Below are 55,779 nucleotides of genomic sequence, written 5' to 3'. Positions count from 1 at the left end.
TCACGACATCCGACTCCCGCACTGCGTCGACGGTGAGCAGCTTCGGGGTACGGCCGGCGATGTCGATCCCGGCTTCGGTCATCACGGCGACGGCGGCCGGGTTGATGCTCTCCTTCGGCTCCGAGCCGGCGGAAAGCACCTCGATCCGGTCGCCGGCCAGCGCCTGCAGGTATCCGGCGGCCATCTGCGACCGGCCCGCGTTGTGCACGCACACGAACAGGACGGTGGGCTTGTCGGTCATCGGATGCTCCTTTCAGCGAACGGCGGCATGTCCATCTTGGCCCGGTGAGCTACCGTCCTTGACGTTTCTTGTACGGCTTCGGCTGGCCCTTCACCACGGGGGCGCGGCCCTTGCCCTTGGAGGCTTTCGCCTTGCCGCCGGCCGGCACCACCGGCTTCGGTGCCGGAGCGGGCGCGGCCGCGATCTCGGCCTTCGCGGTCGGCAGGAAGAGGCTTCCGGCCTTGGTCAGGCGGGTGCGGGCCCCGTCGCGGACGAAGAGCGGCTCGCCGACTTCGCTTTCGAGCTTGTCGATCGACGAATACAGCGACGCGAGCGGGATGCCGAGGCCCGCTGCCGCTCGCGGGAAGTGCAGTTCCTCGGCCGCGGCGACGAACCGGACAAGCAGGGTGACGTCCATGACGGCCTTTCGTAGGTCTTCACCCATTCTGCCGCGGTCCGCCGACCGGTCCGCTCGATGGCTGCGGTGCAGCCGTTAGTGGAAGGCATTCACGGCGCGGGCGACGATGAGTCCGAACAGTGCGAGAGCGACCGTCGATTGCACGACCATCGCGTATTTCGCCCGGAGCGACAGAGGCATCACGTCCGTCGGGCTGAACGCGGTCGAGTTGGTGAAGGCCAGGTGCAGGTAGTCGAGGAAAGCGGGGCGCCAGCCTGCCGGCGCCACCTCGGGGGTGAGCTGCTGCGTGAACGCGAAGTCGGCGGGACGCTCACGGCGGGCGCGCTGTGCCGGGCCGCCACTGTCGAGGAGCCAGAACAGCAGCGCGAACGAGAGGACGTTGCCGAGCCACACCAGCCCGCCGGAGGCGAGGAGCAGCGCGGGCTCGTTCGTCAGCTTCGATCCCCAGATCAGATCGTTGGTGAGGCGAATGGTCGCCCAGAGTGCGGAGGCGACCATCGCGAGAACGAGCACGATAGCGATCGGACGCAGCAAGCGTCGCTGCTTCACGAGCCCGCCCGGATGCCCGAAGAGGAGCACGATGAGGATGACGGTCTCCACCGTCGGGAGGAGCCAGGGAAAGGTGAGGATTCCGCTCCGGGGAAGCCAGATGCTGCCCGCGACATCCATGAGCAGGAAGATGAACACGGCGATGGCGGGGGGCCAGCGGGATTCGCCGAAGATCTGGTGATCGCTGGGGGTCGAATCGGCGGCTCGCCCCGGTTCGGCGTGTGAGGAGTCCATGGCCGCACGAGCCTATCGCTCGCGATGCCCGCCGACCAGATCCTCAGCGCACCACGCGTTCATCTGTTGCGGTAGTGGTCCGCGCTCGCGGTGATCCAGCTCGCGAACCGGCGCGCTCCCGCCTCGTCGCCTGCCGGGGGGAAGGTGATCCACGCCTGGTCGGCGCTCTCGATCGCGAGGCCGAGAGCCCGACGGTCGAAACGGCCGAACTGGCGCCAGGCGAGCCTGCCCCGAGGACCGAACAGGGCCTTCGCGTGCGCCGCCCGTGAGAAACCGGGCCTCTTGCCGATCCGCTCGAGGCTGTCCACGACGGCGACGACACCGGCGATCGGCTGACTCAGCTCTCCGAGGTGGATCCACCGGCCGTCGACCACGACTCCGGCGTACGCCTGCTCGCCGCCGCTGAATCGCGACTGCGCCGTCCAGCGGCGCCCGTCCCACCAACGCATCCGACCACGGCCGTCGTCGTACCAGCCCGCGGCGGTGGGGGCGGATGCCGGAACGGCGCTTGTGCGCAGCTCGACCCCGAACCCGAAGTCCGCGAAATCCTCGGTCCACCGCGAACCGTCCCACCAGCGCATCGCACCGGTGCCGTCGTCGTACCACCCGGGCTCCACCGCCGCGACCATGCCTCGAGGCTACCCGCGCGAGCATGGTGCGCGGCGCTCACCGTGAGACAGTCCGGAAACAAGAAACGGCCCGCTTTCGCGGGCCGCTCTTCACTGTCTCAACATCGGGATGCGGCCGCTTCAGGCGATCCGGATTCGCTCGTCGCCGTTACGGGGCCGTATCGCGTTCGCGTTTCATTCGTCGTGTGTCTTCGCCTGCCCACCAGATGACTATGAGCGCAACGATTGTCGCGACGTATCCGGCGATCAGTCCGACCGTCGGCCGCACCTCCATCGCGAGGGCAGTCACTAACGCGATGACGATGATCGGGACGATCGCTCCGAGCCAAACAGGGTTGCATCGCGACAGCCACACGTGAAGGGCGATGAGCAGCACCCCGAGTGCGAGGCCTGCGGGGACGACGCCGGGTGGAAGATCCGCGATGCTGTCGTAGCTCGCGATACTCAAAGCACGCATATGCCTGCCCCTCCGACCAACTTGCGCGTGCGGTGGCAACGCACGCTACTTGCCTCGGAGCAGTGACACGCAGCTTCCGATGCCGAACAGGTCAGCGAGCACGGAGACGCCGAAGACGGCAAGGCCTTCGACCGCTGCTTGCGTCGCCTTACTCAGCTTGCTGCGCTGGGTGACGTGCGTGCGCACTGCCGAGATCGCCTTCTTCAGCCCGCCAAGCTTCATGACAACTGCGGCGAGCTTCACACTCTTGTGGATGATCTTGGTCGCCTTCCGTTTGGCGTTGATGTGCTTGCCACTCACAGCGAGGCTCGCACCCGTCAGCACGTGCACGAGACCAAACCCAGGACTTTGAGTAGTCCCGACGCCCGTTTTGAGTAGTGACCGGGGATGCGTGTGCACTGGAGTGCGTTCTCGGCCGAAGCATCCGCGCCCTCGGGGGCCAGTCTGCCCGCATCCAGCGATCGAGAGGCCACCTGAGACGAGCACGGGGCAAAGCGGATCGACTCGCTCTGAGACAATTCCTCCATGCCACTCGAACCCCCGCAGGGCACGCTGGAATCGTGACCCGCCGTATCGAAATCACCCTGCAAAAACCGCGGTTCGCGCTCTACGGCCGGATCAAACCCACGCTCGTGATCGGCGGGCGCGGTCAGCCGACCCAGTGGGGGCTCGGCACCTGGCAGGTTCCGTCAGACCAGACAGCGCTCATCAGCGCCTTTCTCTACAACCGGCTCTGGCGATTCGGTCAGGCGGAGTTCGTGCTCGATCCAATTCATGCCGCGTCCCTCGTGTACCGCGCGCCCGTCTTGCCGTTCGGCCGTGGACGGATCTACGTCCAGACGAGCGCCGACCCATCGGCCTGACGGTCGCGTAGTCGGACTGATGGATGAGAAGGTCCCGGCGTGCGACATCGACGGCCCAAATCTGGTGCACACATAAGTTCACACATGTGACTCCCGTACACACCGCGTCGCTCACCGATCTCGGCCTCGGATTCCGCGGAATCACGCGGAAATCCGTGGCACGGCGCGCCGAAACCTGCTGATTCGTGATCAGACGGCACATGACCCGAATCAGAGCGGACCAGAAAACAAGAAAAGACCCGGATGACCGGGTCTTTTCTCAATCACTGTCTCAACACAGTGTGCGCCTGGAGGGACTCGAACCCCCAACCTTCTGATCCGTAGTCAGATGCTCTATCCATTGAGCTACAGGCGCTTGCTGTACCGTTCGGCGCAACAGTCATCGAGTCTATAGGAATGTCCGCGTCACCGCGAATCGGCGGCGGTCCCCGAGGATCCCGCGCGTGTCCCGGTTCGCTTGTCCTGTTTCGCTGCCTTCTTCTCGGCCTTCGCGTTCTGCTTCGCGGCCTGCCGGGCGGCATCCTTCGACTTCTTGCGGTGGGCGCTCAGCCGCGGAAGATCGACCAGACGCAGCGCCTGCATGCGAGCGTCGCGCAGCTTCGCGTAGTCGGGCTCGAGGTCCGGGCGGGCGGCCTCGATGCGCAGCGAACTGTCGATGTTCCGGGCGACCTCGCCCCACGCAGCCTCGCGGGCATCCTCCACGAGCTTGCGCAGCTCGTCCGGGTCGTCGGCACGACGACGCAGCTCGGCTGCCACCTGCACCGACTGCTTCTCGCGCTTCTTGAGGTTGCGCACGTCGCCGCGGCGGTAGTCGTGGGTGCCGAAGGACTCGCTGAACCGATGCGCGGCCTTCTTCCGCTGACGCTCCAGCCGCTTCGCGTCGCCCTCCGCCTCGATCGCGAGCGTCAGCAAGGAGTCACGGGCGTCGTCGATGAAGTGCTCGACGTCGAAGTCCTCGCCGCGGGCGATCGTGTCGACGAGGATGCGGTTCTTCAGATCGAGCCGGGTGGCCGCCGCGGCCACGTAAAGGCCGTCCGCGACCATGTCGCGCACCTTGAGCCTCGCGGGCTTGTCTCCATCTGCCACACATCGAGTCTGGCAGACGGGACGGGGCTGTGACTATGCACAGGCGCATCCTTCGTCGTCCTCCCAGGATGGGCGAGCGTACCCTGGATGTACGCCTCCTCTCAGTGTCTTCCTCACCACCTGGCGCGCCGATCCCGTGACGATCGTCGTGCTCGTCGTCGCGTCCGCGCTCTACGGTCTCGGCCTCTGGAAGATGCACCGCAAGGGCGCCGCCTGGCCGGCTCGCTACACCCTCGCCTACTACCTGGGCGGCATGGGCTCCTACGCGTTCGTCGAGCTCGGATTCCTCGGCACCTACGCCCACGACCTGCGCTGGGCGTTCACCACCCGCATCGCGCTGCTGATCTTCGTGGTGCCGGCGCTCATCGCCGCCGGACGCCCTCTCGAACTGCTGATCCAGGCATCCGGCGACGGCGGAGCCGCGCGCATCACCCGCATCCTGCGCTGGCGCATCGTGCGGATGTTCGGCAACGCGATGTTCGCCACCGTGTTCGTCGCGGGAGTGTTCCTGCTGTTCCTCACCCCGTTCGCGTGGACCATGCGCGGCACGCCGTGGATGGAGGCCGCGCTCGGCATCGTCGTGCCGCTGCTCGGCCTCATCATGGTGCTGCCCATCGCCGCGACGACCGGGATGCGGTCCAGCACGTTCATCACGATCGAGTTCCTGCTGGCGTTCGTCGAACTGCTCATCGACTCGATCCCCGGCATCCTGCTGCGTCTCGACGACGCCATCGCCGACCATGCCCCGGTGATCCACAACAGCGCGCCCTGGTGGCCCTCGCCGCTGCACGACCAGCACCTCTCCGGCGACTTCATCTGGTTCATCGCCGAGGTCATCGACGTGCCGATCCTCGTGATCCTGTTGGTCCGGTGGATGCGGCGCGACAAGGCCGAGGCCAAGGAATACGACGACCTCACCGACGACGAGTACGAGGCGATGGCCCAGGCGCACCTGCGCGGCGAGCGCTGAGCGCCCGCCGCACCGGTCACGCCATCGTGTCGAGGATGGCGCTCATCTGCTCGAAAGTGGTCAGCGGGTTGATGATCGCGAACCGCGTGTTCGGGCGCCCGGCGTGGGAGCTCGGCACCACGAACGCGCGCTGCGAATCGAGCAGGCCCGCCGACCAGTTCTCGTAGTCGTCGCGGTCCCAGCCCTCGCGCTCGAACACCACGACCGACAGCTGCGGGTCGCGCACCAGCGACAGGTACGGCCGCGAGGCGATCTCCTCGGCGATGCGCTGCGTGAGAGCGATGATCTCGGTCACCGCCTCGCGGTACGCCTCGGTTCCGTGCGTGGCCACGGAGTACCACAGCGGCAGGCCGCGAGGGCGCCGGGTGAGCTGGATCGAGTAGTCCGAAGGGTTGTACTCGGGCTTGTCGTTGAGCGTGTCGAGGTACTCCGCGTGCTGCGTGTGCGCGCGACGGCCGGTCTCCGGGTCGCGGTAGATGAGGGCGCACGCGTCGAACGGCGAGAACAGCCACTTGTGCGGGTCGACGATCACCGAGTCGGCGCGCTCCACCCCGGCGAACCGGTCGCGAGCCAGGGGCGACAGCATCGCGGTGAGGCCGTACGCGCCGTCGATGTGCAGCCAGAAATCGAATTCGTCCTTCAGCGCCGCGATCGAGGCGATGTCGTCGACGATGCCGAAGTTCGTCGAGCCGCCGGTCGCGACGACGGCGAACACGGCATCGCCGTGCTCCTCCAGCGCCTGGCGCACCGACTCGCCGTGCAGCATCCCGTCGTCGCCGGCGGGCACCAGCACGGTGTCGACGTCCATGACCTTCGCGGCCGACTTGTTCGACGAGTGCGCCTCGGCGCTGCAGACCATCTTCCAGCGGGTCGGCTCGGGCTTCCCGGCCGCGGCGAGACGCTCGCGAGCGGCGGCGCGCGCCGCGACCAGCGCCGACAGGTTGCCGATCGTGCCGCCCTGGACGAACACGCCGCCCGCCCCCTCGGGCAGGCCGAACTCGGTGCGCAGCCACTCGAGCACCTCGTTCTCGGCGTGCACCGCGCCGGAGCCCTCCATCCAGCTGCCGCCGTACAGGCTCGACGCCGACACGGCGAGATCGAACGCGATGGCCGCCTTCGTCGGCGCGGCGGGGATGAACGACAGGTACTGCGGGTGGTCGATCGTGAGGCACGCGGGAGCGAAGATGTGCTCGAACACGGCGAGCGCGCGTGCACCCCCCATGCCCTCGGGCAGGATCGTCGGCCCGGCGAGACGCTTGAGGTCGGCCTCGGAGACGGGCTTGTCGAGGGGCACGTCGTCGGACAGCAGCCGGCGCCGGGCGTAGCCGAGCACGGAGTCGACGATCAGGGCGTTGTCGGGGCTGTTCGCATGCATGCGGGCGGAGGACTCAGTCACGACACCCACCCTAGAAACGGGGGCGGATGCCTTTCAATAAGCAACACGCATCAATTCGGATCGATCCTGCGCACTTTGCGCACCAGGTGAATACATTAGGTGCATGACCGTGCCGATCGACGACCTCGACCGCCGTCTGCTGTCGCTCCTGCGAGCGAACGGGCGGGAGCCGGTGGCGTCGCTGGCCGCCCGACTCGGGGTGACCCGCACGACCGTCTCCAAGCGCCTCGAGCGGCTGCTGTCGACCGGCGTGATCGTGGGGTTCTCGGTGCGCGTGCACGATCCGGCCGACCACGCCGCGGTCCGCGCGGTGACGATGGTCGCCGTCGAGGGCCGGGATGCCCGGGAAGTCGTGAGCGGCCTGCGCGGCATCCCGGAGATCGCCGCCCTGCACACCACGAACGGCCGCTGGGACCTCGTCGCGGAGATCAGCTGCGACAGCCTCGCGCGCCTGGATGCGGTGCTCGGGGTCATCCGCACCCTCGACGGCGTGCGCGACAGCGAGACCAGCATCCTGCTGTCGTCGGCGTCGGTGTGAGCCTCAGGCGCGCAGCGCCAGGGTGAACGGGAGCACGGCGCTGACGCCGGTGCGCCGCAGTTCTCGCGCGGCGACGGTGAGCGTCCAGCGGCTGTCGGCGATGTCGTCGACCAGCAGCACGGGCCCGTCGGCCACGGGGAGTTCTGCGGCGCTGAAGGCACCCCAGACGCCGGCCAGCCGGAACGCACTGTTGCCACCGGGCCGGCCCGTCGGGCCGGCGCCGTTCCACGCCAGCTCGCCGAGGTCGGTCAGACGCCCGATCCGCGCGAGACCACGGGCGAGCGAGCCCACCAGCTGCGGCCGGGAGCGGGACGGCACCGAGACGACCGCGGCGGGGCGCTGCGCCCACTGCCAGTCGGCGAGGACGCGCACGCAGGCGTCGAGCATCTGCGGCGTGATCGGGGCATCCTCTGCTCCCTCGGCGAAGATCCGGCGCAGGGTTCCGCCCCAGCCGAGATCGGTGAGGCGGGCCAGGGCGCGCCCCTCCGCGGCCTGCTCGCCGGGCGGGATGCGCCCGCTCACCGTGACGCCCAGCCGAGCGACCCCCGTGGGCCATTGCCGGCGCGGCTCGATCGGCACGCCCACGCGGTCGAGCGCAGCGCCGGCGGCGGCCCCCTCTTCGGCGCTCACCGCGGTCGGATACCACTCCCCCGCGCACGAGTCGCATCGGCCGCACGGCGTCGCGGTCTCGTCGTCGAGGGCATCCTGCAGGAACGCCATGCGGCAGGTCTCGGTGGTCTCGTAGTCGAGCATGCGCTGCTGTTCCGCGGTGCGCTCGGCGGCGATGCGCCCGTAGCGCTCGTGGTCGTAGGTCCACGGCGCACCGGTGGCGACCCAGCCGCCCTGCACCCGGCGCACCGCGCCGTCGACGTCGAGGACCTTCAGCAGCAGTTCGAGCGGTGAGCGTCGGATGTCGACCATCGCCTCGAGCGCCGGGGTCGACACCGGGGTGTCGCCGAGGGCCGCGAGGATCCGCTCGGCCCGCTCGCTGTCGGGCATCGACGCCGTGGCGAAGTAGTGCCAGATGTCGCGGTCTTCGGCGGCGGGAAGGAGCAGCACGTCGGCGGAGTCCGTCGCCCGGCCGGCGCGGCCCACCTGCTGGTAGTACGCCACCGGCGACGAGGGTGCGCCGAGGTGCACCACGAAACCGAGGTCGGGCTTGTCGAACCCCATGCCCAGCGCGCTCGTTGCCACGAGTGCCTTGACCGTGTTGTCTTTGAGGGCCTGTTCGCACTCGGCGCGCTCGTCGGGATCGGTCTGCCCGGTGTACGCCCGCACGTCGTGGCCGCGTTCACGCAGCAGCCGGGCGGTGTCGTGCGCCGCCGCGACGGTGAGGGTGTAGATGATGCCCGAGCCGGGCAGATCGTCGAGGTGGCTGGACAGCCAGGCCAGCCGCTGCGGCGCGTTCGCCAGGCGCAGCACCCCCAGCCGCAGCGAGGCACGCGCCAGCGGACCGCGGATCGTGAGCACCTCCACCCCGCCCGTGGTCAACTGCTCGCTCACGTCGGTGACCACCCGCCGGTTGGCGGTCGCGGTGGTCGCGAGCACCGGGACGTCGGGCGGCAGCTGCGCGATCAGCTCGCGAAGCCGCCGGTAGTCGGGCCGGAAATCATGCCCCCAGTCGCTGATGCAGTGCGCCTCGTCGACGACCAGGAGCCCCATCCGGCGCACCAGGTCGGGCAGCTGCTCGTCGCGGAACACGGGATTGTTCAGCCGCTCCGGCGAGACGAGCAGTACGTCGATCTCGTCGCGCTCGAGCTGCGCACGGACGCCATCCCACTCGTGCGCGTTGGTGGAGTTGATCGCCACGGCCCGGACGCCGGCGCGCTCGGCCGCGGCGATCTGGTCGCGCATGAGGGCCAGCAGCGGCGAGACCAGCAGGGTCGGCCCGGCGCCGGCACGCCGCAGCATGAGGGTCGCGACGAAGTACACCGCCGACTTGCCCCACCCGGTGCGCTGCACGACCAGCGCCCGGCGGCGTTCGGCGACGAGCGCGGCGATCGCCTCGAACTGCCCGTCGTGGAACTCGGCGTCGGGCCGGCCGGTGAGCGCACGGAGGGCGTCGAGGGCGGCATCCCGGATCGCCGGGGCGGTGGATGCGGGTGTCGGCGTCATCCCCACAGGATGCCTCACTCCTCCGACATCGGCGCTCCCGGAGCGACGGGCGTGAAACGGATGGCGGCGATCTGAACGCCGGGCGGCATCCCAGCGGCGCGTCATCCCGCCATCCGGACACATCACCGCCAGTCGGAACCGTGTCGCCCCAGCCCGGGGCTTAGCCGGCGAGCTGCAGCAGGCCGCCGATCAGGGCGCGGCGCTCGTCGGCGGTGCGGGCCATCGGGTTCACGGTCACCGTCGTCACGCCGGATGCCGCGAACGCGTCGAGGCGCTCGCGCACCTCGTCGGGGGTGCCGATCAGGCTGATCCCACGGGCGAACTCGTCCGGGACGGCCGCCGCGGCCTCCTCCTTGCGCCCCGCGAGGTACAGGTTCTGGATGGTCTCCGCGGCCTCCCCGAAGCCGTAGCCGGTCGCGACGTCGTTGTAGAAGTTGCGGCCGCGCGCCCCCATGCCGCCGACGTAGAGCGCGATGTGCTGCTTGACGACGGGCAGCACCTGCTCGGCGTGCGGGCCGATGTACAGGGCCGGATTGGCGAAGACGTCGAGGGGGCCGAGGGCGGCATCCCGCTTGGCGGAGCCGTCGGCGAGCGCGTCGCCCCACACGCGCGAGGCCCGCTCCGGGTGGTAGATCGTCGGCATCCAGCCGTCGGCGATCTCGGCGGCCTGCGCGACGGCCTTGAGACCGAGGGCTGCGACCACGATCGGGATGCTCTCGCGCACGGGATGGTTGATGAGCTTCAGCGGCTTGCCGAGTCCGGTGCCCTTGTCGGCCGGAAGCGGGATCTCGTACGCCCGGCCCTGGTACTCGAGCCGTTCGCGCTTCCAGACGGACCGGCAGATCTCGATGATCTCCCGGGTGCGGGTCAGCGGGATGTCGTACGGCACGCCGTGGAACCCCTCGATCACCTGCGGCCCGGAGGCCCCGATGCCGAGGGTGAAGCGCCCGTCGCTGACGAAGTCCAGCCCCGCCGCGGTCATCGCGGTCAGCGACGGCGTGCGCGTGTAGAGCTGCAGGATGCCGCTGGCCAGTTCGATCGTGGAGGTCTGCGCGGCGAGGTAGCCGAGCTGGCTGACCGCGTCGAACGAGTACGCCTCCGGCACGACGACCAGTTCGAGCCCGTCGGATTCCAGCTGCTTCACTTCGGCTGCAGCCTCGCGGAACCCGCCCGCGTAGTCCAGCATCATCCCGATTCTCATAACCGGAATCCTCGCACGGCGCGGGAGGTCGGCCCGCGAAGGCCGGATTGCGGGGACGATGGAGGCAGACAGAATGGAGCGCACATGACCCGCGCAGCCCTCTACGACAGCACCGGCGGCCCCGAGGTTCTGCAGGTGGCAGAAGTCCCCGAGCCCGCCCCCGGAGACGGGGAGGCGGTGGTGCGCGTGCGTGCCGCCGGACTGAATCCGATCGACAGCAAGCTGCGATCGGGCTTCGCGCCGAGTGATTCGCCGTTCCCGCGGCGCGTTGGATCGGACGTCGCCGGCACGGTCACCGGCGTCGGTGCGGGCGCCGTCTACTGGGACGGCAGCCCCATCGCGGTGGGCGACGAGGTGCTGGGGCGGGCCCCGGGAGCGGTCGCCGAGTCGGTGACGGCGCGGGCATCCGAGCTCGTCCGGCGTCCGGATGCCGTTCCCGTGGACGTGGCGGGCGGTCTGTGGATCGCGGCGCTGACGGCCCTGTCGTGCGTTGTGACGGTGCCGGTCACGGCCGACGACACGGTGCTCGTCGGCGGGGCCGCGGGTGCCGTCGGAGTGCTGGCCGCGCAGCTGGCCGCGGCATCCGGCGCGCGCGTCATCGGCACCGCGAGCCCGCGCAACCACGATCTGCTGCGCGGCCTCGGGATCGAGCCGGTCGCGTACGGCGACGGGCTCGCCGATCGCGTCGCCGCCCTCGGCGGGGTGACCGCCGTGATGGACTGCCACGGACGCGACGCGCTGGATGCCGGCGTGCAGCTGGGCGTCCCGGGCGACCGCATGGTGGCGATCGCGGCGTACGGGGCCCTCGCCGAGACCGGCGCACACAACGTGGAGCGCTCCGCCCGCACCGCCGCGAATCTCGCGCGCCTCGTCGACGAGATCGCCGCCGGACGCCTCACGCTGCCGGTCGCGGCGACGTTCTCCCTCGACGACGTGCGCGACGCGTTCCGGATGCTGGACGGCGCCCACCCGGCGGGGAAGATCGTCGTCCTCCCCCGGTGATGCGACCCGGGCGCGGAGCTCAGAGCGGAACGGCGCGCTCCGCGCCCACCTTCTTCATGACCAGGGTCGACGTGATGCGCTGCACCCCCGGGAGGCCGCCGAGCGCGGTGTCGAAGAGGCGCTGGTACGACTCGAGGTCGGCGGTCAGCACCCGAAGGATGTAGTCGGGATCGCCGAACAGGCGCTCCGCCTCGATGACGTTCGGCAGGGCCGCCAGGGTGTCTTCGAGCTCGGCGACGGTCTCGGGGTCGGTGCGGCCGATGGTGACGAAGACGATCGCCTCGAAGTTCAGCCCGGCGGCGCGCGGCGAGATCACCGCACGGTACCGCTCGATGGCTCCGGACTGCTCGAGGTCGCGCACTCGCCGATGACACGCGGACAGGCTGAGACCCACCCGCGTCGCCAGTTCGGTCACGCTCAGCCGGCCGTCATCCTGCAGTTGCGAGAGAATCTCTCGATCCAGGGCATCCATGACGACGATTCTTCACCAAAGCAGCCCAGATCGCGCCATATCTCGGAACACCTTCGGCGCCTTTCTGCGTAGGTTCTCTCTCGATGAGGGAGGACGAGGCATGGACCTGACGCTGATGGTGCAGTTCTGGACGGTCGCGGTGCTGCTCGCGCTCACCCCGGGGGCGGACTGGGCGTACGCCATCGCGGCCGGACTGCGAGCCCGATCGGTCATGCCGTCGATCGCCGGGATGCTGCTCGGCTACGCGTGCGTGGTGACCGTGGTCGCCCTGGGTGCCGGCGCTCTCGTCTCCCGGTACCCGGCAGCGCTCACCGTGCTCACGCTCGCCGGCGGCGCGTACCTGATCTTCCTCGGGGTGACGACGCTCGCCCAGCCCGTGTCGGGCATCGCTGCGAGTGAGCGTCCGATCGGGGGAACCGCGCTCGGACAGCTCGCCCGCGGCGCCGGCGTCAGCGGCATCAACCCGAAGGGGCTGCTGCTGCTTCTGGCGCTGCTCCCCCAGTTCACGTCGCGCACGGGCTGGCCCTCGTCGGAGCAGATGCTCGCCCTCGGCAGCCTGCACCTGCTGAACTGCGCCGTGATCTACACCGCGGTGGCACTGCTGGCACGCCGCATCCTGCGGTCGCGCCCGCGTGCCACCGCGATGGTCACGAGGTTCGCCGGTGTGGCAATGACGCTGATCGGGGCCGGCCTGCTGGTGGAGCGGCTGATCGCCGGCCACTGATCCGCACGCCGCGGACTGACAACAGCGGCTGCAACGTCTTCAGGGGGGTCATACTCACTCTGCCCCGGCTCGGCGCACTCAATTGCCCCCTCCTCCGCGTGCCGCCGTCCTGCTCCACTCAATTTGCTGCTTCCGACTACTCAAACATCATGATTCTGAGCATGTGACGCCCCTGCCCACGGGAGCCTGAGGCACACACCTCCTGATCCGCAGGAGCGTTCAAAGGAGAACATCTCGTGAGGAAGCAACTGATGTCGATGGCCGTCATCGGCGCAATTGGAGCCGCGACCTTCATCACCCCCGTGGCAGCGAACGCGGCACCCATAACTACAACTGGGTGACCTGGACATGCTGGGCGCTCTGAGGCGCGTCCGATTCTGGGTGAATCTCGCCGCGATCCCGCTGCTACTGGTCTTCACGGCCAGCCGCACCTACGCGGTTTTCACCCCGGAGCACCACGGATTCCTGGGCGGGTCTGATCAGGTCTACTTCATCCTTGGCCTGGTTCTGCTTGTTCCAAGCGTCGCGGTCATCCCGCTTCTTCGGCACCCGGGAGTCGATCGGCGCGCCGACTGACAACAGCGGGGCCCGAGGCTCACTTTCGGTGAGACTCGGGCCCCGCTCGTGCCACATGCGGTCAGTCCGCGTCGGCGAGCGCCAGCACCTCGGCCTCCTGCTCGGCGGTCTCCTCCTCGAGGTTGACGTGGGCGAGCGTGCGGCTCCCGGCGATGATGATCAGGGCGGCCACGATGACCGCCGCACCGCCGACGAAGTAGGGCGTGGCGGGGGCGTACTGGGCGGCCAGCCACGTGGTCAGCGGCGGGGCGATCGCACCGCCCAGGAACCGCACGCCGGAGTATGCGGAGGATGCCACGGTGCGCGGCAGGTCGGTGGCGGCCATCACGCACTCGGTCAGGACCGTGTTGATGACGCCGAGGAAGAGACCGCCGACGATGATGCACACGATGATGCCGGCGACCGATCCGATCGCGAATCCGGCCGCCACGAGCGTCAGGCCGAGGAGCACCATCACGATCCACAGCACGCGGGTGCGCGGCAGGAACCGGGTCATCAGGGGCGCGACCCAGACGGACGTGACCGCGAGCGCGACACCCCAGCCGAAGAAGATGAACCCGAGGGTCTGGGCGTCCTCGATGCCCAGCGGCACGAGCGCGAACGGCGAGTAGGCCAGCAGCGTGAAGAAGCCGAAGTTGTAGAAGATCGCGGCGACGGCGAGGATCGTGAGCGCCGGCTTGCCGAGCGCCTTGAACGGCGCGAGCAGGCTCGTCGGTGCCGGCTTCTCGGGGTTCTTGCGCATCAGCGTGACGATGAGGATGAAGCCGATGGCCATCAGCGCCGCCGTGCCGAAAAAGGGTCCGCGCCAGCTGATGGAGCCCAGCCATCCGCCCAGCAGCGGGCCGATCGCGATGCCCAGGCCGAGGGCCGCCTCGTAGAGGATGATGGCGCTCGCGGTGCCGCCGGACGAGGCGCCGATGATGGTCGCCAGGGCGGTCGAGATGTAGAGCGCGTTGCCGAGACCCCAGCCGGCGCGGAAGCCCATGATGGCGCCGATCGAGTCGGAGAGCCCGGCGAGGGTCGCGAAGACCACGATGAGCGCCAGGCCGATGAGCAGCGTCTTCTTGGCGCCGATGCGGCTGGACACCCAGCTGGTGAAGAACATCGCGATGGCGGTCACGAACAGGTAGGTCGTGAACAGCATCTCGGTCTGGGTCGGCGTCGCCTGCAGCTCCTTGGCGATCGCGGGGAGGATCGGGTCGACCAGGCCGATGCCCATGAAGGCGATGACGCTGGAGAACGCGACGGCCCACACGGCGGCGGGCTGCTTCAGGATGGATCCCTTTTGCGGGGCGTGGGATGACGACATGGGTCAGTCAGCGACCTTTCGGGTGGGTGAGGTGAGTTCGCGATGGCCCCGGACGATGCGCGGCCCGATCAGGTCGAGCGCCCGGCGCACGGTGTCGAACTGCTCCGGGGTGAGGTCGTCGAAGGCGGGCACGAGGGAGTCGGCGATGTGCTGCCGCCACTTGACGAGCACGGCGTTGCCGGCGTCGGTGAGGGCGATCTGCTGCACGCGGTGATCGGTGGGATCGGCGATGCGCTCGACCTCCCCCCGCTCGACGAGGCCGGCGACGATCTTGGTCATGGTCGGCTGCGCGACGCCGGATGCCTGGGCGAGCTCGCCCAGGCGCAGAGGGCTCGTGGCCTGGAGCACCGACAGCGTGCGCCAGGTGGCGGACGTCGTGGGGTCGTTCGCGGCGCGACGAGCGAGGCGCGAGAGGCGCCCGCCGGTCTGCACGAGGTCGACGACCAGAGCCCGCACCGCGTCGTCGCGCGTCGCCGCCGTGCCGGGAGACTCGCTCGTGTCGGTGTGCATGCTGCAACTATACATAGCCTGGCTATATATATCAATAGCCAGGCTATGTATTCTCCTCTTTCCCCCGAAACAGAAAGTTCCGCTGTCCTGGATCGCACGGGCACGTGCGATCCAGGACAGCGGAACAGCGGGGGGGTGGATGCCGCGGCGGGCGCCGGGAGGCATCCGGGTCAGGCGGCGGGGCCCTCCGCAAGGGTCACCTGGGCCTGCTGGGACTGGCCGGAGGCGTCGGTCCACGTGATCGTGACCTTGTCGCCCGGCTTGTAGCCCGCCAGCGTGCGGGACAGGTCGCTCGACGAGGTGATCGCGGTGCCGTTCACGGCCGTGATCACGTCGCCCTGCTGCAGGCCGGCGTTCGCGGCGGGGGTGCCGTCGATGACGCCCGCGACGGCCGCGCCGTCGGTCTGGCTCGGGATGCCGGACGCGCTGCCGGTGGCATCCTGGCCGACCTGCACTCCGAGGAAGGCCGGGTAGCCGAGCTGGATGCCCGAGCCGCCGGTGCCGGAGGTGATCTTCTCGGCGATCGACAGGGCCTTCTGGATCGGGATGGCGAACGAGTCGGGGGTTCCGCCGGAGCTCGCCGCGGTGTCCATGCCGACGATCTCGCCGTCGGCGGCGTACAGCGGCCCGCCGGAGTCGCCCGATTGGATGGCCGCGTCGGTCTCGATCATGCCCGACAGCGACTCGGAGTCGGCGTACTGCTCGGCCTGGGTGGTGAGGCTCTGGTCGAGCGCGGTGACGGTTCCGGGCGCCGCGATGAGCTCGCCGCCGCCTTGGGCATTGCCGACGCCGGTGACGCTGTCGCCGACCTGGAGGTCGCCGGCGGTGTCGAAGGTGGCGGTGGTGAGGCCGGACGCGTTCTGCAGCTGCAGGACGGCGACGTCGTCGGCCGCGTCGGTGCCGACGACCTTCGCGGTGTACTTGGCACCGGTGGTCGGGATCTCCACCGTGATGGTGGTGGCACCGGCAACCACGTGGTTGTTCGTGAGGACCTCGCCGTTGCCGGTGACGACCATGCCGGTGCCGGCGGCCTGGGCGGCACCGTAGTCGACGGTGGTCGTGATCAACGCGACGCCCTGCGACTGCGCGGTCGTGGCGGGTGTTCCGGTGACGCCGGTCGACGAGCCGGACGAGCTGCCGCCGCCGTCGCCGAACCCGCCCGAGCCGTCCTGACCGGTGGAACCGGAACCGTCCGAGCCCGACCCGTAGCCCGGGTAGCCGGCGTTCGGACCCTGCGGGGAGGTCTGCTGGGTCTGGCTCTGCGAGCCGGAACCGGACGAGGATGCCGCGGCGATGCCACCGGTGGCGAGGTTCGCGCCGAGCACGGCGCCGAGGCCGAGCATCGCGACCGCGCCGACGCCGGCGCAGGCGATGAGGGCGCCGCGGTGCTTGCGGGCCGGGTGCGCGGCGGCCGGGGCCGGCTGCGGGGCGGCCGGGCCGAAATACTGCCCGGACGACGCACCCGCGTACGGCGTGGGCTGCGGTGCGGGGTAGACGGGGGGCGGGCCGTACGCGGCGGGCTGGGCGAACGCGGCGGGGATCGGCGGCTGAGGCGGCAGGGGCGGGACCGGCGGCACGGCCGGATGCTGGCGGGCGGCCTGCATCTGCGGCTGCGACGCCGGGTCGTCGGACTGCGGCGCGGGGTCTGAGTGCTGGGTCATGAGAATCATGAGACCCGGTCAAACCCGGCGACACATTGGCCCGCGCTGTGCCGATCCTATGTGCACAGCATGAGGTCACCCGTTCGATAACGGTCCGGTCACGCCGCCGGGACGTCCGGCGCCCGGGTGGCGGCCTCGCGCAGCACGGCGCGGATCTCCTCGGGCAGGTGCGGAGAGGTGTGCAGCGACACCATCCGCGCCGGCACCCGGTCGGCGAGCGCCACGAACCGGCAGTCGTCGGAGCTGACCGGCAGGGCGAGCTCGGGGACGAACGCGATGCCGATCCCGGCGGCGACGTAGGCGGCGACCACCCGGTAGTCGTCGCTGTACTGCGCCTCGACCGGCAGATAGCCGGCGCGACGCGTGAAGTCGTGCAGCATGCTGTCGATCGCGTCGTCGGGGTCGCGCCCGACGATCCAGGACTCGTCGCGCAGCTCCGCGATCGAGACCTGGTCGCGGTCGGCGAGCGGGTGGGAGCGGGCGACGAGGATGCCGAAGTGCTCCGCGAACAGGCGGTCGCCGCCGGGGCGTCCGCGCGGCTCCGTCTCGTAGGTGATCACGGCGTCCAGGCGCAGGGCGTCGAACCCGGCCCACAGGCTCTCGTTCTCGGCCTCCGTCACCTCGATGCGCACGCCGGCGTCGGTCGCGGCGGCGACGACGGCCGGCAGCAGTCGCGCGGCGGCGGTCGGGAAGACCCCGAGCCGGCATGACCGCCGGGTGTCGCGCAGGGCTGAGGCCACTTCCGCCTGGGCACGGTCGGCCCGGTCGAGGATCGCCTCGGCGTGCGGCAGCCAGAGGGCACCGGCGGGGGTGAGCGCGGTCCCCGCGCTCGACGAGCGCACGACCGGCGCGCCGGTGGCCCGGGCGAGCCCGCGCAGGTGGTGGGTGACTGTCGGCTGGCTCCAGCCCAGCTGGCGCGCAGCGGCAGCGGTGGAGTGCGTGCGGGCGACGGCGCGCAGCGCCTCGAACTGGCGCAGGTCGAGCATCCGGACCTCCATAGTGGGTATTGAGTTCTGAAGATATCTCGATATTCCCTCTTCATCGGCGAAGGGTGAGTATGGGAGCATGACGACCGAACCGCGCGTTCCGCTCCTCGACCGCCTGCCGGATGCCGCACCCGCCCCCGCGGCGACCCCGTACGCGGACGCCCTCGCCGTGCACGGCGACCGCGAACAGGTGCGCGTGATCGTGCCCGGGCACGCCGCCGACCCGGTCGCCGCCCCTCGCCTTGCGGCATACTTCGGCGAGACGGTGCTGCGGCGGGATGTCACCCCGCTCATCCCGGGGCTCGACCTCGGGCCCGGCAACGCCCTGCAGCAGGCGCGGGAACTCGCCGCCGACGCCTGGTCGGCGCGGCGCACCTGGTTCCTCACCAACGGCGCCTCGCAGGCGAACCGTACCGTCGCCCTGGCCCTCGCGTCGTACCGCAGCACGGATGCCCCGGTCGTCGTGCAGCGCAGCGCGCACTCCTCGACCGCCGACGGCATCGTGATCGCCGGCCTGCACCCGGTGTGGGTGCAGCCGTCCATCGACACCGAGCACGGCATCGCGCACGGCGTCTCCCCCACAGCCCTCGCCGCCGTGCTGGCGCGGACGCCGGACGCCAAGGCGGTGCTGCTCACCTCCCCGAGCTACTTCGGCGCGGTCGCCGACATCCCCGCGCTCGCCGAGGTCGCGCACGCCGCCGGCGCCGCCCTCATCGTCGACGGCGCGTGGGCATCCCACTTCGGGTTCCACGAGGACCTCCCCGCGCAGCCGCTCACGCAGGGCGCCGATGCCCTCGTGAACAGCACGCACAAGTTCGGCGGCAGCCTCACCCAGTCGGCCATGCTGCACATCGCCGACACCGAGTACGGGCGGGCCCTGGAGCCGCTCATCGAGCGGGCGTTCCGCCTGACGCAGTCGACGTCCGAGAGCACGCTGCTGCTGGCATCCCTCGACCTGGCCCGGGCGCAGCTCGTCGACGGCCACGACGGCATCACGGCATCCATCGCGGCCGCCGCGGAGATCCGCGACCGGATCCGCGCGATCGGACGCTTCGGCATCGCGTCCGACGATTTCGCGGCGTTCGACGACATCGTCGCCGTCGACCCGATGCGCGTCTCCATCGACGTCGCCCGCGGCGGCCTCAGCGGCCACCAGGTGCGCAACACCCTGATGGAGCGCGGCGTGTTCCTCGAGATCGCCACCGAGACGTGCGTGGTCGCCATCCTCGGGCCCGGTGTCGTGCCCGACATCGACCGGTTCATCGCCGAGCTGCATGCGCTGACGCCGACCGACGCCGGCGAGATCCCCACGGTCGGGAGCATCCCCGCACCGGGCGAGATCGTGCTGCCGCCGCGCGATGCGTTCCTGCAGCCGTCGGTCGCCGTCCCGACGCAGGACGCCGTCGGCCGCGTGAGTGCCGAGACGCTCGCCGCGTACCCGCCCGGCATCCCGAACGTCATGCCGGGCGAGCTGATCACCGCCGAAGCGGTGCGGTTCCTGACGGCGGTGTCGAACTCGCCGGGCGGCCACGTGCGCGGCGCGAGCGACCCGAGCCTCGAGACGCTGCGGGTCGTCGCGCACGGATGACGGACTTGACCGAGTCCGAGCCACCCGCCCGCGGTGAGAGTTCGACAGTGGATGCCTCAGCCCTTCGCCGGACCGGCATCGGCCTGGAGGCCGTCACCCTCGCGTGGAACGTCGTCGGCGTCGCGGTGCTCGCCGTTCTGGCGTTCCGGTCCGCGTCGGTGGCGCTGCTCGGGTTCGGACTCGACAGCCTCATCGAGATCGGGGCGAGCGCCGTCGTCATCTGGGAGCTGACGGGCAGCAGCGAGAAGCGGCAGCGCGTCGGCCTGCGGCTCATCGGCTGGGCGTTCGTCCTGCTCGCCGCGTATCTGCTGGTCCAGGCCGTGGTCGCCCTCGCTGCCGGGCATCGGGCGACGCCGCTTCCCGGCGGGATCGCCTGGACCGCGCTCACCGCCCTGGTGATGTTCGCGCTCGCGTGGGGCAAGTGGCGCGTCGGGAGCAGGCTCGGCAATCCGGTGCTGCTCACCGAGGGCCGCGTGACCCTGATCGACGGCGTCCTCGCGACCGGCGTGCTGCTGGGCATCGTGCTCGACGCCGTGCTCGGATGGTGGTGGGCGGATCCGGTCGCCGGCCTCGTCATCGTGTTCTACGCCGCCCGGGAGGCCGTTCACATCTTCCGCGACCCGCCGGAGGACGCCGTCGCTTAGACCCGTCTGTGAGCGGGGCGCCTACCGTCGGGACGATGACCTCCACCGGCACTGCCGCCACTGCGCGCAGCCCGATCCTCACCTTCTTCCGGATCGACCTGCCCGGCGCGCGCTGCCAGCCGCGGGCGTGGAGATTCCTGGTGGCGACGCTGGTCGCCGTCGTCGGCTCGGTCGCGGCGTGCGCGGTGCTCGCCCAGGTGGGGATGCTGGCCTACCCGAGCACGCGCGGCTACGACCACTTCCGGTTCGCCGACTACACGAAGCTCACGGTGATCGGCGTCGTGATCGCGAGCCTCGGCTGGCCGCTCGCGGCCGCACTGAGTTCGCGGGCGCGCCGCCTGTACTTCTGGGCGGCGGTCGCCGTGACGGTGGTGTCGTTCGCCCCCGACGGGTGGATCCTGATCCACGGTCAGAGCCCGGCCGGGGTATTCATCCTCGCCGTGATGCACGTCGCCGTGGCGGTCGTCACGTACTGGTCCCTGGTGCTCATCGCCCCGCAGCATGACCGGGAGCCCGCCTCGCGCTGAGCGGGCCGCGCCTCGGGGTGCGGGGCGAGTGAGCATCTGGCACGAACGGCGGGTTCGACCGTGCATTCGTGACGGATCGTCGACAGGGCCGGATGCCTCGCCCGATGTTCGGCGCCGTACCGCTCAGCGCGTCACAGCATCCCGGCGCTCGCGGCGAGCGCCCACGTGGCGGCTGCCACCGTCAGCGGCGCCACGATCGCACCCAGCAGCACGTACCGGCGCCAGCGGATCTCCACGTCGAGGGACGTCAGCCGCTGATGCCACAGGAGCGTCGCGAGCGACGCCCACGGGGTGATGAGGGGGCCGACGTTGACGCCGATCAGCAGGGCGACCACGCGCACCGCGCTGCCGGTGACCGGCTCGAGGGCGAGATAGGCGGGCAGGTTGTTGATCGCATTGGCGCTGAGCATCCCGACGAACGAGAGCCGCAGCAGCGCGATCGGCGAGTCGCCCTCCCCCGCCACCCGATGCAGCAGTGCGCCGAGTCCCGCCGAGTGCAGCGCCCCGATGAACAGGAACAGTCCTCCGGCGAACACGAGCAGCCGCCACGGCACCAGGGCGAACCGCAGCGCCGAGCGCTGCCGCACGGCGAACACGACCCCCAGCACCGCGGCGGCGCCGGTGGCCGGCATCCACACCGGGATGCCGGACACGAGAAGCGGCACGAGCACCACCAGCACCACGGCCGCGGCCCGGAACAGCACCGGATCGCCGGGACGCCGGGCCACCCCGATCTCGTAGCGTCCGGTGAGCGACCGGCGGGAGAGGACGAACACGACGACCATCGGCAGCACGGCCGCCACCAGCGCCGCCGCCCACGTCAGCCCGGCGAAGGCGAGCGGCGAGATGTCGCCCATCGCGTGCTGGGCGAGCAGGTTGGTGAGATTGGAGACCGGCAGCAGCATCGATCCGGTGTTCGCCATCCACACCGTGGTGAGGGCGAACGGCAGTGGGCTGAGACCCACGTGCCGGGCCAGCACGATGGCGATCGGCGTCAGCAGCACGGCGGTCGTGTCCAGCGAGAGGAACACGGTGCTCGCCGCGGCGACGACGGCGACGAGCAGCCAGAGCAGCCACGCCCGGCCGCGGCCCCAGCGGGCGGTCGCCTGCGCCAGCACGGTGAACACGCCGGCGACGGCGGCCAGTTCGGTCACGACGGTGATCGCCGCGACGAACAGCAGGATCGGCCACACCCGGTTCCACAGGGCGACGGCGTCGGCGACCGGCATGACACCGGTCAGGATGGCGACGAACCCCAGCGCGAGGAGCACCGCGCCGATCACCCAGGACCGCATCGCACCTCCTCGACCCGCAGAATCGTATCCGGCTGCCGCGTCAGCTGACGAAGGCCGCCGCGAGCGCGGCTTCCACCGAGTCCCGGGCGAGGCTCGGGTCTTCGACGTGCATCGTGCCGAACGTGGCCGGGTCCCAGTCCAGCCCCAGCGCGGCGTTCACCTCGGTGAGCACCGCCACGAACCGGTCCACCGGGCCGAAGGCCAGCATCCCGCTCAGCAGCCGCGCACCGCGCACCGCTCGCTGGGACGTGCCGATCAGCTTCACGACACCCCGCGCGTTGATGCTGAACTCGCCGGGGCAGTACTCTCCCGCGACCTCGCCGAGCCGGGCATCCAGCCCGAGCTCCTGCAGGGCGTCCACGATCGTGTTGCCGGCCGCGGCGAAGAACCGCGTCGGATCGAGCTCGGCGTCGTCGCGGCTGATGACGTCGAACACCAGGCACGACTCGTCGTAGGCGACCGCCCGGCCGCCGGTGGGCCGGATCGCGGGCGTGAAACCGTGGCGGATCGCCGCCGCCCGGGCATCCTCGTACCCCGGCATCCGGCTCTCCCGACGGCTCATCGCGACCGTCGGCGCCGGGGCGACCAGGCGCACCACCCGCTCTTCGGCGAGCTCGCCGGAGGCCACGCGGCGCAGCAGATCCACCGAGGCATCCAGGTCGTCCTGCGGTTCGAGGGCGGATGCCTGCCGGATCACGAGGCCGGGAGCGGGGCGCAGGCGGGGGTCGTCGAATCCGGTCACTCCCCCATTCTGGCCGGATGCCCGCTCGTCACGGATTGCGCAACTCATGACCATTCGTGACGAGCGGCCTGGGAAGGTTTTCCGCGCGCGGGCGGAAGAACTCCGGGTCCGGGCGGGTTGGCCTTCCTCATGACCACCACCGCGCCCGTCCCCACCGTCGTCTCCCGGTCGGTGCCGCCGCGCCTGCGGTACGGGGCCCTGTTCGCCATGATGGCGATGAGCTTCCTGCTCGTCACCGCCGAGTTCCTGCCCGGCGGCGTGCTCACCGACATCGCCGCCGAGATCGGCGTCACGCCCGGCCAGGCGGGTCAGATGGTCACCGCGACCGCGCTCGCGGGCTTCATCGTGGCGCCCACCATCGGCCTGATGCTGCCGCGCCTGGACCGCCGCTCGCTGGTGGTGTGGATGGCGATCGGCGCGACCGTGTCGAACCTCGTCGTGGCGATCGCCCCGAACCTCCCCGTCCTGCTGATCGCGCGCCTGCTGCTGGGCGCGGCGCTGTCCGGGTTCTGGGCGATGTCGGTCACCGTCGCCGCCGGCATCGCCGGGCCCGAACGCCTCGGGCGCGCGATGATGTTCACCTCCGCCGGGGTCTCACTGGCGACCGTCGCGGGCGTGCCGCTGGGCGTGCTCCTCAGCCAGGTCGTCGACTGGCGGGGCGTGTTCGGCATCGCCGCCGCCGCGACCGCGGTGCTCGCCCTCGTGCTGCGCCTGCTGCTGCCGAGTGTCCCGGCCGAAGGCGCGGCGCGCCTGTCCACCCTGTTCGACACGTTCCGTCGCCCCGGCATCGGGATCGGCATCGTCGGGCACGTGCTGATCGTGTTCGGGCACTTCCTCGCGTACACGTACATCCGGCTGGCGCTCGCGCAGGTGCAGGATGCCGGAACCCCGATCACCGAGCAGACCGTCATCGTGCTGCTCGCCCTGTTCGGCATCGGCGGCTTCCTCGGGAACATCGCGATCGGGATCATCGTGGACCGCCGCTACCGGGCGCTCGCGGTGATCACGCCGCTCGCGATCGCGGCGGCCGTGGTGCTCATGATCGCCGCATCCGGCTCGCTCTGGGCGATCGCCGTCGTCGCCTTCGTCTGGGGCGTGTTCTTCGCATCGTGGCTGCTGATCGTGAACACCTGGATCGGACACCGGATGCCGGACCGCCTCGAAGCCGGCGGAAGCCTCGTGGTGATGGGGTTCCAGGCGGCGATCATGGTGGCGGCGGGCCTCGGCGGCATCCTCGTCGACGCCCTCGGCATCGGCCAGGTCTATCTCGCCGGCGCCGCAGCACTCGTGATCGGATCCGTGCTGTTCGCGATCTCCGGACGCATCGGCAGCCGGTCCCGCTCCGGCGCTGCGCGCGGCCGGTAGCGGGTTCAGGCCGACAGCGCCGGCTCAGCACGAATCGGTCCGAATCGTGCTGATTCCGGCGCATCGCACTGAATCCGGATGCCGAGGTCGCTGACCGCCCGCGCGATCAGACGATCGTGCGCAGTGGTCCGCCGTTCCAGGCGACCGCGTCGCGGAAGGCGGCGATGACGTCGAGTTCCTCGCCCCGGGAGTCCGCGTACGCCCGGTGCAGATTGAGCACGATCCGCTCGGCATCGGCCCAGTCCGCGAACTCGCCGAGGTCGAGACGCGTCGCCGTCTCGAACGGGGACGCGCCGGAGGCCAGCCCTCGATCCGCGGCATCCCGCACGAACGCGTAGTACCGCCGGTGCCGGTCGAGCTGCGGGGCGAGGTCCGCCCGCGACAGCACCGGGCCGTGCCCCGGCACGATCACGTCGGCGTCGAAGGCCGCGATCCAGTCGAGCACGGCGGCGGCGCCGGCGAGCGACCCCATGAACACGAGCGGGGTCAGGCCGGCGAACAGCAGATCGCCCGCGAACAGCACCGATTGAGCGGGCAGCCACACCACGGCATCCCCCGTCGTATGCGCGGCATGCCCGGGATGCCGCACCTCGACGCGGGTGGCGCCGCGGTGCACGGTGAGCGCGTGGTCGAACGTGAGATCGGGCAGGCGGCGCGTCACGGCGCCCCAGTCCGGCACCGGCGACCAGAACGGCGGGCAGCCGTCGATCACCGCGTCCGCGGCGAGCGTCTCGCGCATCCGCTCGTGGCCGATGAGGGTGACGTCGGCGGGAAGCACGCTGTTGCCGTACGTGTGGTCCCCGTGCGCGTGGGTGTTGACCGCCCAGCGCAGCCGCGAGGCGGGCCGCACCGCCGCGACGGCGGCGAGCAGCGCCGCGGTGCGATCCGCGGTGGCGCACGTGTCGACCAGCAGGTCTCCGTCGTCGCCGGCGATGAGTCCGGCGTTGTTCACCCACCACGTGCCGTCGCGCTGGACCCACGCCCAGACCCCGTCGCCGATCTCCTGCAGCTGCGCATCGCTCTCCACGACAGCCATTCAAGCGGATGCCCCCGGTTCCACCGACAAGACTTGTCCCCCACCGCCGCCATTGTCGTCGGCGGAGCGAATCGGACCGTCGCTAACCCACCCGGGCGCGCCGGGGGTGCACGATGCCCGAGGCGGCGCCGAGAAGCGCCCCCACCAGGGTGTCGACGACACGCTCGAGGATGAGCGCCGTGGTCACGACACCGGACGCGGCGCCCGCCGTGGACGTGATGATCAGCACCAGCGGCGTGATGAACACGAGGGCGAGCGCATAGTTGCGCACCACGAGGATCTCCACGACGTACTGGAGCCCGCCGAGCAGGAACGGAAGCAGCCACACCGGGATCGGGAGGAACGCCAGCCCGGCGAACAGGCCCGCACCCACGACCGTGCCCACCAGGCGCTGGTTGCCGCGCACGAACGCGGCGCGGCGACCGGCGTTGACGCCGATCACGGCGAGACCGGCGCACACCGTCCAGTACGCCCGGGCGGTGTCCACCAGCAGCACGCTGAGCAGCGTGCCGAGAACCGCGACGATCGCCACGCGGACGAGGAGCGCCCGGGAGTCGGCGTCGAGGCTCGGCGTCCGGGGCAGGCGGCGCACGGAATCCGGATCCGGACGCCGGACCGAATGCATGATGACGGCGGCGACCACCGCGATCAGGTACGCGATCGCGACCCCCGCCGCGAACGCCGCGAGGAACAGCAGCGGGTCGACGACGCGCTTCCCGCCGACGACGGCGGTCACGTGCGTCGCGAGCCCGTACACGAGCACGAAGAACAGCGGCCCCGGCGGACCGAGGCGGTACCCGTAGTGCAGCGCGCTCGAGACGATCGCGACCACCACGAGACCGATCGCGGCGACCGCCGGCCACGGGGCGACGACCGCACCGAGCGCCGCGCACACGAGCAGCGCCAGTCCGATGACGGGCAGGATCCGGATGCGCTGGGCGGGCGTCGCCCAGGCGACGTAGATGACGGTGAACGCGCCGGATGCCGCCATGAGCCCGACCGAGGGATGCCCCAGCAGCGTGAACAGCCCCACCGGCACGAACATCGACAGGGCGGCCTGGAGCGCCATCGGCCACCGCGGCGCGGGGGCGGGCGCGAAGGAGACGAGGCTGCGCACCCAGATGCGCGTGAGCGCCGTGCGCGGATGCGGGTGGTGATGCTCGGGGTGGTCCCGGGGCTCGGGTTCGGGCGGCTCGGCGGTCATCGCGGCCTCAGAGCCCGGTCGCGCCGCGCAACCGGTGCCCGACCGCGATCGACTCGCCGCTGATCGCGCCGCCGAGCGGCGACACGAGGAGGGCCACCAGGTCGGCGACGTCCTGCGGCGTGCACTGGCCGCTGCGGCCGCGCTCGACGTCGGCCGAGGGTGCTTCGACGACGATCCCGGGGCTGACGGCGTTGACGGTCACCCCGCTGCCGGCGACGGAGTCGGCCAGGTTCTTTGCGGCGATCACGACGGCCGCGTTGCGCACCGACCCGGTGATGTTGCCCGTGAGGAAGGCGTTCTGGCCGCTGATCCCGACGACGCGCCCGTACCCGGCATCCACCATCTCGGGCAGCGCCGCGTTGGCCAGGCGCAGGAACGTGAGGGCCTTCGCCTCGAAGGCCTCGAGCACCTGCGCCGGGTCGGAGTTGCGGGCGGGGTCCAGCGTCCGGGCGCTCGGCGCCGCGGTCACGACCAGGCCGTCGAGCCGGCCGTGCTCGTCCCGCACCCGGGCGAGGCCGGCCGCCACCGACTCGTCGCTCGCGGCATCCAGCACGATCCCGTCGGGCGCGTGCCGGGATGCCGGGATCGCCCGGGCTCCCTCGGCCCGCAGCCGCGCGACCACCGCGCTGCCGATCAGGCCGTGGCCGCCCACGACCAGGATGGTCCGGCCGTCGAGTCGAAGATCCACGTGCACTCCCCTTCTCCGCGGCCGGACGGCCGCGCCTGTTCCATTCTGGCCCGGGCGAAACCGCTCGACGCCGCCGCCCGGATTGACGAGAGGGGCATCCGGGGCGGACCATGGCACCGTGCCCCGCAAGATCGTCCTGTACGAACTGCTGTCGTTGGACGGGGTGGCCGAAGACCCCGACGCGTTCGTCACGGAGTGGGATGCCGCCCTGGACGCCAATCTCGGCTCCGTCATCGCGACGCAGGATGCCGTCCTCCTCGGCCGCCGCAGCTACGAGGAATGGGCGCGGTTCTGGCCGACGAGCACGATCGAGCCGTTCGCGTCGTTCATCAATGCGGTCGACAAGCACGTGGCCTCCGCGACTCCCCTCGAACCCGCGTGGGCGAATTCGCAGCGGATCGCCGAGGACCCGGTCGACTTCGCGCGCCGGCTCAAGGACGCACCCGGCGGGGACATCGGCGTGCACGCGAGCATCTCGCTCGCCCGGTCGCTGCTCGCCGCCGGCCTCGTGGACGAGATCCGGCTCGTCATCGCACCGCGCGTCGCCGGCCGCGGAAGACACCTGCTCGATGAGCTTCCGCCGATCCGGCTGGAGACGCTGCGCGTCGAGCCCTCGCCGGCGGGATACCTGCTGGTCGACTACCGCGTCGTCGGCTGACGCGGACACCGCCGCTCAGGCGGACCCAGGCGCGTCGACGCGCCGCCAAGGTCGAACGCGACCGGCGACGAGAGGAGCGCCGACCCTTTCTCGGCTTCCCCAGTGAGCCGCCCCTCGAGCCGGAAATCCCCTCTCGTCCTCTCGTCGCACGATCCGTTCTGCGGAGACAGTACGTCTCGGATCCTGGGCGAGTCAATGCTTCGCCGAAAAGTACCCGGATTCGTCGTGTGCGGCGTCGTTCCGCGGACATTTGCCGTCCCCCTAGGGTGGAGGCATGGTGGCTCGCGTCGGCCCGGTGGTCGTGGCCTCCGGCATCCTGGGCGGCAGGGGTGCGGGCCACGCACTCGGGCGGGGCATGCTCGAGGGGATGCTGCGCGCACTCGGCATCCCGGGAGCGATCTCCACGCACTGCGACGTGTGCGGCTCCGACTCCCACGGACGCCCGGTCACGGCCTCCGCCCTGCTGAGCGTCGCGTATGCCCCCGGGCGCGTGGTGGCCGCGGTGGCGCCGGCCTCCGCCGGGCGTGCGATCGGCGTCGACATCGAGGCGGAGCGGGATCCCGGCCCGATGGGCGAGCTCGCGGCCCTGTTCGCTCCGCACGATCCCCCCGACGTGCGCGGCTGGACGATGATCGAGGCGGTCGTCAAGGCGGACGGACGCGGGCTCCGGCTGCCGCCGCACCTGGTCGTGGCCGCGGACGAGCCCGGCGGCATCCTGCCGGCATCCCGCCGCTACAGGGTTCCCGGGCGCGGAACCCGCATCGAAGCCGTCGGCGTCCCCGCCCCGCCGGGGTACGTCGTCAGCGTCGCGATCGATCCAGGTTCGGAATCGGCGCGGTGATCGGCGCCGGCTCCTCGGTGGAGTCGGATGCCGGGAGCGCCGGCAGCGCCTCCTGCGCCAGCCACGACTCGAACAGCTCGTCGAGGCGGGTGCCCGCGTGCTCCTCGGCGAGCACGACGAAGTCCGTGGTGTCGACCGTCGCCAGGGCGTGCCGTGCCGACCACTCGCGCAGCACCGCGAAGAAGGCGTCGTCGCCGATCGTGAGCCGGAGCGCGTGCAGGGTCAGCGCCCCGCGCTTGTAGACGCGGTCGTCGAACATCGTCGACGGCCCCGGGTCGGCCAGCACCAGGTCCTGGGGCAGTTCGGCGAGCCGCGCGTGATGCGCGAGCGCCTTCGCGTGGGCGGACGGGCCGCCGGAGGCCTCCGACCACAGCCACTCCGCGTAGCAGGCGAAGCCCTCGTTCAGCCAGATGTCACGCCAGCGCCGCAGCCCCACGCTGTTGCCGAACCACTGGTGGGCCAGTTCGTGCGCGATGAGCCGCTCCAGGCCACCGACGCCGTCGATGTGGTTGGCGCCGAAGACGCCCATGCCGAGCGCCTCCAGCGGGATCTCCAGATCGTCCTCGGTGACGACGATCGTGTAGCCGCGGAAGGGGTACGGGCCGAACGCCCCGGCGAAGGCATGCATCATCCGGCCGAGGTCCCGGAAGTCGCTGCGCACCCGCGCCTTCAGCGCCCGCGGGTAGAAGACCCGCGCCGGCACCCGGTCGAGCTTCTGGGTCTCCTCGGTGTACCGCCCGATCTGCACGGTCACGAGGTAGCTGGGAGCGGGCGTGTCGATGCGGAACGTCCACACCGCCTTGCCGCGGATCACCTGCCGGATGCCGGGAACCGCGGTCACCACCGTGTACCCGGGGTCGGTCGTGAACGAGATCGTGTAGGTCGCCTTGTCGGCGGGGACGTCGTTGCACGGGAACCAGGTCGCCGCTCCCGTGGGCTGCGAGGCGACCAGGACCCCGTCTTCGAGCTCCTCCCAGCCGATCGTGCCCCAGCGGGTGCGCCGCGGCTTCGGCGCACCGGCGTACTCCACCCACACCCGCAGGTCGGTGCCCGCGGCGGCCGGCGCCGACAGCGACACCTTCAGCTTGTGGTCGCCCTGCTTGAAGGACGCCCGGTCGTCGCCGTCGACGCGCACGCGGGTGGCACGCAGGCCGACGAGGTCCAGGGCGAACGACTTCGTCTGCGCGACGAGGTGCACGTGCAGCACGGCCGTGCCGGAGAGCCGATTGGTGCCGATCCGGTAGTCGAGGGTCAGGTCGTAGTGGCGCACGCGGATCGCGGCATCGCCGCTGTGCGGCGTGTACGGGTCGACGTGCCGCCCGCTCACGCTCCGGTCTCCTGGTAGGCGCGCACCTTGACGGCCCGCCACGGGCCGATCGGGTTGCCGCTCCAGCGGCTTCCGGTGGGCACGGTCTCGCCGCGCATCACGAGGGATGCCGGTCCGACGGTGGCATCCGCGGCGATCGTCGCCGCGGGCAGGACCACCGAATGGGGGCCGAGCGTGGCGCCGGCCTCGAGGGTGACGGTGTCGATGCTCATCACTCGATCATGGAACAGATGCGTCTGCACCACACAACCGCGATTGACGGTGGCGCCGTCGCCGAGGGTGACGAGGTCGGGCTCGGGCAGCCAGTAGCTGTCGGTCCACACGCCGCGCCCGACCTTGACGCCGAGGGTGCGCAGCCAGATCGCGAGCGCCGGGGTCCCGGCCGCGGAGTTGGCGAACCAGGGGGCGGCGATCATCTCGGTGAAGGTGTCGGCGACCTCGGTGCGCCACACGAAGCTCGACCAGAGCGGATGCTCGCCGGCACGGATCGTGCCGACGAAGATCCATTTCGCGGCGGTGGTCAGCGCTGCCGCGACCGCTCCCGCGACGATCAGCACGACCCCGGAGAGCAGAATGGCCGCGACCAAGCCGATCCACTGGGTGAGGGCCGCGAGCGTCAGCATCACCGCGAGGCCGAGGACGCACGTGAGGAACACCGGCACGATGCGGCACAGCTCCCAGAGCCCGCGCGCGACGCGCAGCCCCGGGCGGGGCCGGTAGGTGCGCTCCAGGTCGGAGTCGTTCACGATGCGGCGCAGGCGCACCGCCGGCGAGCCGAGCCACGACGACCCGGGCTTGGCCTTCTCGGGCGCGACCGACAGCACCGCGATGAGGCCGTCCTTGGGCACGCGGTGCCCGGCGGCGGCCAGGCCGCTGTTGCCGAGGAACGCGCGCTTGCCGATGCGGGTGGGCCCGAGCCGCATCCAGCCGCCGTTGAGCTCGTACGTGCCGACCATGGTGTCGTCGGCGAGGAACGCGCCGTCGTCGATGGTCGTCATCGACGGGATGAGCAGCACCGTGGATGCCTCCACGTCGCGCCCGACGGTGGCTCCCAGCATCCGCAGCCAGACCGGTGTGAACAGGCTGGAGTAGAGCGGGAACAGGATCGTGCGCGACGAATCGAGCAGGCGCTCCGTGCTCCACGCCTGCCATGCGACCCGCCCGTGCACGGGGTGCACCCCTTCGACGAGCCCGATCGACAGCAGGCGCACCGCGAGCACCACGACGATCGCGAAGACGAGGCCGGTGAGCAGCACCGCGGGGATGAGCCACACGGCGAGCGCGGGAACGGCCGCGGCGAGGGATGCCGATCCGCGGGCACCGGCGGCCAGCACGATGCCGCCGACCGCGAAGGCGATGATCGGCAGCAGTCCGAGCAGCGCCGACGACGCCCCGTACGCGACCAGCCAGCGGCGGCGCACCGCCGGGGCGGTGTCGGCGAACGGCACGGACTTGCCGCCCACCCGCACGGCGGGCGACCCGGCCCAGCGCTGCCCGGAACGCACCCGGCCGAACACCGCCGACCCGGGTGCGATCTCGGCCCCGCGACCGATCTTCGTGCCCGGGGCGAGGGTGCTGCGCGCGCCGATCGTGGCATCCGCCCCGATCCGGATCTCGCCGATGCGCACCGTGTCGCCGTCGATCCAGTAGCCGGCGAGGTCGACCTCGGGTTCGATCGCGGCCCCGGCGCCGACGTGCAGCATCCCGGTGACCGGGGGGAGGCTGTGCAGGTCGACGCCCTTGCCGATCTGCGCGCCGAGGGCGCGGGCGTAGTAGACCACCCAGGGGGCTCCGGCCAGGCCCACTGGGTCGACCTGGTGCGACACCTGTTCGGCGAGCCACAGCCGCAGGTGCACTCCCCCGCCGCGCGGGTAGTCGCCGGGGCGGACGCCGGCCAGCATCCCGCGCGCGATGCCGGCGGTGATGGCCATGCGCCCGAACGGGGTGGCGAACACGACGAGCCCGACGAGGATGACCCACAGCGGCGCGCTCGGGAGGAACCCGAACCCGGGGGCCAGCTGCAGCAGCCAGCTCGCCGCCAGGAGCCACGCGACCCATTTGGCGCCGCTGAGCACGAACAGCGGGATGCCGGCCAGCGTCTGCACCCACTGCATGCGACGCGGCGTGGGGTGCGCGACGGTGAACTCGCGTTCGGCCTCCTCTTCGACCGCCTCGTCGTCGACGGCCTCGGCCATCTGTCCGAGCCGAGGGAGGTCGTAGACGTCGGCCATCGTGAACTCGGGCGCGCGGGCCCGGATGCGCGACACCAGCTGCGCGGCCGCGAGCGAGCCGCCGCCGAGCTGGAAGAAGTCCGCCGACTCCTCGTCGGGGCGGGTGCCGAGCACCGCGAACCACTGCTCCGCGAGCCACGCCGCCGTGCCGGAGAGGTGCGAGTCGGCAGCGCCGGTGTCGGTGAGCGGCCAGGGCAGCGCGGCCTTGTCGACCTTGCCCGAGGTGCGCACCGGGAGGTCGTCGACGACGGCGAGGAGCGGAATGAGGGGCGCGGGCAGCTCCTCGGCCAGCTGCGCACGGGCGACGGCGCGGTCGAACCCCTCGCCCGGAACGACGTACCCGACCAGCAGCGGCACGCCGGCCTCGGTCTTCTGCACCACGACCGTTCCGGCGGTCACGGCATCCAGACCCTGCAGGGCCGCCTCGACCTCGCCGAGCTCGATGCGGCGCCCGCCGATCTTCACCTGGTCGTCGACGCGCCCCTGGAAGAGGAGTCCCTCCGGGTCGGCGCGCACCATGTCGCCGGACCGGTACGCGCGATCCCAGCCGAGCGTCGGCATCGGCGCGTACTTCTCGGCGTCCTTGGCGGGGTCGAGGTACCGGGCCAGGCCCACGCCGCCGATGATGAGCTCCCCGACCTCGCCGTCCGCGACCGGTTCCCCCGCGGCATCCACCACGGCGAGCGCCCAGCCGTCCAAGGGCAGGCCGATGCGCACCGGGCCGTCGGCATCCATGAGGGCGGCGCACGCCACGACCGTGGCCTCGGTGGGGCCGTACGTGTTCCACACCTCGCGGCCCTCGCCGACGAGGCGCGCGACGAGCTCCGGCGCGAGGGCCTCCCCGCCGAAGATCAGCAGGCGCACGTTCTCGACGGTGTCCTGCGGCCACAGGGCGGCCAGGGTCGGCACCGTCGACACGACGGTGATCCCGTGCCCGACCAGCCACGGCCCGAGGTCCTCGCCGGCGCGCACGAGCGAGCGCGGTGCGGGCACGAGGCAGGCGCCGTACCGCCAGGCCAGCCACATCTCCTCGCAGGACGCATCGAACGCGACCGACAGGCCGGCGAGCACCCGGTCCCCGGGCCCGAGCGGGGCATCCTGCAGGTACAGCCGCGCCTCGGCGTCGACGAACGCCGCGGCGGAGCGGTGCGACACCGCGACCCCCTTCGGCACGCCCGTGGAGCCGGAGGTGAAGATGATCCAGGCGTCGTCGTCGACCGTGGGCGGCTCCGGGATGCGGATGCTCGTGGAGCTCGGATGCGGGTCGATCGGGTCGAACAGCACCGCACCGGAGGCCGTCGGGTCGGCGGGCGCGTAGTGGCCGCCGCGTCCGATGACGCCATGCACGTGCGCCTCGCCGAACACCAGGTCGGCGCGTTCCTGCGGGTCGTCCGCGTCCACCGGAACGTACGCCGCGCCGGCAGCGAGCACGGCCAGGATCGCGACATACAGGTCGCGCTCGCCCGACGGCATCCGCACCCCGACCCGGTCTCCGCGGCGCACCCCCTGATCGTGCAGGTGCGCGGCGGTGCGCCCGACGCGGACGAGCAGTTCCGCATAGCTCAGGGCACCTTCGGCATCCTCGATCGCCGACGCGTTCGGGTACCGCTTCGCGGTCTCGCGCAGGATGTCGATCAGCGTGCGCGGGTCCGGTGCCTCCGGCCTCCGGTCGTATCCGTCCTGCCTCGCCATGTGCTCCCCCGTCGCCCTCTCGGCCGTCGGGCGCGGACGAGAGGAAATCGGCCACATCGTACCGGGCCCCGGGAAACCGGTCGCGAACCACACCGCCCCGGCGTCCCTCCGGCCCGCTCCCCGTCCTCCTCTCCCGCTCGCTCTCCGTCCCGCCCGCTCTCCCGCCCGCTCCCCCGCTCGCCCCTTCTCCGCCCGCTCTCCCGGCTGTTCCGCTGTCCTGAATTGCGTCGTCCCGTGCGAAACAGGACAGCGGAACAGCCGACCCCGGGTGCGCGGGGGCGGTTGGGTCTATCCTGAGCCCGTCGACGAGGGAACGGGGGCCCGAGGTGGACGTCTTGAGCGGGGAGCACAACTTCGCGAGTCTGGGGGTGCGGGACCTCCTCGAGGCGCGCGACCAGTACCACTGGCAGCTGCTGAACAAGCGCAACGTGGTCGGCACGGCGGTCGGGCTGTACCGCATCCGCAAGACCGACCCGTGGCCGAGCGGGCACCGCCCCGCGACCCTCGCCTTCGCGGCGCGCCCGGTGAGGTCGGAGCGCACCCTGGACAACTCCGAGGTGCGCGACTACTCATGGCCGTGCGTGCTCGTGTTCGTCGACACCTGGGTGGATGCCGACGAGTTCGGCGCCTCGGCCGATCAGGTCCCGTTCGACGACATCGTGCCGCGCATCCTGTTCATGGCCGACGGCCGGGCCGTGCCGGTGTGCGTCGTCAAGGTCGATCCGGCCGCGCCCACCGAGACGCTTCTGCCGGAGCGCTCGTGGCCGGCGGGGCGCATCGGCGGCGGATTCCCGCTGATCTCGACCGTCCAGGGCGAGGAGAACCTGGCATCCGTCGGCGCACTCGTCACCGACGGCCACACCGTCTACGCGCTGACCTCCCGCCACGTGGCGGGCCCCCGCGGGCACGAGGTGTCGAGCATCCTCGCGGGCCGGCCCGTGAAGGTCGGGGCATCCAGCGCCCTCCAGCTGTCGCGCCGCCCGTTCTCGGACGTGTACACGGGCTTTTCCGGCCTGCGGACCTTCCTCACGCTGGATGCCGGGCTCATCGAGCTGGACACCCTCCGCGACTGGACCTCGCAGACCTACGGGCTCCCCCGCACCGGAGAACTCGCCGACCTCAACGAGCAGAACGTGACGACCCGCCTCATCGGCGCCGAGGTGCGCGCGTTCGGGGCGGCATCCGGAAGCCTGCGCGGCACGATCGCCGCCCTGTTCTACCGCTACCGGTCGATCGGCGGCTACGACGATGTCACCGACTTCCTCATCGCGCCCGATCCCGGCACGCCGTCGTCCCGACCCGGCGACTCCGGCACCGTGTGGCACCTCGTCTACGGCGACCGGCTGCGCCCGATCGCCCTGCAGTGGGGCGGGCAGACGTTCCTCGCCGGCGTCGACCAGAAGTGGAACTTCGCCCTCGCCGCCAGCCTGTCGACCGTGCTCCGGATGCTGGATGTCGAACTCGTCGTCGAGTACAACACCGGCGCCCAGCCCTACTGGGGAAAGACCGGGCACTACACGATCGCCGCCCTCGCGACCACGAGCGCGATCCGCAGCAGGAACCTCGCGACGCTGATGGCGGCCAACACCGACCGGATCAGCTTCGCGGTGGAGCGCCTGGACCACACCACGATCAACGACGACACCGTCGCCGAGAAGAAGGCCGGCGCCTTCCTGCCGCTGGCCGACGTGGCCGACCTCATCTGGAAGAACCTGCCCGCGAAGGTGAAGGGCGGCCGCGACATCCGCTTCAACGTGGGGCCGGAGCATCCCTGCCACTACGCCGACATCGACGAGCCACGGCCCGGGGACGGCAAGACCCTGCGTCAGCTGTGCATGGCCGACACCGGCAACGTCGCGGTGCCGGTCTGGCAGGACTACTACACGTCGCTCGGCCACACCGCCTCGGCGGATCGCGGTCTGCTGCCCTTCCGCGTGTGGCAGTTCTTCGATGCCATGGCGGCCGCCGTCAGCGCGAAGCAGCTGGATGCCTACCTCGCCGCGGCCGGCCTCGTGGCGCACTACGTCGGCGACGCCAGCCAGCCGCTGCACGGCAGCTATCTGAGCGACGGCATCCCGGGGGCGGGCGGCCGCAAGGGGGTCCACTCGGCGTACGAGTCGACCATGATCGACCGGCACGAGCAGGAGATCCTGGCGAGCCTCGACCAGGCTCTGACGAAGGGCCGGCGCCCGGCGCGCCTGCACAGCGGGCGCGAGGCGGCGATCGCGGTGATCAGGCTCATGGACAGCACCGCGAAGAACGTCCCGCCCAAGGACCTGGCGGATGCCTACGCCGCCGTCGCCCAGAAGGACGACGACACGTCCGTCGCGGTCACCGACGCCCTGTGGTCGCGGTTCGGCCCGGGCACGGTCGCGAACCTGGTGGCATCCATCCGGCTCCTCGGCGTCGTGTGGGAGAGCGCGTGGCTCGCGGGCGGGGGCGAGACGGCGTTCGATCCGGCCGACCTCGTCGCGCGGCCGACCGACGTGCTGCAGCAGCTGTATCAGGATCCGACGTTCGTGCCGTCCCTCGATCTCGACCACGTCGGGACGGTGCTCACCACCGGCTCATGAGCCCCCGGCCGGGGGCGCGGTGGTCCCGCGGACGACCAGTCGGGTCGACAGGCGCAGGTGCGTCTCGGAGACGGTCTCGCCGTCCATGAGGGCCACGAGCGTCTCGACCGCCCGCCCGCCGAGCGCCTGCATGTGCTGGCGCACCGTGGTCAGCGGCGGGTTGGCCTGCGACGCCTCGGGGATGTCGTCGAAGCCGACCACCGACAGGTCCTGCGGCACGCGCAGTCCGAGCTCCCCGGCGACCGCGATGATCGCGAGCGCCGAGAGGTCGTTGGCCGCGAAGATCGCGGTGGGCCGGTCGGACCTGGCGAGGAGCGTCGCCGCGGCTTCGCGCGCGGCGTCCGTCATATACCGCCCCGCGCCGATGAGGTTCGGATCGGCGGGCAGCCCGGCATCCGCGAGCGCCCGGCGGTACCCCGCCTCGCGCGCGAGCGACGAGCGCAGATCGGGGCGGCCGGCGATGTAGCCGATGCGGGTGTGGCCCAGTTCGATCAGGTAGCCCACCGCGTCGCGCGCGCCGCCGAAGCTGTCGGACTCGACGGTCGGCAGGTCCGCCGGCCCGGCGTGCGGGTCGATGGCGACGATCGGCACGTCACCGGACTGGGCGCCCACGACGCTCGGCGTGACCATGATGACCCCGTCGATCAGGGTGCCCGACAGGCGACTGAGCGAGCGGCGCTCCCACCCCTCGCGCTGGGCGTGCCCGGCGCTGTAGGCGAGCAGTTCGTACGGCTTGTCGCGCAGACCCGCGGAGACCCCCTTCAGCACCTCGGTGCTGAAGGGCTCGAAGTCGGCGACGAGGACGCCGATCACCCCCGATCGGCGGCTGCGCATGCTGCTCGCGATCAGGCTGGATTCGTAGCCCAGTTCCTCGACCACGCGCATCACCTTCTCGACCGTGTTGGATGCCACGCCGTACCGTCCGTTGACGGCTTTGGAGACGGTGGCGACCGAGACTCCGGCCGCGGCCGCGACGTCTCGGATCGTGGGGCGCATGGTCATGTGCTCGATGGTAACGGCTATAAAACGTTTTCGAAAACGTTTGACACATATTTGTTGGATCGTAAAACTTATCCGGACACAGCGCGGGGCATCCTCCCCGCCAAGCAGATCCACGGCGTCTCCGCGACGGAGCCGCCTCTCGATGAAGAGAACAGGAAGACATGAAAGCCAACAAGATCCTGTTGGGGTCGGCGATCGTGGCGCTCAGTGCACTGGCACTCAGCGGCTGCGCCGGCGGCGACGGAAGCTCCAGCGGTTCGGGTGACGGCAAGGTCACGATGACCCTGTGGCAGAACTCCACCACCGGTCCCGGCCAGCAGTACTGGAAGGACGCCATCGCGGCGTTCGAGAAGGCCAACCCGAACGTCACCATCACCATGCAGTCGATCCAGAACGAGGACCTCGACGGCAAGCTCCAGACCTCGCTCAACGCGGGCGACCCGCCGGACATCTTCCTGCAGCGCGGCGGCGGCAAGATGGCCGACATGGTCAAGGCCGGCCAGCTGATGGACATCACCGGCAAGGTCGCCGGCGAAGCCAAGGCCAACATCTCGGCCGGCTCCCTCAAGGCGGAGACCTACCAGGACAAGGTCTGGGCGATGCCCCTCGCCGTCCAGCCCGGCGGCATCTTCTACAGCAAGGACGTCTACCAGAAGGCCGGCGTCACCGCCGCCCCGACCACGGTCGGCGAGCTCGAGGCCGCGAACGCCAAGCTCAAGGCGAGCGGCGTCGCACCCATCGCCCTCGGCGCCAAGGACGCGTGGCCCGCCGCGCACTGGTTCTACTGGTTCGCGCTGCGCGAGTGCGCTCCGGCGACGATGGAGAAGACCGGCGACTCGCACAAGTTCGACGACCCGTGCTGGACGGCCGCGGCGAACGACCTGCAGAAGTTCGCGGCGACGAAGCCGTTCAACGACGGATTCCTGACCACCTCCGCCCAGCAGGGCGCGGGCAGCTCGGCCGGCCTCGTCGCCAACCACAAGGCCGGCGGCGAGCTGATGGGCGCGTGGGACCCGGGCGTGATCGCCTCCCTCACCCCGAACCAGAAGCCCCTGGCCGACCTCGCCTGGTACCCCTTCCCCGAGCTCGACTCGACCGGTCAGGGTCAGCCCGGTTCGATGATGGGCGGTGTCGACGGCTACTCCTGCTCGGCGAAGGCCCCCAAGCAGTGCGTCGACTTCCTGAACTTCATCGGCTCCGACGCGCAGCAGACCGCCTACGCCAAGGCGTTCACCACCATCCCGGTCAACTCCGCAGCGCAGAAGACCCTCACCGAGCCCTACCTGAAGGACATCCTCGCCGCCTACTCCAAGGCGCCGTACGTCTCGCAGTGGCTGGACACCGTGCTCGGCCAGAACGTCGGCAACGCGCTCAACGTCGCCGTCGTGAACATGCTCGCCGGCAAGAGCTCGCCGGCGCAGCTGATCGCGGCCGCGAACCAGGCCGGCGCGAAGGGCTGACCGGAACGATGCTCACCAGCGAGAACACCCTCGAGGCCGATGCCTCGGACGTGAAGCTCGCACGGCGCGACGAGGGCGGCACCACGCCGCCCTCGTCGTCGCGGCGCCGGCGCCGCGGAGGATTCGGGTGGCGCGGCCGCCTCGAGGTCCTGCTGCTCGTCGGCCCGGCCGTGGTCTTCTTTCTCGGGTTCGTCGTCTTCCCCGTCGTGATGGCCGGCTACTACGGCTTCTTCAACTGGAAGGGCTACGGGCCCGCCACCGACTTCATCGGCCTCAAGAACTACGTTACGATCCTCACCGACCCCGAGTTCCAGGCGGCGCTCGGCCACAACGCGTTCATCGTCGTCGCCTCGCTGCTGCTGCAGGGGCCGGTCGCGATCCTCCTCGCCCTGCTGCTGAACCGCCGGATGCGGGGACGCTCTGTCATCCGGGTCCTGATCTTCGTGCCCTACGTGATCTCCGAGGTGGTCGTCGGCACCGGATTCAGCCTCATGCTGCAGACCCAGGGCGCGCTCAACGACCTGCTCAAGGACCTCGGGATGCCGTGGGCGGTGCACGACTGGCTCGCAGACCCCAACCTCGCCATCTGGACCCTCATGGCGATCCTCACCTGGAAGTACGTCGGATTCGCCGTCATCCTCTTCCTCGCGGGTCTCCAGGGCATCCCGGAGGAGCTCTACGAGGCGGCCGCGCTCGACGGCGCGTCGTACTGGCAGATCCAGTGGCGCATCTCGTTCCCGCTGCTGGGCCCGACGCTGCGGATCTGGGCGTTCCTGTCGATCATCGGCGCCCTGCAGCTGTTCGACCTCGTGTACATCATCTGGGGCCAGTACGTGGCCTCCACCGCCGGCACCTCGACGATGGTGACCTACATGGTCTCGAACGGTCGCAACGCCGGCAACTTCGGGTACGGCAGCGCCGTCGCGGTCGTGCTCTTCCTGATCTCCCTCGTCGTCGCGCTGATCTACCAGCGCTTCGTGCTCCGGCGCGACACCGACGGCGCCCTCACCGAAAGGTCCGCCGCATGACCGCCCTCGGCACCGCCGCACTCGGCACCGCGCCGCACCGGCCACGCAGGTCGCGCAACTGGAGCAACCCGGTCGTCTGGTTCATCGCGCTCCTCGTGATCGCGCTGATGCTGGCCCCGGTGCTCTACATCATCATCGGCGGGTTCCGCACCAACTCGCAGATCACCGTGAACCCGGCCGGCTGGCCGGATCCCTGGCACGTGGAGAACTACCTCGCAGTCCTCGGCAGCTCGACGTTCTGGCGCGAGGTGCTCAACTCCACCATCACCGCCACGGCGACCTCCGTGGGAGCCGTCGTGCTCGGGCTGATGGCGGCGTACGTGCTGGCACGGTACCGGTTCCGCGGGCGCGCAGCCCTGTACGCGCTGTTCGCCGCGGGACTCATGTTCCCGCTCACCGTCGCGATCACACCGCTGTACATCGTGGTGCGGTCGCTGGGCCTCATGAACTCCCTCACCGGGGTCATCCTGCCCCAGATCGCCTTCGCCCTGCCGACCACTATCATCATCCTCGTGCCGTTCCTGCGCGCGATCCCCGACGAGATCCAGGAGGCCGCCTTCATCGACGGCTGCAGCCGTCTCGGCTTCTTCTGGCGGATGGTGCTGCCGCTGGCCGTGCCGGGCGTCATCACGGTCGGCATCCTCGCGTTCATCGGCAGCTGGAACGGCTACCTGCTGCCGCTGTACATCCTCAACGACCAGGCGCAGTTCACGCTGCCGCTGGGAACCCAGGCGTTCGCGTCGCAGTACTCCGTCGACACCGCGAAGGTGCTGGCGTTCACGTCGCTGTCGATGATCCCGGCCCTCGTCTTCTTCTCGGTCTTCGAGCGTCGTATCGTGGGTGGCCTCACCGGTGCGGTGAAGGGATGATCGTGGACGAAGACACCCGCACGTCGGACGCCTCGCTCGCCGAGCAGCTGCTCGAGCGGATGACGACCGACGAGAAGATCGCGCAGCTGGTCGGCTTCTGGGTCGATCAGGGCGACGAGGTCGTGGCGCCGATGGCCGGCGAGATGGCGACCTCGACCGCCTATGCGGACGCAGTGGCGCACGGCCTCGGCCACCTCACCCGCGTCTACGGCACCCGCCCCGTCGAACCGGCAGAGCGCGCGCGCTGGCTGTGGGACGAACAGCGGCGCCTGCGGGCCGAGACCCGGCTCGGCATCCCGGCGCTCGTGCACGAGGAATGCCTCACCGGTCTCGCGGCCTGGAAGGCCGCCACCTTCCCCACTCCCCTCGCCTGGGGGGCCGCGTTCGATCCGGATGCCGTCGCCGAGCTCGGCCGGGTGATCGGCGAGTCGATGCGCGAGCTCGGCATCCATCAGGGCCTCGCCCCCGTGCTCGACGTCATCCGGGACCCGCGCTGGGGCCGCGTCGACGAGTGCATCGGCGAGGACCCGTACCTCGTCGGAACCGTCGGCACCGCGTACGTGCGAGGACTGCAGGATGCCGGCATCCACGCGACGCTCAAGCACTTCGTCGGGTACTCGGCCTCGCAGGCCGGACGCAACCACGCCCCCGTCCAGGCCGGCGAACGCCTGATCGAAGACGTCTTCCTGCCCCCGTTCGAGATGGCGGTGCGCGACGGCGGCGTCCGCTCGGTGATGAACTCGTACACCGAGATCGATGGGATACCGGTCGCTGCGGACCCGCGGTATCTGACCGAAGTGCTGCGTGAGCGCTGGGGCTTCGACGGGGTCGTCGTGTCGGATTACTTCGCGGTGGCGTTCCTGCACTCCATGCACGCGGTCGCCGCGGACCTCGCGGAGGCGGCCGAGCTCGCCCTGCGCGCCGGCATCGACGTGGAGCTGCCCAGCGGCGACGCGTTCCTGGTCCTCGCCGAGCGCCTGCGGACGGGCACGGCGTCGCCGGATGCCGCCGCACTGGTCGACCGTGCCGTGCTGCGGGTGCTCCGCCAGAAGGAGGAGCTCGGGCTGCTCGCCCCCGAGGCGTTCCTGGACGAACCGCCCGCGCACGTGGACCTCGACGGCCCGCAGCATCGCGCGATCGCCCGCAAGCTCGCCGAGGAGTCGATCGTGCTCCTGGCCAACGACGGCGTCCTCCCGCTCGCAGCCGATGCGGGTCGGATCGCACTGATCGGTCCCAACGCCGACAGCGCCGAGGCCCTCATGGGCTGCTACTCGTTCGCCAACCACGTGCTGGCGCACCACCCCGACCTCCCGCTCGGGTTCCGCATCCCGACCCTGCGCGAGGAGCTGCAGTCCGAGCTCCCGGACGCGCAGATCCGGGTCGAGACGGGGTGCGCCGTCGAGGGCGCCGACGTCTCCGGCATCCCTGCCGCGGTGGATGCCGCCCGCGCCGCGGACGTGGCGATCGTCGTCGTGGGCGATCGCGCGGGCCTGTTCGGTCGCGGCACGGTCGGCGAGGGCAACGACGCGGACAGCCTGGAGCTTCCCGGGCCGCAGCGACAGCTCGTCGAGGCGGTCGCGACGACGGGGACGCCCGTCGTGCTCGTGATGCTGTCGGGACGCCCGTACGCGCTCGACTGGGCGCTGGGCGAGACCGGTGCGGCAGCGGCCGTGCTGCAGGCGTTCTTCCCGGGCGAGGAGGGGGCGGGCGCGATCGCCGGCATCCTCTCCGGCCGGGTGTCGCCGTCCGGGCACCTGCCGGTGTCGCTGCCGCGATCGGCGGGTGCGCAGCCGTATTCGTACCTGCATCCGATCCTCGGCGGACCGAGCGAGATCACCAGCGCCGACCCGACGCCGCTGCTGCCCTTCGGGCACGGCCTCGGCTACACCGGGTTCGCTCGCACGGAGCTCGATGCGCAGGAATCCGTCGTCGCCGGCGACACGTTCACGGCATCCGTCCGCGTGCGCAACACCGGCGACCGCGCCGGCACCGATCTCGTGCAGCTGTACGCGCGCGACGTCTACGCCAGCGTCACCCGGCCCGTCGCGCAGCTGCTGGCGTACCGGCGGGTGCCGCTCGAGGCCGGCGAGGAGGCCGTCGTGACCTTCCGGGTGCCGACCGCGCGACTCGCGTTCACCGGTCGCGACCGCACCCGGATCGTGGAGCCGGGCGCGGTCGAGCTGTGGGTCGGCGGTTCGTGCGCCGACCGCGAGACGGAGACTGCGATCGAGATCGTCGGCGCGGTGCACGTCGTGACCGCCGCCGACCCGCGATTCGCCGAATCGACGGTGCAGCCCGCCTGACCCGGGCCGCCGTCACGAAGACTCGGCTGCCGCTCCGGTCCGCCTCCCTCCGGCGCGGCATCCGATACCCGACCGGTGTACCGAACGCAGGATCGTCGACGTTCCCCTCGCCCCGCGCCCGCTCCATTGCGCGGTCGCGGGCTGACGCCGGGGGTGTTCGTCCTGCGTTCGGTACGGCCGGTTCAGTCCGCCGGGTTCTGGGTCGCCCAGGCGATGGCCGCGGCCTCCTGCGAGACCGGGAAGACCCGAACCTTTCCGTGGAAGAGGCCGGCGAACAGGTTGAGAGCCCCCTCGATCCAGTGCTTGTCGGTCACGACGGCGAGGCGTCCCCAGTCCGAGAGAGGGGCGGCGCCGACCTCGGCATCCTGGATCATCGCGCCGAGGCTGAACCGCTCGACGTCCTCGCCGATGATGAAGACCAGGTTGACGGCCGGTGCGCTCGCGTGCGCAGCTGCGAGTGCGGGTTCGACGACGTCGCGGTAGTCGTCGGCCGTGACGACGCCGTGGGCACGGAATCCCACGGTTCCGGAGGGCAGGTCGGAGAGCGCTTCGATCATGCGTGCAGTCTGCCAGCGGACGTGGGATGCCGCCACGGCGCGATCAGTCCGCCGGGTCCTGGAGGCCGGCGGAGATGAGGTCGGCGAGCGCCGGAAGGTCGGCCGCCTCGGCCTCCCCGACCGGCACGTCGGCGGGCGGCGCCTGCGACTCGTCGGCGCCGCCGCGGTCGCGCAGGGCCGGGGTGGTGAGGATCGCCACCCACGCCGTGGCGGCCGCGCGCAGGCGATGCGCGCCGATCGGATGGAGGAGGCTGGCGCCGAGCACCTGCTCGACGAGGCCCTGCAACTGGCGCCGGTAGTGGCGCAGCCCGGCATGGACCTCGGGGTGGGTGCGCTGCTCGCGCCACACGATGACGCGGCGCACCTCGGACTCCTCCTGCACCCGGCGGAGCACGGCCGAGACGTTCAGCAGCGTCCGGGCCGGGTCCCCCCGCGCGACGAGGGGTCTGGTGTCGATCGGGTCCAGCTCGAGCCGCTCGGTGACGAGGGCCCGCAGCAGATCCGTCTTGCTGGGGAAGTAGTAGAACAGCAGCCCTTTCGGCACGCCCGCCGACCGCGCGATCGCCGCGGTCGGGGTGGCGTCGAAGCCGCCTTCGGCGAAGAGCTTCTCGGCCGCGTCGAGGATCAGCGTCCGGCTCTCCTTGCTTCGGGTCATGTGCGCATCCTCACACACGCGACTGGGACGGCGGTCGCATCCGTCGTCCCAGTCTCAGCCGATGAATCAGTGCGGAAGGGAACGGTCGTGCCCAGCGTGCATGGCCGGCCTGATGGCCATCGCCGCGACGACCACGCAGACGATGCCGCCGATCCAGCTCAGCCAGGCCGGGCCGGTCATCGCGGTCGCGTAGGCGCCGAGCCAGGGGGCCACGATCAGCAGAACGCCGAGGGCGAGCTGCACGTACTCCATGGCGACGAGGCCGGGCATCGCGAGGTTCACGAGGCCGGAGGCGATCAGCAGGATGCCGAGGATCAGCATCCAGGGCATCGAGGCGCCGACCTGAGGCACCACGAACGTCGACAGCGCGACGATGAGTCCGACGCCGACGGCGACCCAGTCCTCCCAGCGCGTCCATTTCTTCATTCGACTCTCCCTCCTTCGAAAGGGGTGGTGGCTCCCGATGCGGGGGTCGCCCTCAGAATAGACCTGACTGACCGCCCGGTCAAGAACTGTGAAACCGGTCCCAACGGCACGATGATCCCCCTTTTGCGGCCGGTCGCGGAGGGCTATTCTCAGGTCACCCGCGGTACTGGGGCCGCGGCGGTGCCTATGGAGTCTCCATGCGCGTGAACGTTGTGTCGGCGTCCGATGACTGATACCGCGACTGACGAACGGCGCGGCCTCGCGCTCTTCCGGGAGAACGTCGCCACCGTCTGGCAGAACAGGAACGTCCGGCGGATCCAACTCGGTCTGCTCGGCGCCTCGATGTGCCAGTGGGCGTACGCGATGGCCATCATGGTCTGGGCCTACCACGAGGGCGGCGCCACCCTGGTGGGCATCTGGGTCGGCATCCGGTTCCTGCTGATGGCGATGCTCACCCCGATCGGCGGCACCATCGCCGACCGCATGTCGCGCCGCAACTACATGCTCGCCGTCAACGCCATCAGCCTCGTGCTCGTAGTGCTCGCCGCCCTGGCCATCTGGTTCCAGCTGAACATGTGGGCCGTGCTCGTGCCGGCCACCCTCATGTCGATCGTGTCGGGGACGTTCCGTTCTGCGCAGGCGGGCCTGCTCCCCCACCTCGTCGAGAACCCGAAGCAGCTGACCTCGGCCAACGCGACCGCGGAGATCATCGAGAGCACCGCCCAGTTCGCCGGACCTGCCATCGCGGGCATCCTGCTCGGCATTGTCGGGGTCGTGCCCGTCGTGCTTCTGAACGCCGTCGGCCTGGGCTGGTCGCTCATCATGGTGGCGGGGGTGCAGAAGGACTCGCCCGAGGAGCGCAAGTCGGACGACGAGGAAGAAGAGGGCCCGTTCATCAAGGAGGCCGCCGGCGGGTTCGCCGCCATCGGCAAAGACCGAGACCTCCTCGCCCTGAGCGGCCTGATGGCCGTCAACGGCATCCTCTGCGGCGTCCTCAACATCATCGTGGTGCTCATCGCGGCGCAGATGCTCGGCGATGCGAACAAGGTCGGCCTGCTCAACGCCGTGCTGGGGGCGGCCACGTTCGCCGGTGGGTTCATCATCCTGGGCATCGCCGGACGGGTTAAGCTCGGTCGGCTGATGATCTTCGGGGTACTGGGATGGTGTCTCCCGCTCATCCTGGTCGGGATCGCGCCGTTTCCCCTCGTGGCGGTTGCAGCCCTCATCGTCATCGGCCTGTGCGATCCGATGATCAATGTCGGATACGGCACCATTCCGCCGCGCCTGGTCGCCGATCGCATCCTCTCGCGCGTGTTCGCGGCGATCGAGTCGACGTTCATCGCGGCAGCGGCGCTCGGCGCATTCGTGACGCCGGTCCTCGTCAACTGGCTCGGGCTCGGAACCGCCATCATCGCGATGGGGATCGTCGGCACCGCAGTCTGCGTGGTGTGCGCCCTCCGGATCCCGCACCTGGACAAACGCCTCACCCCGCCGCGCGGGCTGTCGCTGCTCGAGAAGGTCGATCTGTTCCGCCCGCTCGCCCCGGCCATGCTCGACCGCATCGCGCACAAGCTCGAGCCCGCGACGGCGCCGGCGGGCGAGATCATCGTCGCCGAGGGTGGCATCTCGGACCGCTTCTACGTCATCGAGTCCGGCGAGGTCGAGGTCACCCAGGACGACCGGCACCTGCGCACCGAGAGTGCGGGCGACGTGTTCGGCGAGATCGGGCTGCTGCGGGACGTCCCCCGCACCGCGACCGTGCGCGCCGAGACCGACACGGTGCTGCTCACCCTCAGCCGTGACGACTTCTTGGAGCTCGTCTCGAGCGACGACGCCGTGCGCGGCAACGCGCAGGAGCTCGCCACCCGGCGTCTCGTGGGGTGACGCCGGGTGGCCGCCCGTTCTCGGGACGCGCCGAACACCCCCTGTCCGTGACACATCCACGGGCATACAGTGTGCGCAAGGGCCCTTTCCCAAGGCCTCGGGCGTTCCCAGCGCCCATCCCCCAAAGCGAGCCCCCGCTCGTCCCCCTTCAGCACGGGTGCGAACGGGGGCTCGTCGCGTGCGTCCGTCGTTCAGGCCGTGCGCGCCAGCTCGGAGAGACGGTCGAAGAGCGCGCCGGACGCCGGGATATCGATGCCGTAGACCACGGCGACGACCTTCGTCCACGAGTAGACGAAGTAGTCCCAGCCGTCGACGATGCGCAGGTCGGGGCGTGCCCTCTCCCGCGCATCCGCCAGGAAGTGGAGCTCGCCGCGGTAGTTCATGTCCCACAGCACGGACTCCCGGGGATAGGGGGCCCGGGCCGACACCGGCGACCCGGGGCGGTCCTTGCCCATCCCCGTCGCATTCACGATCACCGCGCCCGGAGTCGCTGCGGCGACGACCCGGTCGGCGGCGACGGGCGATTCCGCCACGAGGTACTCGACGGGCGCGGCGAATCCGATGCGCTCGTGCAGTTCGCGCATCTCATCGAGTCGCGCCTCGGACCGCGCCGTCACGGCCACCCGGGCCGGAATGGCCCGGCCCGCCTGCGCCGCGCGATGGAGTCCGAGGGTCAGGGCGATGCTCGCGCCGCCGGCACCCAGCACGACCAGCTCCCGCTCGTCGTCCCAGTAGTCCGCGCCGACCGCGGCATCCAGCCCGAGCAGGCTCGTGCGGTCGTCCAGTGCCGCTCCGAGCAGGCGTTCGCCGTCCTTGTGGAGGCAGCTCGTCTCCTTCAGCAGCGTGGCGGCGTCGTCGAGACCGTCGAACAGGTCGCGCGCCGCGGCGAGCACGTTCAGCTTGTGCGTCGTGATGAGACCCCCGACCGCCAGCGGATCCGCCTTGATCCGCGCGACGGCGGCCCGGTAGTCGGCAGGCGGAGCGCCGACCGGGAAGTCCAGTCCGACCAGCTCCGAGTCGATGCCCAGCTCGGACATCCACCGTGGGAAGATCCGCCGGATCGCCGAGGAGCCGGTGGTCACGCCGAAGAACGAGAACGTCGTGGTCATCCGATCAGCTCCTGCGCGGTGAACGGATCGCCCAGCGCCGGAACATGCCCGCGGGTGCCGGCGGTATCGGCCAGCCGGGCGCGCAACTCGTCCGGGTCGGCCGTGTTGAACGCGAACATGCCCCAGTGATGGCAGACGAGCGCCGGGATGCCGGCGGCGCGCACCAGCTCGAGGCCCTCGTCGAGGGTGAGATTCCCGGGAACGCCGTTGGCCTTGCGGTGCGCATCGCGGCCGTTCACCGGCAGCAGAGCGAGGTCGACCCCGAGCGCCGCGACGATCTCGTGCTGCCCCGGGTACGGTGCGCAGTCGCCGGAGTGATAGATGCGCATCCCGCCGATCTCGATCACATACCCGAGGAAGAGGTTCTGCCCGTGGGCGTCCACGGTCAGTTCCTCGTGCGCAGCGGGCACGGCGGTGACGCGGAAGCCCGGGGCCTCGAAGGTCTCGCCGGCGTCGATCCCGACGAGACGGGCGGCGGGGATGCCCCGGCTCATCCCCTTGACGGCCTCGGCGCGCGGAATGACGAACAGCGGATCCGACCCGGTCTGCAGGTACGGGATGGCGCCGAGATCCATGTGGTCGGTGTGTCCGTGCGTGCACAGGACGGCATCCAGGCCCACCACGTCAGAGGGGTTCACCGGGGGTGGCTGCAGGCGGGTGTGCGGGAAGATGCGCCCGCGGTACTTGTCGGCCAGGACATCGCTCAGGTAGGGGTCGATGAACAGCAGGGTCTCGCGGTGGCGCACGGCGAAACCCGCCTGCCCCAGCCACCACAGCACGACCTGGCCGTCGGTTCCCGGCGGATGCGGAAAGCGCGGATCGATCGAATCGGTCACGGTGTCGTCTCCTTCGGGCGGCGCGTCAGACGCCGCCGTCGTATCTCTGCGAGTTGTCGTAGTAGCCGCTCGGGATGTACAGGGCCGGGATGCCGGCGTCCTCGTACATCGCGACGATCTTGCGGTTGTCGTCCGCCGCGAGGCGAGGGTCGAAGCCGAGCGCCCGCAGCCGGGCGATCTCTTCTCGTTTGTAGTCCACGGCGTGCCGCGCGTCGTCGTCCTCCTCCGGCGGGCGGCAGATCAGCATGTCCCAGCGGATGCCGTGCACGTCGAGCCAGTCGCGGGTCGCGTCCGCGACGTCGTCGATGCGACCGGTCAGGATCAGCACCGGAAGCTCGGCCGCGACGGATGCCGCGAGCGCACGGCCCGCCGCGATCACCCCGTCGGCGGAGACACCGGCGTAGAAGCCCGTCCAGTCCGGCTCGTCCTGGTGCAGGAAGCGCTGGCGGTGGGCGGCGTCCGCGATGACGCCGTCGAGATCGAGCAGCACCACCGGACCCGGCTGGGGAGCGCGGTGTCGCGGGTGCCAGTTGCCGGGGAGCGCCGCGCTCATGCCAGAGCCTCCCGGGCGATCCGTTCGATGCCCGCGGCGTCGAGACCGTAATGCCGGTAGAGGTGCGTCGGCGGTGCGATGAGGCTGTATTCGTCGCGGATGCCGTGGCGCACCAGGCGCGCGCCGGTCGGCTCCTCGGCCATCACTTCGGCCACGGCGGAGCCCAGCCCCCCGAGCACGTTGTGCTCTTCGACGGTCAGCACGACGCGCGAGCGGGATGCCGCACGGACCGCCTCGATGTCGAGCGGCTTGATCGTCGCCATGTCGATCACCCCGACCGAGAGGCCGTCGGCGCGCAGCGCCTCGGCCGCGGCCAGCGCCGGGTGCACCTGCGTGCCGCAGGCGATGATCGTGAGGTCGCCGCCCTCGGCGTGCGTGATGGCGCGGCCGAACTCGAACACGGTGTCGTCGTCGTAGACCTGCGGGTCACGGCCGCGGCTGATGCGGAAGTAGATCGGCTCGGGCCAGTCGGCGCTGGCGCGGATCGCCGCGCGCAGCTGCGGGCCGTCGGCGGGTGACACGACCGTCAGGCCGGCGAGCGCGCGCATCGTGGAGATGTCCTCGGTGGCGTGGTGGCTGGTGCCGTAGAAGCCGAGAGCGATGCCGGTGTGGTGGCCGATGAGCCGCACCGGGAGCTTCGTGTAGGCGACGTCCATGCGGATCTGCTCGCAGCACAGCAGCGCGAGGAACGACGCGAAGGTCGCCACGAACGGCATGGTCCCGGCCGTCGCCAGGCCCGCGGCGGCCGAGACCATGTTCTGCTCGGAGATCCCGAACTGGACGAACCGGTCGGGGTGGCGCTGTGCGAACGACACCAGGCCGTTGGAGTACTGCAGGTCCGCCGTGCCGGCGACGACGGGATGCCCGGCCTCCACGAGGTCCGTCAACCCGTCGGAGAGGTGATCGAGGCCGGGGTTCAGCTCGTTGAGCGCCCGGTACTGCCAGGATGCCGGATTCTGCGTGCCGCTCATGCCGATGCTCCCCTGATCTCGGCGATCGCTCGCCGTCCGTCGTCCGGCGCCAGGTACCCGAGGTGCCATCCCGGCTCCGCCTCCATGTACGACACGCCCTTGCCCTTGCTCGTGTGCGCGATGATGCAGACCGGCGCGGCATCCGCGGGCCGGTCGCGCAGCCCGATCAGCAGGTCGGCGACGGCGACGGCGTCATGGCCGTCGACGTCATGCGTCTCCCAGCCGAAGGCCCGCCACTTGTCGGCGAGCGGTTCGATGCCGATGACGTCGTCGACGGCGCCGTCCAGCTGGTAGCCGTTGCGGTCCACGATCGCGACGAGACGGCCGGCCCGGTGGTGCGCCGCGGACATCGCCGCCTCCCAGACCTGGCCCTCCTGCATCTCGCCGTCGCCGAGCATCACGTACGCGAAGAAGTCGCGATGGTGGAACCGGCCACCGAGGACCATCCCGAGCCCGTTCGAGAGCGCGTGTCCGATGGAGCCGGAGCTGAAGTCGATGCCCGGGACCTTGGTCATGTCGGGGTGGTCGCCCAGCGGGCTCCCGAGGCGGGTGTAGCCGTCGAGAAGTTCGGTCGGAAAGTAGCCCAGATCGGCGAGGATCGGGAACAGGCCCACGGCCGCATGCCCCTTGCCCATGAGGAAGCGGTCGCGCTCCTGCCACTGCGGCCGCGCGGGGTCGAGGCGCATCACCGCGTAGTAGAGGGCGGCGAAGATCTCGGCGCAGGAGAAGACGCTGCTGTAGTGGCCGGTTCCGGCGATCTCGATGAGCCGGATCGTCTCGGTGCGCACGAACGTGGCGCGATCGGCGAGGAGGGCGGCATCCGTGGGAGGAGGCGGTGACGGCTTCGTCTGCATGCCCTCATCGTGATTGAAATTTTATCCATTGTCAAACTAGACTTCGAAGAAATTTCTACTATCGCGGTCGACGGACGATCGCATCAGGAGGTGGGCAGGATGCCCCAGGAGCGCAAGCTGGCTGTGATCACCGGCGGCGGAACGGGAATCGGCAAGGCGATCGGCGGGCTGATCGCGGCAGACGGATGGGACGTGCTCGCGGTCGGGCTGGCATCCGACCAGCAGCTCCCGGAGGGCATGCGGTTCGCGCACGCCGACATCACCGATGCGGCGGCGCTGGCGGACGCCACGGCGGGCAACCGTCCGGTGGACGCGCTGGTGACCTGCGCCGCCGTGCTGCGCGACCGCGCGGAGTGGGATCCCGCGACGTTCCGCACCGTCCTCGACGTCAACGTCACGGCGGCCCTCACCGCGGCCGAGCACCTGCGGCCTCGACTGGCGGCCCGCGGCGGTGCGATCGTCAACTTCGCGTCGATGTGGAGCTATTTCGGCACGGCCAACGCCCCGGGCTACGCCGCCTCCAAGGGTGCGATCGTCGCCCTCACTCGCTCGCAGGCCGTCGGCTACGCGGCGGACGGCATCCGGGCGAACGCGGTGGCGCCGGGATGGATCGAGACCCCGATGTCGACCCGCGCACAGCAGGACGACGCGCGCCGCGCCGCGATCGACGCGCGCATCCCGCTCGGCCGATGGGGGCGCGCCGACGACGTCGCCCGGGCGGTGCGGTTCCTCGTCTCCGACGACGCGGCCTACATCACCGGAACCGTGCTGAACGTCGACGGAGGCTACGCGATCGCGTGACCAGGACCACGCGCCGCCGCCGGGTCGGACCCGGCGGCGTCGCTTCGGTCAGAAGACCACGAGCGTGCGCGCCCCCGCGCCGGCGGTCAGCGCCTCGATTCCGCGGTTGATGTCCTCGAGTGGCATCCGCTCCCCGACGAGCGCCTCGAGCTCCAGCGATCCGCGCAGGTACTCCTCGACCAGCCGGGGGATGTCGCCCTGGGGCTCGAGCGACCCGGCCCGCACGCCGTGCACGCCCTTGCCCGAGTGCAGGTGGGATGCCGGGAAGTCGATGCGCGCGGCATCCCCGAACACGCCGACCGCCCACACCGAACCGCCGCGCACCGCGGCATCCAGGGCCGTCTCGACGAGGCCAGGGACGCCCACGGCCTCGAAGACGTGATCCGCGCCCCCGTCGCTGAGTTCCCGGACGCGCGCCGCGACATCCTGCTCCGCGGAGGCGTCGACGACGTGCGTGGCGCCGAAGCGTTCGCGCGCGAGTGCGAGCCGGTGCGGGCTGCGGTCGACCGCGACGATGATGCCGGCTCCCGCCAGGGCCGCCCCCTGGCAGACGTTGAGGCCGACGCCTCCGGCGCCGATGACCGCGACGGCGTCGCCGGGAGCGACGCGCGCGACCTTGCGCGCGGACCCGACTCCGGTGGCGACGGCACACCCGAGCATGGCGGCCAGGTCGAGGGGCATGCGCTCGTCGATCACGGTGACGGCATTTCGGTGCAGCACCATCTCCTCCGCGAAGCCGGCGATGTTCGTCCACTGGTGCACCTCGCGCCCGGCGATGCTGAGCCGCGGCTCCTCCCCCGGCGCACGCATGGTCGCCTCGCGGTCCTGGCACATCGCGGGCTGCCCGGCGCGGCACATGCGGCACCGCCCGCAGAACACGACGAAGCACGCGACGACGTGGTCGCCGGGACGGACGTCGGCGACGGCGGACCCGACCTGGGTCACGACGCCCGATGCCTCGTGCCCGAGGACGACGGGCATCGGCCGGACCACCCGGCCGTCGATGACGTGCAGGTCGGAGTGGCACAGGCCGACGGCCGCGGTGCGGACGCGCACCTCGTCGGGCCGGAGCTCGTCCGGCGTGTCGACGTCTTCGAGCCGGAGCCGCCCGTGGGGCTCATACAGTACTGCTGCGCGCATCTTCCCTCGCCATGGTCGGGGTGGATCAATAATCATTTCTAGATTAGTCTGTCCGGTAGAATTTATTTCTATCCCTCACGAGGAAGTGAACGAATCGAAGATGAGCACGACGCACGTCATGGCCCTGGACGCCGGAACCGGAAGCGTTCGCGCGATCCTGTTCGCCCGCGACGGGTCGATCACCCACATCGCCCAGGACGAGTTCGCCCAGCACTACCCCGAGCCGGGCTGGGTCGAACACGATGCCGAGGTCATCTGGGAGACCCAGCTGGCGGTCGCGCACCGCGTGCTGCGAGAGTCCGGAGTCGCCGCGACGGACGTCGCCGCGATCGGCATCACCAACCAGCGCGAGACCGCCGTGGTGTGGGACCGGGAGACCGGCATCCCCGTGCACAACGCGATCGTCTGGCAGGACCGCCGCACGGCCGCCGCGTGCGACGCCCTGCGCGACGCCGGCCACGCGGACCTGATCCGCGCGGCGACCGGCCTGCCCATCGACACGTACTTCTCCGGCACGAAGATCGCGTGGATCCTCGACCACGTCGCCGGCGCCCGCGAGCGCGCCGAGCGCGGCGAGCTGCTGGCCGGGACGATCGACTCGTGGCTGATCTGGAAGCTCACCGACGGTGCTCGGCACGTCACCGACTACTCCAACGCCTCGCGGTCGATGTGCTTCAACATCCACGAGCTGGACTGGGACGACCGCATCCTCGAACTGCTCCGGGTCCCCCGCGCGATGCTCCCCGAAGTGCGGCCATCCAGCGAGGTCTACGGCCGCACCGGCGCGGCGGCCGGATTCGGCGCCGCGCTGCCGGTCGCCTCCGCGTCCGGCGACCAGCAGTCCGCCCTCTTCGGCCAGGCGTGCTTCACCCCGGGGTCGGTGAAGGCGACCTACGGCACCGGCGGGTCGGTCATGATGAACACCGGCACCACGCCCGTGCTGTCGGATGCCGGACTCATCACCACCGTCGCGTGGGGCCTGGACGGACGCGTCGAGTACGCCCTCGAAGGGGTCTTCTTCGCCGTCGGCGTGCCGATGAAGTGGCTGCGCGACGAGATGCGGATCATCGACGACCTCTCCACCTCGGCCGACCTCGCCCGCTCCGTGCCGGACACCGCCGGCGTCTACTTCGTTCCCGCCTTCACCGGCCTCGCCTCCCCGTACTGGGACCAGTACGCCCGCGCTGCGCTCATGGGCCTCACCCCAGGCGCCAGCCGGGCTCACATCGTCCGCGCGGCCCTGGAGTCGATGAGCTACTCGTACCGCGACGTGATCGACGCGATGACCTCCGAGTCCGGCAACCCGCTGCCGGAGCTGCGCGTCGACGGCGGCGCCGCGATCAACGACTTCCACCTGCAGTTCCAGGCCGACCAGCTCGGCGTGCCCGTCCAGCGCCCGATCGTGACCGAATCCACCGCGCGCGGTGCTGCGTTCCTCGCCGGCCTCGCGACCGGGTTCTGGACCTCGCAGGACGAGCTGCGCGGATGCATCGAGATCGAGCGCACGTTCACGCCGCAGATGGATGCCGCGACCCGCGACCACCTCTACGCCGGGTGGCGCAAGGCCATCACGCGGTCGCTCGACTGGGCCGAGCACTGACCCGGGAGCACCGGACACGACGAGGGCGGGCCTGCTGCATGCAGGCCCGCCCTCGTTTCGTCGGCGTCGCACGTTCAGTGGATGCTGTCAGCCGCCCGTCCGCGTCGGCCGGATCGCCGACTGGTAGCTCTCCCGCAGGAACGGCTCGGTCTCGTCGAAGTAGCGCGTCGCATAGTTGGCGTAGAGCACGTCGATGACCAGCAGCTGCCCCCACTTGGCGGTCACCGACTCGCCGTACACGTCGGAGCTGGCCGCGGCGCCGGCGGTGAGCAGCACGGTGTCCGCGAGCTCGGCCAGACGCGAGTCGACGGTCGCGGTCAGGGCCACCACGTGCGCGCCGTGGAACCGCGCGATCTCGACCGTGGCCAGCACCGGGGTCGAGTCCCCGGAGTGGCTGACCGCGACGAGGACGTCGGTCTCTTTGAGGGTCGCGGCTCCCATGGACTGGGCGGCCTGGTCGCGGAAGAACGCGCAGCTCTTTCCGGCACGCGTGAAGCGAAGCACGGCGCTCTCCGCGATGGTCGCCGACGAACCCATCGCGGCGAAGTACAGCGAGGATGCTCCGTGGATGCGGTCGACCACGGCGCTGAGGGTCAGCGGGTCGATGCGCTCCGCGGTGCGGGTCAGCGCCTCGATGCTGCCGTGCAGCACCTTCTCGACCACCGCGGGCTGCGGGTCGTCCTTGAGGATGCCCTCGTACACCCACCCGGAGGATCCGGCCGTCGAGACCGGACGCGAGTAGATCGCCTGGGCGATTCCGAGCCGCAGCTGGTTGTAGCCGTCGAGGTCGAGATCACGCAGGAACCGCGAGACCGTGGAATCGGCGACTCCGGCGCGGTTCGCGAGTTCGGTGATCGACATCGCCTGCGCAGCCTCGGGATCAGCGAGGATCACCTCGGCGACGCCGCGCAGGGCGGGGCTCATCGAGCTTGCGCGCCGAGAGATCTGATGCAGCAGATTCGTCCCGGTGGTCTCGTCTGTCACGGGTCGATTGTATGCCGGGGAGGGCCGCGCCCCCGGCAATGCGGTGCGCGCGGCCCTCCCCCTGTTCGGCATCGCCATGTCAGTCGAAGAGGATGACCGACTTCATGCCGGTCCCCGAGGCGGACTGCGCCATCGCCGCACGGATGTCCTCCAGCGGGAACCGATCGGTGATGACCGGAGACAGGTCGACGTTCGGCGACGCTGCCATCGCGAGGACGTCGGCGTAGTCGCGCACGCTCGAGCCGGTGGTCCCGGTGACGGTCTGCTCCAGGTAGTGCAGCGAGTTGACGTCGATGGCGGGCCGCGCCTGGTCGCCGAGCCCGGAGAACACGTTGATGCGGCCGAGGCGGCCGATGAGATCGCTCGCGCCGGCGATCACGTCGGGCTTCGACACGCACGTGATGACGACGTCCGCGCCCT

At 70.9% G+C, this 55,779-nt stretch carries 53 protein-coding genes and 1 tRNA gene (2 of these 54 running past the window's edge); 20 read left to right on the top strand and 34 right to left on the bottom strand.

What is annotated here, in order from left to right; genetic code table 11:
* From LK09_RS15675 to LK09_RS15650, 5 genes are all read right to left on the bottom strand, one after another.
* A protein-coding gene (locus tag LK09_RS15675; protein ID WP_039401487.1) for an arsenate reductase ArsC crosses the window boundary here: on the bottom strand, positions 1–241 show its 5' portion. 170 nt of this gene lie to the left of the window's left edge; only the first 241 of its 411 coding nucleotides appear in the window; the start codon lies at positions 239–241; the stop codon falls past the left edge of the window.
* 49 nt (positions 242–290) lie between these two features.
* Positions 291–638 carry a LysR family transcriptional regulator gene (locus LK09_RS15670; protein WP_039401484.1) on the bottom strand — a complete coding sequence of 116 codons (348 nt, stop codon included), beginning with the start codon at positions 636–638 and terminating at the stop codon, positions 291–293.
* A 75-nt stretch (positions 639–713) separates the two neighbouring features.
* The gene (locus LK09_RS15665; RefSeq protein ID WP_052226879.1) at positions 714–1,421 is read right to left on the bottom strand and encodes a hypothetical protein; all 708 of its coding nucleotides are present in this window, start codon (positions 1,419–1,421) and stop codon (positions 714–716) included.
* A gap of 59 nt (positions 1,422–1,480) precedes the next feature.
* Entirely contained in the window at positions 1,481–2,050 is a 570-nt protein-coding gene (locus LK09_RS15660; RefSeq protein ID WP_039401481.1) for a DUF2510 domain-containing protein, read from the bottom strand.
* Positions 2,051–2,552: 502 nt separating this feature from the next.
* Entirely contained in the window at positions 2,553–2,837 is a 285-nt protein-coding gene (locus tag LK09_RS15650) for a hypothetical protein (RefSeq protein WP_039401475.1), read from the bottom strand.
* A gap of 230 nt (positions 2,838–3,067) precedes the next feature.
* Between LK09_RS15650 and LK09_RS15645 the strand changes: the two genes are divergently transcribed.
* Positions 3,068–3,370, top strand: a complete 303-nt coding sequence (locus tag LK09_RS15645) for a hypothetical protein (protein WP_231563090.1) — start codon at positions 3,068–3,070, stop codon at positions 3,368–3,370.
* Between the two features lie 282 nt (positions 3,371–3,652).
* On the opposite strand, the gene LK09_RS15640 is transcribed toward LK09_RS15645, so the two are convergent.
* Positions 3,653–3,725: transfer RNA gene (locus LK09_RS15640), tRNA-Arg, on the bottom strand.
* 50 nt (positions 3,726–3,775) lie between these two features.
* The gene (locus LK09_RS15635) at positions 3,776–4,456 is read right to left on the bottom strand and encodes an asparagine synthase (RefSeq protein ID WP_197061081.1); all 681 of its coding nucleotides are present in this window, start codon (positions 4,454–4,456) and stop codon (positions 3,776–3,778) included.
* Positions 4,457–4,592: 136 nt separating this feature from the next.
* Here LK09_RS15635 and LK09_RS15630 point away from each other — a divergent pair, with 136 nt between their 5' ends.
* Positions 4,593–5,426, top strand: coding sequence for a cytochrome c oxidase assembly protein (locus LK09_RS15630; protein ID WP_231563089.1), 834 nt, complete (start codon positions 4,593–4,595; stop codon positions 5,424–5,426).
* 16 nt (positions 5,427–5,442) lie between these two features.
* Here LK09_RS15630 and LK09_RS15625 read toward each other — a convergent pair whose 3' ends face one another.
* The gene (locus tag LK09_RS15625; protein WP_052226878.1) at positions 5,443–6,801 is read right to left on the bottom strand and encodes a pyridoxal phosphate-dependent decarboxylase family protein; all 1,359 of its coding nucleotides are present in this window, start codon (positions 6,799–6,801) and stop codon (positions 5,443–5,445) included.
* A gap of 124 nt (positions 6,802–6,925) precedes the next feature.
* Here LK09_RS15625 and LK09_RS15620 point away from each other — a divergent pair, with 124 nt between their 5' ends.
* On the top strand, positions 6,926–7,360 hold the full coding sequence (locus LK09_RS15620) for an Lrp/AsnC family transcriptional regulator (RefSeq protein ID WP_231563088.1): 435 nt from the start codon (positions 6,926–6,928) through the stop codon (positions 7,358–7,360).
* Positions 7,361–7,363: 3 nt separating this feature from the next.
* Here the strand turns inward: LK09_RS15620 and LK09_RS15615 are convergent, their stop codons facing one another.
* Both LK09_RS15615 and LK09_RS15610 read right to left on the bottom strand, forming a co-directional pair.
* Positions 7,364–9,475: a RecQ family ATP-dependent DNA helicase gene (locus LK09_RS15615; protein WP_052226877.1), complete on the bottom strand. Its 2,112-nt coding sequence runs from the start codon at positions 9,473–9,475 to the stop codon at positions 7,364–7,366.
* Between the two features lie 160 nt (positions 9,476–9,635).
* Complete coding sequence (locus tag LK09_RS15610; protein ID WP_039401470.1) at positions 9,636–10,676, bottom strand: LLM class F420-dependent oxidoreductase; 1,041 nt, start codon at positions 10,674–10,676, stop codon at positions 9,636–9,638.
* A gap of 84 nt (positions 10,677–10,760) precedes the next feature.
* On the opposite strand from LK09_RS15610, the gene LK09_RS15605 reads away from it, so the two are divergent.
* Complete coding sequence (locus LK09_RS15605) at positions 10,761–11,678, top strand: NADP-dependent oxidoreductase (protein ID WP_039401467.1); 918 nt, start codon at positions 10,761–10,763, stop codon at positions 11,676–11,678.
* A 19-nt stretch (positions 11,679–11,697) separates the two neighbouring features.
* Here LK09_RS15605 and LK09_RS15600 read toward each other — a convergent pair whose 3' ends face one another.
* Positions 11,698–12,150, bottom strand: a complete 453-nt coding sequence (locus LK09_RS15600; protein WP_039401465.1) for an Lrp/AsnC family transcriptional regulator — start codon at positions 12,148–12,150, stop codon at positions 11,698–11,700.
* Positions 12,151–12,250: 100 nt separating this feature from the next.
* Here LK09_RS15600 and LK09_RS15595 point away from each other — a divergent pair, with 100 nt between their 5' ends.
* Entirely contained in the window at positions 12,251–12,874 is a 624-nt protein-coding gene (locus LK09_RS15595; RefSeq protein ID WP_039401462.1) for a LysE family translocator, read from the top strand.
* A gap of 348 nt (positions 12,875–13,222) precedes the next feature.
* Positions 13,223–13,450 (top strand): hypothetical protein, encoded by a 228-nt coding sequence (locus tag LK09_RS15590; protein WP_039401459.1) that lies wholly within the window; start codon positions 13,223–13,225, stop codon positions 13,448–13,450.
* A gap of 61 nt (positions 13,451–13,511) precedes the next feature.
* On the opposite strand, the gene LK09_RS15585 is transcribed toward LK09_RS15590, so the two are convergent.
* The 4 genes from LK09_RS15585 to LK09_RS15570 all read right to left on the bottom strand — a co-directional run bounded on the left by LK09_RS15585 (position 13,512) and on the right by LK09_RS15570 (position 17,916).
* Positions 13,512–14,759, bottom strand: coding sequence for an MFS transporter (locus LK09_RS15585; protein WP_039401456.1), 1,248 nt, complete (start codon positions 14,757–14,759; stop codon positions 13,512–13,514).
* 3 nt (positions 14,760–14,762) lie between these two features.
* Positions 14,763–15,269, bottom strand: coding sequence for a MarR family winged helix-turn-helix transcriptional regulator (locus LK09_RS15580; protein WP_052226876.1), 507 nt, complete (start codon positions 15,267–15,269; stop codon positions 14,763–14,765).
* Between the two features lie 170 nt (positions 15,270–15,439).
* Entirely contained in the window at positions 15,440–16,930 is a 1,491-nt protein-coding gene (locus LK09_RS15575) for a S1C family serine protease (RefSeq protein WP_052226875.1), read from the bottom strand.
* Positions 16,931–17,028: 98 nt separating this feature from the next.
* Positions 17,029–17,916 carry a LysR family transcriptional regulator gene (locus tag LK09_RS15570; protein ID WP_039401453.1) on the bottom strand — a complete coding sequence of 296 codons (888 nt, stop codon included), beginning with the start codon at positions 17,914–17,916 and terminating at the stop codon, positions 17,029–17,031.
* 79 nt (positions 17,917–17,995) lie between these two features.
* Between LK09_RS15570 and LK09_RS15565 the strand changes: the two genes are divergently transcribed.
* From LK09_RS15565 to LK09_RS15555, 3 genes are read left to right on the top strand one after another with little or no spacing between them, the layout of a single operon-like run.
* The gene (locus tag LK09_RS15565; RefSeq protein WP_082008313.1) at positions 17,996–19,504 is read left to right on the top strand and encodes an aminotransferase class I/II-fold pyridoxal phosphate-dependent enzyme; all 1,509 of its coding nucleotides are present in this window, start codon (positions 17,996–17,998) and stop codon (positions 19,502–19,504) included.
* Positions 19,505–19,551: 47 nt separating this feature from the next.
* Positions 19,552–20,148, top strand: coding sequence for a cation transporter (locus tag LK09_RS15560; protein ID WP_039401451.1), 597 nt, complete (start codon positions 19,552–19,554; stop codon positions 20,146–20,148).
* A 35-nt stretch (positions 20,149–20,183) separates the two neighbouring features.
* Positions 20,184–20,675, top strand: coding sequence for a DUF6069 family protein (locus LK09_RS15555; protein WP_039401448.1), 492 nt, complete (start codon positions 20,184–20,186; stop codon positions 20,673–20,675).
* A gap of 131 nt (positions 20,676–20,806) precedes the next feature.
* On the opposite strand, the gene LK09_RS15550 is transcribed toward LK09_RS15555, so the two are convergent.
* Both LK09_RS15550 and LK09_RS15545 read right to left on the bottom strand, forming a co-directional pair.
* Complete coding sequence (locus tag LK09_RS15550) at positions 20,807–21,970, bottom strand: SLC13 family permease (protein WP_039401445.1); 1,164 nt, start codon at positions 21,968–21,970, stop codon at positions 20,807–20,809.
* Between the two features lie 40 nt (positions 21,971–22,010).
* Positions 22,011–22,712 carry a lipoate--protein ligase family protein gene (locus LK09_RS15545; protein WP_082008312.1) on the bottom strand — a complete coding sequence of 234 codons (702 nt, stop codon included), beginning with the start codon at positions 22,710–22,712 and terminating at the stop codon, positions 22,011–22,013.
* Positions 22,713–22,841: 129 nt separating this feature from the next.
* Here LK09_RS15545 and LK09_RS15540 point away from each other — a divergent pair, with 129 nt between their 5' ends.
* Positions 22,842–24,077, top strand: coding sequence for an MFS transporter (locus tag LK09_RS15540; RefSeq protein ID WP_039401442.1), 1,236 nt, complete (start codon positions 22,842–22,844; stop codon positions 24,075–24,077).
* A 106-nt stretch (positions 24,078–24,183) separates the two neighbouring features.
* Here LK09_RS15540 and LK09_RS15535 read toward each other — a convergent pair whose 3' ends face one another.
* The 3 genes from LK09_RS15535 to LK09_RS15525 all read right to left on the bottom strand — a co-directional run bounded on the left by LK09_RS15535 (position 24,184) and on the right by LK09_RS15525 (position 27,005).
* Positions 24,184–25,113: an MBL fold metallo-hydrolase gene (locus tag LK09_RS15535; RefSeq protein WP_039401440.1), complete on the bottom strand. Its 930-nt coding sequence runs from the start codon at positions 25,111–25,113 to the stop codon at positions 24,184–24,186.
* 82 nt (positions 25,114–25,195) lie between these two features.
* The gene (locus LK09_RS15530; RefSeq protein WP_052226873.1) at positions 25,196–26,317 is read right to left on the bottom strand and encodes an FUSC family protein; all 1,122 of its coding nucleotides are present in this window, start codon (positions 26,315–26,317) and stop codon (positions 25,196–25,198) included.
* Positions 26,318–26,324: 7 nt separating this feature from the next.
* Positions 26,325–27,005, bottom strand: coding sequence for an SDR family NAD(P)-dependent oxidoreductase (locus tag LK09_RS15525; RefSeq protein ID WP_039401629.1), 681 nt, complete (start codon positions 27,003–27,005; stop codon positions 26,325–26,327).
* Positions 27,006–27,123: 118 nt separating this feature from the next.
* On the opposite strand from LK09_RS15525, the gene LK09_RS15520 reads away from it, so the two are divergent.
* Both LK09_RS15520 and LK09_RS20895 read left to right on the top strand, forming a co-directional pair.
* The gene (locus LK09_RS15520; RefSeq protein ID WP_039401437.1) at positions 27,124–27,663 is read left to right on the top strand and encodes a dihydrofolate reductase family protein; all 540 of its coding nucleotides are present in this window, start codon (positions 27,124–27,126) and stop codon (positions 27,661–27,663) included.
* Positions 27,664–27,937: 274 nt separating this feature from the next.
* Complete coding sequence (locus LK09_RS20895) at positions 27,938–28,504, top strand: 4'-phosphopantetheinyl transferase family protein (RefSeq protein WP_052226871.1); 567 nt, start codon at positions 27,938–27,940, stop codon at positions 28,502–28,504.
* Here LK09_RS20895 and LK09_RS15510 read toward each other — a convergent pair.
* Together LK09_RS15510 and LK09_RS15505 are read right to left on the bottom strand one after the other, a co-directional pair.
* A complete protein-coding gene (locus LK09_RS15510) occupies positions 28,464–29,831 on the bottom strand; it encodes a M1 family metallopeptidase (protein WP_052226870.1) in 1,368 nt (455 codons plus the stop codon). The two genes, LK09_RS20895 and LK09_RS15510, sit on opposite strands and share 41 nt — an antisense overlap.
* Positions 29,828–33,754: a Pls/PosA family non-ribosomal peptide synthetase gene (locus tag LK09_RS15505; RefSeq protein ID WP_039401435.1), complete on the bottom strand. Its 3,927-nt coding sequence runs from the start codon at positions 33,752–33,754 to the stop codon at positions 29,828–29,830. The genes LK09_RS15510 and LK09_RS15505 overlap by 4 nt, the downstream gene beginning before the upstream one ends.
* Positions 33,755–34,080: 326 nt before the next feature.
* On the opposite strand from LK09_RS15505, the gene LK09_RS15500 reads away from it, so the two are divergent.
* Positions 34,081–36,327 (top strand): Nal1-like putative serine protease, encoded by a 2,247-nt coding sequence (locus LK09_RS15500; RefSeq protein WP_039401432.1) that lies wholly within the window; start codon positions 34,081–34,083, stop codon positions 36,325–36,327.
* On the opposite strand, the gene LK09_RS15495 is transcribed toward LK09_RS15500, so the two are convergent.
* Positions 36,322–37,329: a LacI family DNA-binding transcriptional regulator gene (locus tag LK09_RS15495; protein WP_039401429.1), complete on the bottom strand. Its 1,008-nt coding sequence runs from the start codon at positions 37,327–37,329 to the stop codon at positions 36,322–36,324. The genes LK09_RS15500 and LK09_RS15495 overlap by 6 nt on opposite strands.
* 161 nt (positions 37,330–37,490) lie before the next feature.
* Between LK09_RS15495 and LK09_RS15490 the strand changes: the two genes are divergently transcribed.
* From LK09_RS15490 to LK09_RS15475, 4 genes are read left to right on the top strand one after another with little or no spacing between them, the layout of a single operon-like run.
* Entirely contained in the window at positions 37,491–38,789 is a 1,299-nt protein-coding gene (locus LK09_RS15490) for an ABC transporter substrate-binding protein (protein WP_039401426.1), read from the top strand.
* 8 nt (positions 38,790–38,797) lie between these two features.
* On the top strand, positions 38,798–39,817 hold the full coding sequence (locus LK09_RS15485; RefSeq protein WP_039401423.1) for a carbohydrate ABC transporter permease: 1,020 nt from the start codon (positions 38,798–38,800) through the stop codon (positions 39,815–39,817).
* Positions 39,814–40,686: a carbohydrate ABC transporter permease gene (locus tag LK09_RS15480; protein WP_039401421.1), complete on the top strand. Its 873-nt coding sequence runs from the start codon at positions 39,814–39,816 to the stop codon at positions 40,684–40,686. Before LK09_RS15485 ends, LK09_RS15480 begins: the two co-directional genes overlap by 4 nt.
* Before the next feature lie 2 nt (positions 40,687–40,688).
* Positions 40,689–42,989, top strand: coding sequence for a beta-xylosidase/alpha-l-arabinosidase (locus tag LK09_RS15475; protein WP_039401622.1), 2,301 nt, complete (start codon positions 40,689–40,691; stop codon positions 42,987–42,989).
* A 182-nt stretch (positions 42,990–43,171) separates the two neighbouring features.
* Here LK09_RS15475 and LK09_RS15470 read toward each other — a convergent pair whose 3' ends face one another.
* The 3 genes from LK09_RS15470 to LK09_RS15460 all read right to left on the bottom strand — a co-directional run bounded on the left by LK09_RS15470 (position 43,172) and on the right by LK09_RS15460 (position 44,627).
* Entirely contained in the window at positions 43,172–43,546 is a 375-nt protein-coding gene (locus LK09_RS15470; protein ID WP_039401619.1) for a SpoIIAA family protein, read from the bottom strand.
* Between the two features lie 43 nt (positions 43,547–43,589).
* A complete protein-coding gene (locus LK09_RS15465; protein ID WP_039401418.1) occupies positions 43,590–44,201 on the bottom strand; it encodes a TetR/AcrR family transcriptional regulator in 612 nt (203 codons plus the stop codon).
* A 66-nt stretch (positions 44,202–44,267) separates the two neighbouring features.
* Positions 44,268–44,627 (bottom strand): SPW repeat domain-containing protein, encoded by a 360-nt coding sequence (locus LK09_RS15460; protein WP_039401416.1) that lies wholly within the window; start codon positions 44,625–44,627, stop codon positions 44,268–44,270.
* 225 nt (positions 44,628–44,852) lie between these two features.
* Here LK09_RS15460 and LK09_RS15455 point away from each other — a divergent pair, with 225 nt between their 5' ends.
* A complete protein-coding gene (locus tag LK09_RS15455) occupies positions 44,853–46,511 on the top strand; it encodes an MFS transporter (protein WP_039401414.1) in 1,659 nt (552 codons plus the stop codon).
* Between the two features lie 191 nt (positions 46,512–46,702).
* Here the strand turns inward: LK09_RS15455 and LK09_RS15450 are convergent, their stop codons facing one another.
* Genes LK09_RS15450 through LK09_RS15430 form a run of 5 tightly spaced genes read right to left on the bottom strand, consistent with a single transcriptional unit; the run spans position 46,703 to position 50,834 of the window.
* Complete coding sequence (locus LK09_RS15450; RefSeq protein ID WP_039401411.1) at positions 46,703–47,620, bottom strand: shikimate dehydrogenase family protein; 918 nt, start codon at positions 47,618–47,620, stop codon at positions 46,703–46,705.
* Complete coding sequence (locus LK09_RS15445; protein WP_052226867.1) at positions 47,617–48,456, bottom strand: MBL fold metallo-hydrolase; 840 nt, start codon at positions 48,454–48,456, stop codon at positions 47,617–47,619. Before LK09_RS15445 ends, LK09_RS15450 begins: the two co-directional genes overlap by 4 nt.
* A gap of 25 nt (positions 48,457–48,481) precedes the next feature.
* Positions 48,482–49,009 carry a phosphatase domain-containing protein gene (locus tag LK09_RS20890; protein WP_052226866.1) on the bottom strand — a complete coding sequence of 176 codons (528 nt, stop codon included), beginning with the start codon at positions 49,007–49,009 and terminating at the stop codon, positions 48,482–48,484.
* Positions 49,006–49,980, bottom strand: coding sequence for a transketolase family protein (locus tag LK09_RS15435; RefSeq protein WP_039401408.1), 975 nt, complete (start codon positions 49,978–49,980; stop codon positions 49,006–49,008). The genes LK09_RS20890 and LK09_RS15435 overlap by 4 nt, the downstream gene beginning before the upstream one ends.
* A complete protein-coding gene (locus LK09_RS15430; RefSeq protein WP_039401406.1) occupies positions 49,977–50,834 on the bottom strand; it encodes a transketolase in 858 nt (285 codons plus the stop codon). The genes LK09_RS15435 and LK09_RS15430 overlap by 4 nt, the downstream gene beginning before the upstream one ends.
* A gap of 99 nt (positions 50,835–50,933) precedes the next feature.
* Here LK09_RS15430 and LK09_RS15425 point away from each other — a divergent pair, with 99 nt between their 5' ends.
* Positions 50,934–51,635: an SDR family NAD(P)-dependent oxidoreductase gene (locus LK09_RS15425; RefSeq protein WP_039401404.1), complete on the top strand. Its 702-nt coding sequence runs from the start codon at positions 50,934–50,936 to the stop codon at positions 51,633–51,635.
* 48 nt (positions 51,636–51,683) lie between these two features.
* Here LK09_RS15425 and LK09_RS15420 read toward each other — a convergent pair whose 3' ends face one another.
* Positions 51,684–52,775, bottom strand: coding sequence for a zinc-binding dehydrogenase (locus LK09_RS15420; RefSeq protein ID WP_039401402.1), 1,092 nt, complete (start codon positions 52,773–52,775; stop codon positions 51,684–51,686).
* Between the two features lie 100 nt (positions 52,776–52,875).
* Here LK09_RS15420 and glpK point away from each other — a divergent pair, with 100 nt between their 5' ends.
* Positions 52,876–54,375: a glycerol kinase GlpK gene (gene glpK / locus LK09_RS15415; RefSeq protein WP_039401612.1), complete on the top strand. Its 1,500-nt coding sequence runs from the start codon at positions 52,876–52,878 to the stop codon at positions 54,373–54,375.
* 87 nt (positions 54,376–54,462) lie between these two features.
* Here glpK and LK09_RS15410 read toward each other — a convergent pair whose 3' ends face one another.
* Both LK09_RS15410 and LK09_RS15405 read right to left on the bottom strand, forming a co-directional pair.
* Entirely contained in the window at positions 54,463–55,359 is an 897-nt protein-coding gene (locus LK09_RS15410; protein ID WP_039401400.1) for a MurR/RpiR family transcriptional regulator, read from the bottom strand.
* Positions 55,360–55,438: 79 nt separating this feature from the next.
* On the bottom strand, positions 55,439–55,779 hold the final stretch of the coding sequence (locus LK09_RS15405; RefSeq protein WP_039401398.1) for a zinc-dependent dehydrogenase. 703 nt of this gene lie beyond the right edge of the window; the window shows 341 of its 1,044 coding nt (coding positions 704–1,044); its start codon lies off the right edge, out of view; the stop codon is at positions 55,439–55,441.

The organism is Microbacterium mangrovi (genome assembly GCF_000802305.1).
GTDB lineage: Bacteria > Actinomycetota > Actinomycetes > Actinomycetales > Microbacteriaceae > Microbacterium > Microbacterium mangrovi.
Note: the sequence above shows the minus strand (reverse complement) of the source record. Positions and strands in the feature narration are given on the sequence as shown.

Excerpts from the sequence above, each read along its gene's own strand:
- LK09_RS15670 (WP_039401484.1), bottom strand. The coding sequence starts at position 638 with ATGGACGTCACCCTGCTTGTCCGGTTCGTCGCCGCGGCCGAGGAACTG.
- LK09_RS15665 (WP_052226879.1), bottom strand. The coding sequence starts at position 1,421 with ATGGACTCCTCACACGCCGAACCGGGGCGAGCCGCCGATTCGACCCCC.
- LK09_RS15660 (WP_039401481.1), bottom strand. The coding sequence starts at position 2,050 with ATGGTCGCGGCGGTGGAGCCCGGGTGGTACGACGACGGCACCGGTGCG.
- LK09_RS15625 (WP_052226878.1), bottom strand. The coding sequence starts at position 6,801 with ATGCATGCGAACAGCCCCGACAACGCCCTGATCGTCGACTCCGTGCTC.
- LK09_RS15620 (WP_231563088.1), top strand. The coding sequence starts at position 6,926 with ATGACCGTGCCGATCGACGACCTCGACCGCCGTCTGCTGTCGCTCCTG.
- LK09_RS15615 (WP_052226877.1), bottom strand. The coding sequence starts at position 9,475 with ATGACGCCGACACCCGCATCCACCGCCCCGGCGATCCGGGATGCCGCC.
- LK09_RS15610 (WP_039401470.1), bottom strand. The coding sequence starts at position 10,676 with ATGAGAATCGGGATGATGCTGGACTACGCGGGCGGGTTCCGCGAGGCT.
- LK09_RS15605 (WP_039401467.1), top strand. The coding sequence starts at position 10,761 with ATGACCCGCGCAGCCCTCTACGACAGCACCGGCGGCCCCGAGGTTCTG.
- LK09_RS15600 (WP_039401465.1), bottom strand. The coding sequence starts at position 12,150 with ATGGATGCCCTGGATCGAGAGATTCTCTCGCAACTGCAGGATGACGGC.
- LK09_RS15595 (WP_039401462.1), top strand. The coding sequence starts at position 12,251 with ATGGACCTGACGCTGATGGTGCAGTTCTGGACGGTCGCGGTGCTGCTC.
- LK09_RS15590 (WP_039401459.1), top strand. The coding sequence starts at position 13,223 with ATGCTGGGCGCTCTGAGGCGCGTCCGATTCTGGGTGAATCTCGCCGCG.
- LK09_RS15585 (WP_039401456.1), bottom strand. The coding sequence starts at position 14,759 with ATGTCGTCATCCCACGCCCCGCAAAAGGGATCCATCCTGAAGCAGCCC.
- LK09_RS15580 (WP_052226876.1), bottom strand. The coding sequence starts at position 15,269 with ATGCACACCGACACGAGCGAGTCTCCCGGCACGGCGGCGACGCGCGAC.
- LK09_RS15575 (WP_052226875.1), bottom strand. The coding sequence starts at position 16,930 with ATGACCCAGCACTCAGACCCCGCGCCGCAGTCCGACGACCCGGCGTCG.
- LK09_RS15570 (WP_039401453.1), bottom strand. The coding sequence starts at position 17,916 with ATGCTCGACCTGCGCCAGTTCGAGGCGCTGCGCGCCGTCGCCCGCACG.
- LK09_RS15565 (WP_082008313.1), top strand. The coding sequence starts at position 17,996 with ATGACGACCGAACCGCGCGTTCCGCTCCTCGACCGCCTGCCGGATGCC.
- LK09_RS15555 (WP_039401448.1), top strand. The coding sequence starts at position 20,184 with ATGACCTCCACCGGCACTGCCGCCACTGCGCGCAGCCCGATCCTCACC.
- LK09_RS15550 (WP_039401445.1), bottom strand. The coding sequence starts at position 21,970 with ATGCGGTCCTGGGTGATCGGCGCGGTGCTCCTCGCGCTGGGGTTCGTC.
- LK09_RS15540 (WP_039401442.1), top strand. The coding sequence starts at position 22,842 with ATGACCACCACCGCGCCCGTCCCCACCGTCGTCTCCCGGTCGGTGCCG.
- LK09_RS15535 (WP_039401440.1), bottom strand. The coding sequence starts at position 25,113 with ATGGCTGTCGTGGAGAGCGATGCGCAGCTGCAGGAGATCGGCGACGGG.
- LK09_RS15530 (WP_052226873.1), bottom strand. The coding sequence starts at position 26,317 with ATGACCGCCGAGCCGCCCGAACCCGAGCCCCGGGACCACCCCGAGCAT.
- LK09_RS20895 (WP_052226871.1), top strand. The coding sequence starts at position 27,938 with ATGGTGGCTCGCGTCGGCCCGGTGGTCGTGGCCTCCGGCATCCTGGGC.
- LK09_RS15505 (WP_039401435.1), bottom strand. The coding sequence starts at position 33,754 with ATGGCGAGGCAGGACGGATACGACCGGAGGCCGGAGGCACCGGACCCG.
- LK09_RS15495 (WP_039401429.1), bottom strand. The coding sequence starts at position 37,329 with ATGACCATGCGCCCCACGATCCGAGACGTCGCGGCCGCGGCCGGAGTC.
- LK09_RS15490 (WP_039401426.1), top strand. The coding sequence starts at position 37,491 with ATGAAAGCCAACAAGATCCTGTTGGGGTCGGCGATCGTGGCGCTCAGT.
- LK09_RS15485 (WP_039401423.1), top strand. The coding sequence starts at position 38,798 with ATGCTCACCAGCGAGAACACCCTCGAGGCCGATGCCTCGGACGTGAAG.
- LK09_RS15480 (WP_039401421.1), top strand. The coding sequence starts at position 39,814 with ATGACCGCCCTCGGCACCGCCGCACTCGGCACCGCGCCGCACCGGCCA.
- LK09_RS15470 (WP_039401619.1), bottom strand. The coding sequence starts at position 43,546 with ATGATCGAAGCGCTCTCCGACCTGCCCTCCGGAACCGTGGGATTCCGT.
- LK09_RS15465 (WP_039401418.1), bottom strand. The coding sequence starts at position 44,201 with ATGACCCGAAGCAAGGAGAGCCGGACGCTGATCCTCGACGCGGCCGAG.
- LK09_RS15460 (WP_039401416.1), bottom strand. The coding sequence starts at position 44,627 with ATGAAGAAATGGACGCGCTGGGAGGACTGGGTCGCCGTCGGCGTCGGA.
- LK09_RS15455 (WP_039401414.1), top strand. The coding sequence starts at position 44,853 with ATGACTGATACCGCGACTGACGAACGGCGCGGCCTCGCGCTCTTCCGG.
- LK09_RS15450 (WP_039401411.1), bottom strand. The coding sequence starts at position 47,620 with ATGACCACGACGTTCTCGTTCTTCGGCGTGACCACCGGCTCCTCGGCG.
- LK09_RS20890 (WP_052226866.1), bottom strand. The coding sequence starts at position 49,009 with ATGAGCGCGGCGCTCCCCGGCAACTGGCACCCGCGACACCGCGCTCCC.
- LK09_RS15435 (WP_039401408.1), bottom strand. The coding sequence starts at position 49,980 with ATGAGCGGCACGCAGAATCCGGCATCCTGGCAGTACCGGGCGCTCAAC.
- LK09_RS15430 (WP_039401406.1), bottom strand. The coding sequence starts at position 50,834 with ATGCAGACGAAGCCGTCACCGCCTCCTCCCACGGATGCCGCCCTCCTC.
- LK09_RS15425 (WP_039401404.1), top strand. The coding sequence starts at position 50,934 with ATGCCCCAGGAGCGCAAGCTGGCTGTGATCACCGGCGGCGGAACGGGA.
- LK09_RS15420 (WP_039401402.1), bottom strand. The coding sequence starts at position 52,775 with ATGCGCGCAGCAGTACTGTATGAGCCCCACGGGCGGCTCCGGCTCGAA.
- glpK (WP_039401612.1), top strand. The coding sequence starts at position 52,876 with ATGAGCACGACGCACGTCATGGCCCTGGACGCCGGAACCGGAAGCGTT.